This window comes from Burkholderia singularis (assembly GCF_900176645.1).
Taxonomy (GTDB): domain Bacteria; phylum Pseudomonadota; class Gammaproteobacteria; order Burkholderiales; family Burkholderiaceae; genus Burkholderia; species Burkholderia singularis.
In genome coordinates, this window is the sequence record NZ_FXAN01000072.1 from 115,344 (window position 1) to 161,817 (window position 46,474).

At 63.4% G+C, this 46,474-nt stretch carries 36 protein-coding genes, 1 tRNA gene, 1 pseudogene and 1 riboswitch (1 of these 39 running past the window's edge); of the genes and pseudogenes, 16 read left to right on the plus strand and 22 right to left on the minus strand.

Annotation, left to right across the window (positions count from 1 at the left end; translation table 11 throughout):
- The 3 genes from BSIN_RS16255 to glyA form a co-directional block, all read right to left on the minus strand.
- A protein-coding gene (locus BSIN_RS16255; RefSeq protein ID WP_089341264.1) for a type II secretion system protein crosses the window boundary here: on the minus strand, positions 1 to 502 show its 5' portion. It extends 59 nt beyond the left edge of the window; only the first 502 of its 561 coding nucleotides appear in the window; its start codon is at positions 500 to 502; the stop codon falls past the left edge of the window.
- A gap of 199 nt (positions 503 to 701) precedes the next feature.
- Positions 702 to 1,181: a transcriptional regulator NrdR gene (gene nrdR / locus BSIN_RS16260; protein ID WP_059520038.1), complete on the minus strand. Its 480-nt coding sequence runs from the start codon at positions 1,179 to 1,181 to the stop codon at positions 702 to 704.
- 6 nt (positions 1,182 to 1,187) lie between these two features.
- Positions 1,188 to 2,435 carry a serine hydroxymethyltransferase gene (gene glyA, locus BSIN_RS16265; protein WP_089341265.1) on the minus strand — a complete coding sequence of 416 codons (1,248 nt, stop codon included), beginning with the start codon at positions 2,433 to 2,435 and terminating at the stop codon, positions 1,188 to 1,190.
- A 154-nt stretch (positions 2,436 to 2,589) separates the two neighbouring features.
- Positions 2,590 to 2,689: riboswitch (ZMP/ZTP riboswitch) on the minus strand.
- 222 nt (positions 2,690 to 2,911) lie between these two features.
- On the opposite strand from glyA, the gene BSIN_RS16275 reads away from it, so the two are divergent.
- The 9 genes from BSIN_RS16275 (at position 2,912) to BSIN_RS16315 (ending at position 9,339) form a co-directional block, all read left to right on the plus strand.
- Positions 2,912 to 3,658, plus strand: coding sequence for an SDR family oxidoreductase (locus tag BSIN_RS16275; protein WP_059520040.1), 747 nt, complete (start codon positions 2,912 to 2,914; stop codon positions 3,656 to 3,658).
- An 82-nt stretch (positions 3,659 to 3,740) separates the two neighbouring features.
- Entirely contained in the window at positions 3,741 to 4,238 is a 498-nt protein-coding gene (gene ybgC, locus BSIN_RS16280; RefSeq protein WP_059520041.1) for a tol-pal system-associated acyl-CoA thioesterase, read from the plus strand.
- Between the two features lie 160 nt (positions 4,239 to 4,398).
- Positions 4,399 to 5,076, plus strand: coding sequence for a protein TolQ (tolQ, locus tag BSIN_RS16285; RefSeq protein WP_059520042.1), 678 nt, complete (start codon positions 4,399 to 4,401; stop codon positions 5,074 to 5,076).
- Between the two features lie 10 nt (positions 5,077 to 5,086).
- Entirely contained in the window at positions 5,087 to 5,536 is a 450-nt protein-coding gene (gene tolR, locus BSIN_RS16290; RefSeq protein ID WP_059520043.1) for a protein TolR, read from the plus strand.
- Positions 5,533 to 6,507 carry a cell envelope integrity protein TolA gene (gene tolA, locus BSIN_RS16295; RefSeq protein WP_089341266.1) on the plus strand — a complete coding sequence of 325 codons (975 nt, stop codon included), beginning with the start codon at positions 5,533 to 5,535 and terminating at the stop codon, positions 6,505 to 6,507. The genes tolR and tolA overlap by 4 nt, the downstream gene beginning before the upstream one ends.
- 94 nt (positions 6,508 to 6,601) lie before the next feature.
- A complete protein-coding gene (gene tolB, locus BSIN_RS16300) occupies positions 6,602 to 7,900 on the plus strand; it encodes a Tol-Pal system beta propeller repeat protein TolB (RefSeq protein WP_059520045.1) in 1,299 nt (432 codons plus the stop codon).
- Between the two features lie 17 nt (positions 7,901 to 7,917).
- Positions 7,918 to 8,421, plus strand: coding sequence for a peptidoglycan-associated lipoprotein Pal (pal, locus tag BSIN_RS16305; RefSeq protein ID WP_059520046.1), 504 nt, complete (start codon positions 7,918 to 7,920; stop codon positions 8,419 to 8,421).
- 19 nt (positions 8,422 to 8,440) lie between these two features.
- Positions 8,441 to 9,190, plus strand: a complete 750-nt coding sequence (gene ybgF, locus BSIN_RS16310; RefSeq protein WP_089341267.1) for a tol-pal system protein YbgF — start codon at positions 8,441 to 8,443, stop codon at positions 9,188 to 9,190.
- A 73-nt stretch (positions 9,191 to 9,263) separates the two neighbouring features.
- A tRNA-Lys gene (locus BSIN_RS16315) sits at positions 9,264 to 9,339 on the plus strand.
- Between the two features lie 61 nt (positions 9,340 to 9,400).
- Here BSIN_RS16315 and BSIN_RS16320 read toward each other — a convergent pair.
- From BSIN_RS16320 to BSIN_RS16360, 8 genes are all read right to left on the minus strand, one after another.
- Positions 9,401 to 9,802 (minus strand): hypothetical protein, encoded by a 402-nt coding sequence (locus BSIN_RS16320; RefSeq protein WP_089341268.1) that lies wholly within the window; start codon positions 9,800 to 9,802, stop codon positions 9,401 to 9,403.
- Between the two features lie 352 nt (positions 9,803 to 10,154).
- Positions 10,155 to 10,853 (minus strand): GNAT family N-acetyltransferase, encoded by a 699-nt coding sequence (locus BSIN_RS16330; RefSeq protein WP_089341270.1) that lies wholly within the window; start codon positions 10,851 to 10,853, stop codon positions 10,155 to 10,157.
- 11 nt (positions 10,854 to 10,864) lie between these two features.
- The gene (locus BSIN_RS16335) at positions 10,865 to 12,190 is read right to left on the minus strand and encodes an aminotransferase class I/II-fold pyridoxal phosphate-dependent enzyme (protein ID WP_089341271.1); all 1,326 of its coding nucleotides are present in this window, start codon (positions 12,188 to 12,190) and stop codon (positions 10,865 to 10,867) included.
- 38 nt (positions 12,191 to 12,228) lie between these two features.
- On the minus strand, positions 12,229 to 13,137 hold the full coding sequence (locus BSIN_RS16340) for a UDP-3-O-acyl N-acetylglycosamine deacetylase (protein ID WP_089341272.1): 909 nt from the start codon (positions 13,135 to 13,137) through the stop codon (positions 12,229 to 12,231).
- Positions 13,134 to 20,849 carry a type I polyketide synthase gene (locus tag BSIN_RS16345; protein WP_089341273.1) on the minus strand — a complete coding sequence of 2,572 codons (7,716 nt, stop codon included), beginning with the start codon at positions 20,847 to 20,849 and terminating at the stop codon, positions 13,134 to 13,136. Before BSIN_RS16345 ends, BSIN_RS16340 begins: the two co-directional genes overlap by 4 nt.
- Positions 20,846 to 22,381, minus strand: a complete 1,536-nt coding sequence (locus BSIN_RS16350) for an LTA synthase family protein (protein ID WP_089341274.1) — start codon at positions 22,379 to 22,381, stop codon at positions 20,846 to 20,848. The genes BSIN_RS16345 and BSIN_RS16350 overlap by 4 nt, the downstream gene beginning before the upstream one ends.
- 1 nt (position 22,382) lies before the next feature.
- Positions 22,383 to 23,168, minus strand: coding sequence for an SDR family NAD(P)-dependent oxidoreductase (locus tag BSIN_RS16355; protein ID WP_069233854.1), 786 nt, complete (start codon positions 23,166 to 23,168; stop codon positions 22,383 to 22,385).
- Positions 23,161 to 24,366: a capsule polysaccharide biogenesis protein gene (locus BSIN_RS16360; protein WP_082712106.1), complete on the minus strand. Its 1,206-nt coding sequence runs from the start codon at positions 24,364 to 24,366 to the stop codon at positions 23,161 to 23,163. The genes BSIN_RS16355 and BSIN_RS16360 overlap by 8 nt, the downstream gene beginning before the upstream one ends.
- 455 nt (positions 24,367 to 24,821) lie before the next feature.
- On the opposite strand from BSIN_RS16360, the gene BSIN_RS16365 reads away from it, so the two are divergent.
- From BSIN_RS16365 to BSIN_RS16380, 4 genes are read left to right on the plus strand one after another with little or no spacing between them, the layout of a single operon-like run.
- The gene (locus tag BSIN_RS16365) at positions 24,822 to 25,991 is read left to right on the plus strand and encodes a KpsE/RkpR family capsule polysaccharide export protein (protein ID WP_369828191.1); all 1,170 of its coding nucleotides are present in this window, start codon (positions 24,822 to 24,824) and stop codon (positions 25,989 to 25,991) included.
- 12 nt (positions 25,992 to 26,003) lie between these two features.
- Positions 26,004 to 26,798, plus strand: a complete 795-nt coding sequence (locus tag BSIN_RS16370; RefSeq protein WP_059520055.1) for an ABC transporter permease — start codon at positions 26,004 to 26,006, stop codon at positions 26,796 to 26,798.
- Positions 26,795 to 27,448 carry an ABC transporter ATP-binding protein gene (locus BSIN_RS16375; RefSeq protein ID WP_059520056.1) on the plus strand — a complete coding sequence of 218 codons (654 nt, stop codon included), beginning with the start codon at positions 26,795 to 26,797 and terminating at the stop codon, positions 27,446 to 27,448. Before BSIN_RS16370 ends, BSIN_RS16375 begins: the two co-directional genes overlap by 4 nt.
- A gap of 49 nt (positions 27,449 to 27,497) precedes the next feature.
- Entirely contained in the window at positions 27,498 to 28,802 is a 1,305-nt protein-coding gene (locus BSIN_RS16380; RefSeq protein WP_231935904.1) for a glycosyltransferase family 4 protein, read from the plus strand.
- Positions 28,803 to 28,806: 4 nt separating this feature from the next.
- On the opposite strand, the gene BSIN_RS16385 is transcribed toward BSIN_RS16380, so the two are convergent.
- From BSIN_RS16385 to BSIN_RS16415, 7 genes are all read right to left on the minus strand, one after another.
- On the minus strand, positions 28,807 to 29,916 hold the full coding sequence (locus BSIN_RS16385; RefSeq protein WP_089341299.1) for a glycosyltransferase family 4 protein: 1,110 nt from the start codon (positions 29,914 to 29,916) through the stop codon (positions 28,807 to 28,809).
- Positions 29,913 to 30,806, minus strand: coding sequence for an NAD-dependent epimerase/dehydratase family protein (locus BSIN_RS16390; RefSeq protein ID WP_059520057.1), 894 nt, complete (start codon positions 30,804 to 30,806; stop codon positions 29,913 to 29,915). Before BSIN_RS16390 ends, BSIN_RS16385 begins: the two co-directional genes overlap by 4 nt.
- 3 nt (positions 30,807 to 30,809) lie before the next feature.
- The gene (gene gmd, locus BSIN_RS16395; protein WP_059520058.1) at positions 30,810 to 31,847 is read right to left on the minus strand and encodes a GDP-mannose 4,6-dehydratase; all 1,038 of its coding nucleotides are present in this window, start codon (positions 31,845 to 31,847) and stop codon (positions 30,810 to 30,812) included.
- An 85-nt stretch (positions 31,848 to 31,932) separates the two neighbouring features.
- Positions 31,933 to 33,174: a glycosyltransferase gene (locus BSIN_RS16400; RefSeq protein ID WP_089341275.1), complete on the minus strand. Its 1,242-nt coding sequence runs from the start codon at positions 33,172 to 33,174 to the stop codon at positions 31,933 to 31,935.
- Positions 33,175 to 33,182: 8 nt separating this feature from the next.
- Positions 33,183 to 34,394 (minus strand): glycosyltransferase family 4 protein, encoded by a 1,212-nt coding sequence (locus BSIN_RS16405; protein ID WP_089341276.1) that lies wholly within the window; start codon positions 34,392 to 34,394, stop codon positions 33,183 to 33,185.
- Positions 34,395 to 34,420: 26 nt separating this feature from the next.
- Positions 34,421 to 36,784, minus strand: coding sequence for a glycosyltransferase (locus BSIN_RS16410; RefSeq protein ID WP_089341277.1), 2,364 nt, complete (start codon positions 36,782 to 36,784; stop codon positions 34,421 to 34,423).
- A gap of 612 nt (positions 36,785 to 37,396) precedes the next feature.
- Positions 37,397 to 38,824 (minus strand): Hint domain-containing protein, encoded by a 1,428-nt coding sequence (locus BSIN_RS16415; RefSeq protein WP_089341278.1) that lies wholly within the window; start codon positions 38,822 to 38,824, stop codon positions 37,397 to 37,399.
- A gap of 599 nt (positions 38,825 to 39,423) precedes the next feature.
- On the opposite strand from BSIN_RS16415, the gene BSIN_RS26535 reads away from it, so the two are divergent.
- On the plus strand, positions 39,424 to 39,555 hold the full coding sequence (locus tag BSIN_RS26535) for a hypothetical protein (protein WP_256583830.1): 132 nt from the start codon (positions 39,424 to 39,426) through the stop codon (positions 39,553 to 39,555).
- 268 nt (positions 39,556 to 39,823) lie between these two features.
- Here BSIN_RS26535 and BSIN_RS16420 read toward each other — a convergent pair whose 3' ends face one another.
- Together BSIN_RS16420 and BSIN_RS16425 are read right to left on the minus strand one after the other, a co-directional pair.
- Entirely contained in the window at positions 39,824 to 40,132 is a 309-nt protein-coding gene (locus BSIN_RS16420; RefSeq protein ID WP_089341300.1) for a hypothetical protein, read from the minus strand.
- 35 nt (positions 40,133 to 40,167) lie between these two features.
- Complete coding sequence (locus tag BSIN_RS16425; RefSeq protein WP_089341279.1) at positions 40,168 to 42,807, minus strand: glycoside hydrolase family 15 protein; 2,640 nt, start codon at positions 42,805 to 42,807, stop codon at positions 40,168 to 40,170.
- A 504-nt stretch (positions 42,808 to 43,311) separates the two neighbouring features.
- Between BSIN_RS16425 and BSIN_RS25445 the strand changes: the two genes are divergently transcribed.
- Positions 43,312 to 43,674: a hypothetical protein gene (locus BSIN_RS25445; protein ID WP_256583835.1), complete on the plus strand. Its 363-nt coding sequence runs from the start codon at positions 43,312 to 43,314 to the stop codon at positions 43,672 to 43,674.
- Here the strand turns inward: BSIN_RS25445 and BSIN_RS26820 are convergent.
- A pseudogene (locus tag BSIN_RS26820) lies at positions 43,597 to 44,478 on the minus strand (LysR substrate-binding domain-containing protein). The gene BSIN_RS25445 and the pseudogene BSIN_RS26820 sit on opposite strands and share 78 nt — an antisense overlap.
- 199 nt (positions 44,479 to 44,677) lie before the next feature.
- Here BSIN_RS26820 and BSIN_RS16440 point away from each other — a divergent pair.
- The gene (locus BSIN_RS16440) at positions 44,678 to 45,985 is read left to right on the plus strand and encodes a lipase family protein (RefSeq protein WP_159935992.1); all 1,308 of its coding nucleotides are present in this window, start codon (positions 44,678 to 44,680) and stop codon (positions 45,983 to 45,985) included.
- Between the two features lie 224 nt (positions 45,986 to 46,209).
- On the opposite strand, the gene BSIN_RS16445 is transcribed toward BSIN_RS16440, so the two are convergent.
- The coding region (locus BSIN_RS16445) for a hypothetical protein (protein ID WP_143757476.1) at positions 46,210 to 46,474 on the minus strand (265 nt) is incomplete at its 5' end.

Genomic DNA, 46,474 nt, shown 5'->3' on the forward strand with positions numbered 1-46,474 from the left:
GCAAACAACGCCGCCAGCGCTCGCCGCGCCATACGCCCGATGCATCGTGTGGCGTAAATTCGAAACTCCGAAAACCGCCGATCACTTGTCCTGCCGGCGGCGTGAACACAATGTCGCCGCCCGCACCCATCACGGCCACCTGCGAATCGCGCGCGAAACGCCGCAGCACGCGCGTACCGCGAGCGCCATCCGCAACGACCACCAACCAGCCGCACGACCAATCGGTCGCACTATCGTTACAGGGCCGGCCCGCCGCGATACATCCGGCTGCCGTGCCGGCCCGGCATAGCACGACGCGAGTGCCGAGTCTGAACGCTTCTGCACGCGCATAAGCCAACGCCGCGCCGAATATGCGAGCGCGCGCCTCGACCCGATCGCGCATTCGCGCTCCGGAGAGCGTCGATGCCGTCAACGTCGTGGCGAGCGCGATCAGCACAAGCACAACCATCAGCTCGATGAACGTAAATCCCGCCGCTACCCGCCAGTTGCTGCCCGCCTGCATCGTGCGCCTCCGTCAATCCGATGCGTCGACTCTACCGGTACGTGCGCATGCATACCATCTGCCGATTGGCCGAGTCGCGCGTCATGGCGACGCGAACGACAATCGTCCAGGCGAGCATGGTTGCCGCGCGATAAGCCCGGGCAATGCACACAAGAAACGGACGGATTACGGAATGAAAAAGGAAAGGATATATGCAAGCTCAACGCTTGCGCGGCGGCTTCGCGGGCGCCGTGCGCCGGAACTCTTCGATCACGTCCGCGAACTCGGACACGTCCTCGAACCGCCGATAGACAGACGCGAAACGCACATAGGCAATCGTATCGAGAGCGCGCAGCTCGTTCATTACGAGTTCGCCGAGCCTTTCACTGCGGACCTCGCGCTCGCCGGATGCGAGCAATTGATATTCGATGCGTGCGACCGCCGCGTCGATCGCGTCAGCCGCAACGGGACGCTTGCGCAGCGCCAGTTGCATGCTTGCGACGATCTTGCGGCGATCGAATTCGGTGCGGCTGCCATCTTTCTTCACAACGGCAGGCAACGCCAGCTCGACCCGCTCATACGTCGTGAAACGCTTATCGCAGGCCGAGCAGCGGCGGCGCCGGCGTATCGCGGCGCCGTCCTCCGACACGCGAGAATCCACTACTTGCGTGTCGTCGTGCCGGCAAAACGGGCAGCGCATGGCCGATCAGCGGTAAACCGGGAACCGCTTCGTCAGCTCGGCGACCTGTGCACGCACACGCGCGATCGTCGCTTCGTCCTCCGGATTCTCCAGCACGTCGGCGAGCAGATTACCCACGAGTTCGACCTCCTGCGGGCCAAAGCCGCGCGTCGTCATCGCCGGCGAGCCAAGACGGATACCGCTCGTCACGAACGGTTTTTCCGGATCATTCGGAATCGCATTCTTGTTGACCGTGATGTGCGCCGCGCCGAGCGCCGCTTCCGCCGCCTTGCCGGTAATGTTCTTCGCGCGCAGATCGACGAGCATCACGTGGCTTTCGGTACGGCCGGACACAATGCGCAGGCCGCGCTTCACGAGCGTGTCGGCCAGCACGCGTGCGTTCTCGACCACCTTCTGCTGATACGTCTTGAACTCAGGCGACAGCGCTTCCTTGAACGCCACGGCCTTCGCCGCGATCACATGCATCAGCGGGCCGCCCTGGATGCCCGGGAAGATCGCCGAATTGATCTGCTTCTCGTATTCGGCCTTCATCAGGATCACGCCGCCACGCGGGCCGCGCAGGCTTTTGTGCGTGGTCGTCGTGACGAAATCGGCGTGCGGCACCGGGTTCGGATAGACGCCCGCGGCAATCAGCCCCGCGTAGTGCGCCATGTCGACCATCAAGTAAGCGCCGACCGACTGCGCGATCTTCGCGAGACGCTCGAAATCGATCTTCAACGCGAACGCCGACGCGCCCGCGACGATCATCTTCGGCTTGTGCTCTTCAGCGAGCTTCTGTGCGGCGGCGTAGTCGATGTCCTCGCTTTCGTTCAGGCCATAGCTGACGACGTTGAACCACTTGCCCGACATGTTGACCGGCGAGCCATGCGTCAAATGGCCGCCGTGCGCAAGGCTCATCCCCATGATCGTGTCGCCCGGCTTGAGCATGGCGAAAAACACGCCCTGGTTCGCCTGCGAGCCGGAGTTCGGCTGCACGTTCGCGGCTTCGGCGCCGAAAAGCTGCTTCACACGGTCGATCGCAAGCTGCTCGACGATGTCCACGTACTCGCAGCCGCCGTAATAGCGCTTGCCCGGATAGCCTTCCGCATATTTGTTGGTGAGCTGCGAGCCCTGCGCCGCCATCACGGCCGGGCTCGTGTAATTTTCCGAAGCGATCAGCTCGATATGCTCTTCCTGGCGAGTGTTCTCTTGCTGAATCGCTTGCCAAATTTCGGGGTCCACATTCGCAATGGTGCTCTGGGCTCTGTCAAACATACGGTTTCCGTTAAGTGTGTACAGGTTGACCGAAAATGGCCGAATATGTCGCCCGGCCAGCTCGACACGGTGGAGAGCCAGCTCGACGTAGCGGAGGATTCCGTGGAACGCGAGGCAGGACAGCCACCGGCGATGCGCACGCGACACGGCGCACAACGGCTGCCCAGGCGAACGGCAAAAGCGAACCCCGCGCTTCACGGTGGGACGCTCCACCTTGGCCCCGAAAGGCCTTATCGCCAGTCACGCAGGGAGATATTGAGCGCATTAGTTTATTGGATGCACGGTGAATAGGCAACCAAACGGAGCTTGCCGGACCATGCCGGCCGAAAAAAGGGGCAAATTGATTGGCACCGCCGGCCCGGTCTGCGCGGGGTGCGCGTCTGGCGCATCCCGGCCTTGTCGCACCGCCGCAATGCCAGTAGGCTAGCGTGTTCCACCAAGCAAGCGTCCCAAGCGTCCATTAAGGAGCAGCAGCAATGATCGTGTTCGTCACCGGCGCGTCGGCGGGTTTCGGCGCCGCCATCGCCCGGATCTTCGCCAAAGGCGGCCATCGTGTCGTCGCCACCGCGCGCCGCAAGGATCGTCTCGACGCGCTTGCCGCCGAGCTAGGCAACGCGCTTTTGCCGCTCGAACTCGACGTCCGCGACCGGGCGGCCGTCGAAGCCGTGCCGGCGTCGCTGCCTGCGGAGTTTGGCGCGATCGACGTGCTCGTCAATAACGCAGGCCTCGCGCTCGGCGTCGAGCCTGCGCACAAGGCAAGCCTCGACGAATGGCAAACGATGATCGACACGAACTGCTCGGGCCTCGTCGCGGTCACGCGCACACTGTTGCCGGGCATGATCGAGCGCGGCCGCGGCCATATCTTCAATCTCGGCTCGGTCGCGGGCAGCTATCCGTACCCCGGCGGCAACGTCTACGGCGCAACCAAGGCGTTTGTACGCCAGTTCAGTCTGAATCTGCGCGCGGATCTGGTCGGCACGCCGCTGCGTGTGACCGATATCGAGCCGGGCCTCTGCGGCGGCACCGAATTCTCGAACGTGCGCTATCGTGGTGACGACGCAAAGGCGGCAAATGTCTATGCGAACGTCGCCCCACTCACCGCGCAGGACATCGCCGACACGATCTACTGGATCGCCACCCGCCCCGCGCACGTAAACATCAATACGATCGAGATGATGCCGGTCGCGCAAGCCCCTGCCGGGCTGACCGTTCATCGGAGCTGAGCCGGGTCGAGCGCGCGGGGGCCAGCAAAGCCGCCCCGCGCGACGACATACCGTTACGAATCGAAATCGCCGTTCCGGTAGAATGCGCGCCATGATTGAGCCCACCCAACAGCCAGACGCAGCGCCAGACTTTGTGTGGCCCGTTCGCGTGTACTACGAGGATACCGATACCGGCGGCGTCGTCTATTACGCGAACTACCTGAAATTCTTCGAGCGCGCGCGCACCGAATGGCTGCGTGCGTGCGGCGTCGACCAACGGCGCGTCGCCGACGAGACGGGAGCGATCTTCGTCGTCTGCGATGCCGCGCTCAACTACCGCGCCCCGGCGCGGCTCGACGACGCGCTCACGATCACCTGCAAGATCGACCGGCTTGGCCATGCATCGGTGACGTTCACCCAACAGGCGTGGCGGGACGATATGCTCCTCGTCACCGCCAAGGTGAGAATTGCCTGCGTCGATCGCACCGTGTTCCGATCGAGCCTGATCCCGCCGCCCGTCTTCGAGGCGCTCAAGCGGGGGCCGGCCGCGCGCGGCCTGCGCGACGGCGGTGTCAACGCCGAGCGCCCGGGTGCCGTTTAGACACTGCCGATGAACTTCACCCCCGTGACCCGCTACTAAGCTAGGTTCGGCGGGGTGCCTGCGGCGCGCCAAACCGAATGGCCCTGCAGCGCGCCGCCGGAATATTCCGGCCGGGCACCCTGGTCAGGCCCTCCCCGAAGGGGACGTTAATCAAACCTCTATGAACACTGCTCAAGACCTGTCGATCATCTCCCTCGTCCTCAATGCGAGCGTGCTCGCTCAGGCGGTGATGGGGCTCCTGCTCATCCTGTCGCTGATGTCGTGGACCTTCATTTTCCGCAAATGGTTTGCGATCCGCCGCGCCCGCGCACAAACCGAGCGCTTCGAGCGCGACTTCTGGTCGGGCGGCGATCTGCAGGCGCTGTACCAGAGCGCGGCAAACAATCGTCACACGATCGGCGCGCTCGAGCGGATCTTCGAATCGGGGATGCGGGAATTCCTCAAAGCGAAGGAAAAGCGCCTGAGCGATCCGACACTCCTTCTCGATGGCGCCCGCCGAGCGATGCGCGCATCATTCCAGCGTGAAATGGACGTTCTCGAATCCAACCTGTCGTTCCTCGCGTCGGTCGGCTCGGTCAGCCCGTATATCGGTCTGTTCGGCACCGTCTGGGGGATCATGAACTCGTTCCGGGGGCTCGCGAACGTGCAACAAGCCACGCTCGCGAACGTCGCGCCCGGCATCGCCGAGGCGCTCGTCGCAACCGCGATCGGCCTGTTCGCCGCGATTCCGGCAGTCGTCGCGTATAACCGCTACGCGCACGATATCGACCGCCTCGCGATCCGCTTCGAGACGTTCATCGAAGAATTCTCGAACATCCTGCAGCGCCAAGCGCAATAAGGAGCACGCGATGGCCGGCACCCCCATTCGTTCCAGCATGCGCGGCGGCCGCTCGCGCCGCTCGATGGCCGACATCAACGTCGTGCCGTACATCGACGTGATGCTCGTGCTGCTCGTCATTTTCATGGTCACGGCGCCGCTCGTCGCGCCGTCGATCGTCAATCTGCCGACCGTCGGCAATGCGGCGCCGCAGGATCAGACGCCGCCCGTCGTCGTCAACATCCGCGCCGACGGCAAAATAAGCGTTCGCTACAAGAGCGAATCGGGCGCGTCGCAGGAAGATGCGATGACGAAAGCCGAGCTTGACAGTTTCATCGTGTCGCGCCAAGCCGATCACCCGGATCAGCCGGTTGTGATCGCGGCGGACAAGACGGTTCAGTATGACGCGGTCATGTCGGTGATGTCCGATCTGAAGGCGCGCGGCGTGAAGCGCGTCGGCCTGCTCGTCAAATCGCAATGATGTCGAGCCAACCACGCGCCGCCTATCCGCACAAGCCGCCGCGCGAACGCGGCACCGGCCGCGCGTTCCTGCTCGCGGCGCTGATGCATGTTTTGCTCGCGCTCTTTCTTTATCACGGCATCCAGTGGCCAAACAGCACGCCCGCAGGCGCGCAGGCTGAGCTTTGGACCGAGATTCCGGACACATCCGTGCCGCGCCCCCCCGTGAAGGCGGCCCCTGCTCCTGAACCGGTCAAGAACGACGAAGCGGATATTGCGTTGCAGCAAAAGCGGCGCGCACAGCAGGCCGCGGCCCGCGAAGCCCAACTCGAAGAGCAGCGCCGGCAGCGGCTGAAGGCGCAACAGCTTGCCGCACAACAAGCCGCGCAGCTTGCCGCCCAGCAGGCGGCGGAGCGCGAGAAGCAGAAGCAGGCCGACAAGCTCAAGCAACAACAGCTCGCCTCGGAACAGCAGCGCAGGCTCGAGCAACAAAAGCTCGAGCAGCTGAAGAAGCAAGAGAAGCAGGAGCAGCTTGCCGCCCAGAAGAAGGCCGAGGCCGAAAAAGCGGCGAAGGCCGCGGCGGCGGCCAAGGCGAATGCGGCGGCGCGCGTGAAGCTCGACAAGGAACGGCAGGCCCGCCTCGCGCAACTGCAAGGGATGGCCGGCTCGGGCGGCGGCGAAGGGCTCGCGAAGAGCGGCACCGGCACCGGCTCGGGCGGCACTGCGGCGTCCCCCGGTTACGCGGACAAGGTACGGCGGCGCGTGAAGCCGCACATCGTTTGGGGCGGCGAGCGCGAAGGCCTCGTCACCGTCGTCTCGATTCGTTGTACGCCGTCGGGTGACGTGCTCAGCGCGTCGATTCGCCGTTCCAGCGGAAATTCGGGGTGGGATCAGGCCGTGATCAACGCGATCCAGGCATCGGTGCCGCTGCCGCCCGACACCAACGGCCAAACCCCCAGCCAGATTACGATTACCTTCAGGGCGGCGGAATAGACGTATTTACGCGTACACTCGCGCCGTCGCGACGGGAACGAATCGGGTATCTTTGAGTCTTTCGCGCAAGCAAGCACATACGGGAACAGGAAGCATGAGTTTGATGACGAAGCTAGGTTTTAGGGCACTCGTGGCCTCGTGTTTGATCGCGGCGGGCACCGGCGCCCACGCGCAAGTGAACGTATTGATCACGGGCGTCGGCTCCACCCAGTTTCCGATCGCCACCGCCAATTTCGTCAACGAAGCGAGCCTGCCTCAGCAGGTCACGTCGATCGTGCGCGCCGATCTGGCCAGAAGCGGCAAATTCACGAACGTCGACGCAGGCAGTACGCCCGTGCCCGAAACGGCGTCACCGGACTTTGGCGGATGGAAGGCGAAAGGCGCGAACGCGTTCGTCGCGGGCAGCGTGACCCGCGAATCGGGCGGCCAGTACAAGGTCAACTTCATCCTGTACGACACGGTCAAACAACAGAGCCTGGGCGGCCTGTCGCTGACGGCGTCGAACGACGGCGAAGCAATGCGCAAGGCTGGTCACAAGATCGCCGATTACATCTATCAAAAGCTCCTCGGCGTGCGCGGCGTGTTCAACACCCGCCTGTCGTATGTGCAGCGCACCGGCAATTCGTACCGGCTGCTGATCTCCGACTCCGACGGACAGAACCCGATTCCCGCGCTCACGAGCAAGGAGCCGATCATCTCGCCGGCGTGGTCGCCGAGCGGCACCAAGGTCGCGTATGTGTCGTTCGAGCTGAAAAAGCCGGTCGTCTACATTCACGATCTGCCGACCGGCCGCCGCTACGTGATCTCGAATCAGAAAGGCAATAACAGCGCGCCCGCGTGGTCTCCGGACAGTCAGACGCTCGCGGTTGCGCTGTCGCTCACGGGCAACACGCAGATTTATTCGGTCAATGCGTCGGGCGGCGGGCTCAAGCGCCTCACGCGCAGCGGCTCGATCGACACCGAACCGTTCTATTCTCCTGATGGCAAGTGGATCTACTTCACGAGCGACCGCGGTGGCGCACCGCAGATTTACAGAATGCCGGCCGAAGGCGAAAGCGCTGGCGCGGCGCAGCGCGTGACGTTCACCGGCAGCTACAATACAAGCCCGCGGGTCAGCCCGGACGGCAAGCTGCTCGCGTACATCTCGCGTACCGGCGGGGGCTTCAAGCTGTATGTCCAAGATCTGCAAACAGGGGCGGCGAACGCCGTCACCAACACGACGCGCGACGAGTCGCCGAGCTTTGCGGCGAACGGCCAGTACATTCTGTACGCCACTCAGTCGGGCGGCCGCAGCGTACTTGCTGCCGTCCCCTCCGACGGCAGCGCGCCGCCGCAGATCCTGTCCATTCAGGGCGGCGTGCGTGAGCCGTCCTGGGGGCCCTTCATGCAATAACCACAAGGAGAATCAATATGATGTCGAAAAAACTTCGTCTTGCGCTCGCGATGCTAACGATCGGCGTGCTCGCCGCGTGTAAGTCGGGCGTGAAGGTCGACGAAAACGCCAATCAAAACGCATCGCAAACGAATCCGGAAAACGTCGCGCAAGTCACCGTCGACCCGCTCAACGATCCGAACAGCCCGCTCGCAAAGCGCAGCATCTATTTCGATTTCGACAGCTATTCGGTGCAGGATCAGTACCAGCCGCTGCTGCAACAACACGCGCAATACTTGAAGAGCCACCCGCAGCGCCACGTCCTGATCCAGGGCAACACCGACGAGCGCGGCACCAGCGAGTACAACCTCGCGCTGGGCCAGAAGCGGGCCGAAGCCGTGCGCCGCGCGCTGTCGCTGCTCGGCGTTGCGGATACGCAGATGGAAGCCGTGAGCCTCGGCAAGGAAAAGCCGGTGGCACTCGGCCACGACGAAGCGTCGTGGGCGCAGAACCGCCGCGCGGACCTCGTCTATCAACAGTAAGTCACGGAAGAATCGCTGTATGACGCACCGTTTTTCCTGGATGCACACCGCCGCTTCGTTGTGCATGGCCGGCGCGGCTCTTGCGGCTGCGCCGGCCCAGGCCGGCCTTTTCGACGATGACGAGGCCCGCCGCGCGGTGCTCGACCTGCGCAGCAAGACCGAGAACCTGACGAGTCAGCTGTCGGCCGCACAACGCACGATCCTCGACCAGTCAGGCCGTCTCGACCAACTGAATCAGCAGGTCGCGACGCTGCGTGGCGAAAACGAGGATCTGACGAACCGCCTGACGACGCTCGAGCGTCAACAGAAGGAGTACTACACCGATCTGGACGCCCGCCTCAAGAAGTTCGAGCCGCAGCAAAAGACGGTGGACGGCGTCGAAGGCACGGTGCAGCCGGGGGAAACGGACGCGTTCAACGCCGCGTCTCAGCAATTTCGCAACGGCAACTTCAAGGGCGCGGCGGCTTCGTTTCGCTCATTCATCGCGAAATATCCGCAAAGCCCCTATCAGCCCACCGCGCAATATTGGCTCGGCAACGCGCAGTATGCGCTTCGCGACTACCGTGGCTCGAGCGCGACGTGGCAAAACCTCGTAAAGAACTACCCGCAGCATCCGAAAGCGGCCGACGCGCTCGTCGCGATCGCGACGAACCAGATCGAACAAGGCCAGAAAGCCGCTGCGAAGAAGACGCTCGAGCAGGTCGTCTCGCAATACCCGGGCACGGATGCCGCACAGGCTGCACAAAGCAAGCTGGATGCGGTCAAGTAGCGGAAAAATGCGGTTCGCGACGATCGAATTTATTGACAACCCTGTAAAGCGGCCGCTATAATTTTGCCTCTTTGGGTCGTTAGCTCAGCTGGTAGAGCAGCGGACTTTTAATCCGTTGGTCACTGGTTCGAATCCAGTACGGCCTACCAAGATGTACAAGGGTCTCCTATGGAGACCCTTTTTCATTTCCGTTCCGCGCCGTAAAACCATTCAATTCACTTCGACGCGGCACGACACGATATCAAGCGCGTCGCTCCAATTCGCGACCGCCCGATGGGGAATGCCGGACGCCCGCGTTACGCCCCTGCCGCTCACGCGCGCGACCTCGCGCAACGCATCGTCCGCCTCGACCGTGACGAGCACCTTGCAGATACGGGCCAGCGCGTCCGCATGCTGTTTGAGCCAGATGCCTCGCCGCTTGCGATCCTCATGCGCCTCATCGCTTTGCGCGCCGACATAAATCACGGCGAACGGCTCGCCTCGCGCGATCAGCGCATTCATTTCCGCCACCCACTGAACCGCGTAACCCGGACGAATCGCCTCCGATTGAACCCGAACGACAGGAAACCATTCGACGTCATGCACGACGAACGTTGAAGCATCGAAAGTCATATCGTCCCTTAGAAAAAATCAAACGACCGGATGCGCATCGAGCGCGGGGGCGTGTCATGCAGCGCTGCAATGCACGGTGCCGCCTGTCCGGTTTCGAGCAGCGCACGTATCGCCGAATTGCTCGGCACCGGTGCAAGCGATCCTCGCGTTCGGCGCCACCGATTTTCGGCGACGGTTCGCCGGGCGGTTAAGCTGTCGCTCCAGCCGCGCGCAAGCGCTGCGACAGCGGACGCGCGCCGACGCTGCGCCGGCTTCAAGCGTCATCGATATTTTTCTCATGCGCAAACGCCCGCTGTCGGCAGCCGCAGCCATCCGGGCTGCAACGGCATAGCGGACAATCGCCGCGCGGCCATCATCGAGCATCGCCGCCGACATCGAAGCGCATTCGAACCGATGCCAGTTCCTTCGGCAATCGCGCGGACCGCGTCCGCGTCCGGGGTATCGCGACGAAGCCAAGACGCTCGTAAAGCCCGCGAGCGCGAACATTATCGACCAGCACATCGAGCACTACGTCCCTGCCCGCTTCGGCGCCAAACAGACCCGCCGAGCGCGCATCGTCGAACAACGCGCTGAACGTGCCGCAGCCACGCCAGCGCTCGTCGGTCGCGCAATGCGCAATCAGGGTCTGCGTGCGCTTCGGTGCGGGCAACTCGCTTTCCAGCACGAGCCCGCGCAGCAGCATGCCAACCGTGCGCAGCGGGCCGAACCAACGCAGCAACATCCAAGCGACATGCAGATCGTCGAAACGGGTTTTGCGGCCGTCATGCGCGGCCAGCACCGCGCAGACGTCGCCGCTCTCCGTGACGGCGACGTAATGGCGCCGCCACGAGAACCGTCCGTATTCCGACGCAAACGCAAATTTCAAAAACCCGATGCATCGCTCGGGCGATTCATCGAGAAAAAAGCTGAACTCCCGCACGCCTGACGCGAACACGAGCGGCGCGCATGCGCCCGCGTCGCCCGCAACGGCGGTGCGAAAAAGCCGCGCCGGCGATCGCCGGCCGGCTTGTCCGCTCACCGCGGCATGCCCGCGCTCCAACGGTTTGGTCATCGCGCCGGCATTCAGCGCGCGAGCCGCACGAGCGCCGCGATCGTTCGATCGATCTGCTCGGGCTCGTGGGTCGAGCAAATGAAAAAGCGCAAGCGCGCGGTCCGCTCTTCGACGGCCGGATAGAAGATCGGCTGCACGTTGATTCCATCGTCGAACAGCGCATTCGCCCACTGCGCGGCCTTAATCGAGCTGCCGGTAATGACGGGCACGACCGCGTAACCGACGCTCGTGCCGGTATTGAGCTTTGCCGCACGTGCCTGCGTGAGGAATTGCAGCCCGCGCTCGCGCAGCGTCGCAATGCGTTGCGGCTCGGCCTGCAGCTTGCCGAGCGCGGCGAGCGACGCTGCCGCGAGCGCGGGCGACAGGCCGACGCTGTAAAGAAAGCCCGGCGCGAGATGGCGCAGGATATCGACGAGCGGCTGGCAACCGGCGATAAAGCCGCCGCATCCGGCCAACACCTTGCTCAGCGTGCCCATCCACAGATCGACCTCGTCGGACGGCACGCCGCAATGTTCGCGTATGCCCCGGCCAGTCGCGCCGAGCACGCCGAGCGAATGCGCTTCGTCGACCATCAGGAAGGCGCCGTAACGCTTCTTGATCTCGACGAACCGCTCGAGGTCGGGCAAGTCGCCGTCCATGCTGTAGAGGCCTTCGATCGCGATGAGCACGTGCCGGTAATCTCGCCGCACGCGCGCGAGCAGCGCGTCGAGCGCGCGCCAATCGTTGTGGGCGAAGCTCAAGCGCTTCGCGCCGCTCAACTGCGCGCCCTGCACGATGCTGTTGTGCGCGAGCGCATCGTGGATAACCAGATCGCCCGGCCCGAACAGCGAGCCGATCACGGTCACGTTCGTCGCGTGCCCGCTCACGAACACGACGCAGTCGTCGGTTTCGTAAAACGACGCAAGCGCCTGCTCCAGTTCGCGCTGCACCGGCCGCTCGCCCGCGACCATCCGGCTCGCCGATGCGGACGTGCCGTAGCGGTCGATCGCCTCCTTCGCGCGCGCCGACACCGCCGGATCGCCCGCGAGACCGAGATAATTGTAGTTCGCGAAATTCACGTATTCGCGACCGCCGATCTGCGTCGTCGCGCCAGCCACGCCGTCGTGCACGCGAAAGAACGGCGATGCCACGCGCAGCTTCTCGCCCATCTCGCGAATCAGCTTCACCTGCTGATATTGCGGCATTGCCTCGAACCAGCTTCGCGGATCGCCCGTCGCATGCGCGGCGGACGTGGGCAAAGCGCGCCGCGCGCCGCCGCCATCGTCGGACACGCGATCCAATTGCCGCTTCAGTGCTTTCGCCGCGAGCTGCTGGCGCAGGTGATCTCCCAATCCCATCTGAACCGTTCGCCTGTCTCGTGAGTGAAGTTCATATATTACGCGACGAACTCCGCCCATTCCCATGCTCCCGGCGTCGACAGCAACTTTTCGACGAGCCGGAAGTTCATCTCATGGCTCGGCCGCCATGCCGATACGCGGGCGAGCAACGGCGCGCCGGCAAGCGCGAGATCGCCGATCAAGTCGAGCACGCGGTGCCGGACGAATTCGTCCGGTTGCCGCAAGCCGCCGACGACGCGCTTGCCGATGATCGACGCGGTGCATGACGGCCGCGCGCCGCGCAGAATCGGCACGCCGCGCAGATAACCGGCAACGATCGCCGGAATCGCCCATTTGATGCGCCCGTAAGATCGCGACGGAGCGATCTGCGTGGCAAACACGTCGGGCGTCAGCACGCCGTGCCAGTGCATGTCGCCGAAGCCTTTCAGATCGTTGCGCACGCTAAGCTCGTAGCGCTCGGCGGGCTCGATGCGCATCTCGCGCCGTGCCGCGCCGGCGCCGTGCGCCTCGACGACAGGCTTGAGCACCCGAATGAAGCGCTTCGGCGCGGGCAGCGCCGCGCGGCCGCAGGCGCGCAGCGCATCGACCCACGGCTGCGCGCTGCCGTCGAGAATCGGCAGTTCTTCCGCATCGAGCTCGACGGTCGCATGGTCGATCTCACACGCGAGCAGCGACGCGAGCAGATGCTCGATGGTGCGCACGCCGACGCCGTCGGCATTGCGCAGCATCGTGCATAGCGGCTGCGCGCGTCTCAATGACGGATCGGCAGCGAGCGTCGCCAGCTCCCGGCCGCCTTCGAGGCGGCGGAACACGACGCCGTGCGCGCGCGCGTCGGCGGGCAGAATCCGGACGTTGACGCGGCGCCCGGTGTGCAGGCCGCGTCCCGCGATAGCAAGCTCGCGCGCGAGCGTGCCCTCACGCATCTGCCAGCCGGCCGGCGCGCTCATGCGGTCAACGCAAGCGGATTCGGCGCACTTGCTGCCGCCGCGCCCGCAGGCTCGGCGCCTCCGGCTGGGCTCAGCATCGCGTCGCGCGCGGCGCCTTCGAGCCCGTGCTGCTCGACCAGCGACGCGCGGCGTGCCGCTTCGCCGTCGAACGCGGCCGACGCGTTAGCCGCGCCGGCAATCAGATCGACGATACGCTCGGCCAGCGAATGCACGGTCGCGCCATCGGCGATCGCCATCACCGACAGCTTGACTTCGAACGTCTCCTCGATCGCCATTCCAAGCTCCATGCCCATCAGAGAATCCATGCCGAGATCGAGCACCGACCGATCGAGCGCGATCCGGTCGGGCGACAGATGCAGGATGCGCGCGATCTGCGCGCGCAGATTGTCTTCGACGGTGCCGATCGCGTCGTTGCGTGCCAGTGCCTGCACTTGCGCGCGCAAGCGCGTGCCGCCTTCGCGCGCGGGCTCGCTCGCGCCGAACGCCCGCAGCAGCGCATACCGGCGCGCGCCGGCAGCCGGCATGCCGCGCGACACCGCCTGCCAGTCGAGCCGCACCACGGCCTCGCCGGCTTCGCCTGCGCACAGCACCCGCTCGAGCGCGGCCAGCGCCTCGCCAGACGTGATCGACACGCCGCCGATCCGCGCCTGCAACGCGTCGCGCGTGTCGGTGTTGCGCGCGAGGAAGCCGACGTCGTCGACGGGCCCCCACGCCATGACCGTGCCCGCCAGTCCGGCCGCGCGGCGCGCGGCCACGAGCGCTTCGACGAAGCTGTTCGCGGCAACATAGCTTGCCTGCCCCGGATTGCCGAGATAGGTCGTCACCGACGAATAGACGATGAAGAAATCCAGCGCGAGATCGCGCGTCGCGCGATGCAGGTTCCACGCACCCGCGACCTTCGGCGCGAGCACCGCGTTGAAACGCGCGTCATCAAGATTGCGCAGCAGCCCGTCGTCGATCTGCATTGCCGAGTGCAGCACGCCCTTGAGCGGCGTGCCGCGTGCGCCGATTTCGCCGACCACGCGCGCGAGCGCCGCCGCATCGGTCGCATCGCACGAGACGACGTGCACCTGCACGCCAAGCGCATCGCGCCACTGCGCCGCCTCGTCGTGCAGCACCGGCTCGAGCGTGCCGCCGCGGCTCGCAAGCGTCAGGTGCCGCGCGCCGCGCGACACCATCCAACGCGCGCTCGCAAAGCCCAGGCCGCCGGTGCCGCCGACGATCAGATAGCCCGCGGCCGGATCGAGCCGCAGCTCGCCGGGCGCCAGCGCGCTGCTGCGCGCCGGCGCCGGCGTGCCGGCGGAGTAAGTGACCAGCACCTTGCCGATCTGCCGCGCCTGCTGCATATAGCGGAACGCATCCTCGACGCGCGAGGCCGGAAAGGCGCGATACGGCAACGGATGCAGCGCGCGTTGCTCGAACAGCGCGATGACCTCGCCGAACAGGTGCGCGGTGAGATCCGGCCGCGCGTTCATCAGTTGATCGGCGTCGATGCCGAAATAGCTGATGTTGTTGCGCAACGGCCGCAGGCCGATCTGGCTGTTCTCGTAGAAATCGCGCTTGCCGAGTTCGAGGAAGCGGCCGAACGGGCGCAACGTGTCGATGCTGCGCACCATCGCCTCGCCCGCGAGCGAATTGAGCACGATGTCGACGCCTTCGCCGTGCGTCAGCGCGAGAATTTCGTCGGCGAACGACAGGCTGCGCGAATCGAGGACATGATGCGCGCCGGCAAGACGCACGAACTCGCGCTTCTCGTCGTTGCCCGCCGTGGCGAACACCTCCGCGCCCAGGTGACGCGCGATCTGAATCGCCGCGATGCCGACACCGCCCGCCGCGCCGTGCACGAGCACCCGCTCGCCGGCGCGCAGCCGCGCGAGTTCGGCGAGCGCGTAATACGCGGTGAAGAATGTCGTCGGAATCGTCGCCGCTTCCTCGAACGACAACTGCGACGGCTTGTGCGCGAGCGCCGAGGCGCGCGTCCTGACGCGTGTGGCGAAGGCCGCGCTCGCAAAGCCGAGCACGGCGTCGCCCACCGAGAATCCGTCGACGTCGCGCCCGACGCGCACGACGCGTCCCGCCAGCTCCATGCCGATCGTCGCGCCGGCGAAGCCCGATTCGACCGCCTCGTCCGACAACAGGCCCATCGCGTACATCACGTCGCGAAAATTCAAGCCGGTCGCAACCGGTTCGATCTCGACTTCGTCGGGCTCGAGTTCGCGCGGCGGCAGCGCGAACCATTCGAGATTGCGCAGCGATCCAGGCGCATCGAACGCGAGCACGGCGGCCGGACGCACGCCGAGCGTATCGGTGCGCGCGTCGGCTTGCGCGGCACTCAGCATGCGCGGCACGAAACGGCCCTGCGGCGTGAGCAGCACCTCCTCTTCGTCGTCGTTCGCGAGCAATTCGCGCACCAGCGCATCCAGCGGCAACTCGAGCGCGGGATGCACGTCGATCAGTTGACACGACAGCTCCGGATGCTCGTTCGCGAGCACCCGGCCGAGCCCCCAGAGCCCGGCCTGCGCCGGGTTCAGCGGCGCGCCTTCGGCCTCGAACGGCGCGCCGCCGCGCGTGACAATCGACAGCCTCGCGCTCGCGGTGGCATCGACGACGCATAGCTCGCGCACGAGCCGCGCGAGCGAAACGACGCCCGTTTGTTGCGCGCGCATCAATTCGTCGCCATCGGCATCGTCGGCCACTGCCGCGTCGGGCGCGACGAACACCAGGTGATGCGGCTGCGCGGGCGATGCGAGCGCGACGATTTCCGCCACGCGCTCGAGCGGCACAGCTTCCGCGTAGCAGCCGGTGCCGGCGAGCGCGCTGGCAAGCGCCGCGCATGCATCGTTGTCGTCGCCCGTCACGACGAGCCAGCGCTCCGCATAGGCAGCGGTATCGAGGCTGTCCCACACGGCGCCATCGAGCGCCTCGCGATCGTCATGCGCCCGCGCCGCTGGCTTGCGCGCGACGATGAAAGTCGGCACGCCTTCGAGATCGAGCGATTGTTCGAGATAGCGCGTGACGTCGATGAAACCCGCGTGCGCGAGCAACGATTCGATCTCGCCCGGCGCGGCGCACGGCAGCGGCGACGCGGACGTGGCGCCGGCCGCGTGCGCGCCGCCCGAGACGACGGCAAACACGATATCGGCGAAACGGCTGCCGCTTTGTTCCGTTACGACGACGATGCCGCCGGGCGCCAGACGCTCGAGCACGACCGTCACCACGGCAAGCGGATCGGACCGCGCGCTGAGCGCACGGTCGATGACCACGATGTCGAACGGCGTGCGGTCATCGGTCGAGAATGCGAAGGCGTCGCCGGTCTGAAGCGCGATCGTTTGTACCGACGGGTACGCATGCGCATCGAAGCTTGCGAGCTGACGAGGCGTGCCGGCAATCGTGTAATCGCAGCGCACCGCGCTGGGCACGACGCCGAGCGGGCGCAGCACGTCGCGGCCCGGATCGCCGATCTCGAGCACGCGCAGCCGGCGCGGCAGCCGCCACGTCGCGAGCGCCTCGTCGACGCATGCCGCCAGCAGCGCGTGCGCGTGGCTCCAGGTCGGCGACGCGTCGAAGAAGTGATCGACGAGGCTGTCGCCCGTCGACGACAGCGGGCGCGACGCCGCTTCGCCGCGCAAAACGGCCGGCAGCGTCGCGCCGCAGTGCGCGAGCAAGGTCAGCTCCGCGACATGGCCGGGCGACTCGGCGATCAAGCCGCGCCAAAGTTCGTCGAGCGCGGGCAGCAGCGCGCACGATTCGTCATTGCGCACGAGCCGTGGGCCGTCCCAGTGTGCGAGCCCGTCCTCGACCAGCATCGCCGCAAGACGGGCGACGAGCGCCGCGCGCTCGCCCGCCAACGGCGCAGGCTGCCCGAACGCGCCGGTTGCATCGAGCGCCGCCAGCGCGTAGCCGCTCGCGAGCACGTCCAGAAGCGGCAGCATCTCGGTCAGGTGACGCGTGCGACGCGTGAAATCCTCGCGCGACGCAAGCGACGCGAGCGCGCGCTCGACGAGCAGCGCCGGCGCGGGCAGCACGCTTGCATCGAATGTGGAAGGCAGCGGCTTCGCGTCGAGCGCATAGACAAAGCGCGCGGGCGGATTGAGCCGCCGCGCGACCAGATCGATACGCTTGAAGCGGCATCCGGCAAGCCGGGCGACGATCGCGTCGGCCGCGTCGAGAAACTCGAACGACGCGACGATCGAATGCGGATTGCGCCGCTCGATGCGCGCCAGCACGCGCACGATCGCGTCGCCGCGCAGGTAATCGATACGGCCGAGATGGACCGGCACGTATGCTGCGGGCAGCGCGCCTGCGTCGGCCCGGGTTCGGGCTCCAGCTTCGGCTTCGGCTTCGGCGGCACGCTGCACGAGCAGCGCGAACAGCGGATGGAACCCGCTGTCCATCAAGGCCGGATGCAGCAGATAGTCAGCCCGTTCGAGCGCATCACCGCATGCTGGCGGCGCCGCGACATCGGCGAGCGCCGTGTTGCCCGCGAGCCGCACCGCGCGCACCCAGCGGAACGCCGGGCCATACGCAAGCCCGAGCGCCGCCGCCGCGTCGTACAGTGCCGCGGCGCCCGCATCGGGCCGCGCGAGCAGCCGCTCCATTTCGCCACGCGGCACCGCACTCGACGCATCGAGCGTATTGCCGCTTTCGAGCAGGCGGCCGACGACATTCTCGACCCACGGCGCATCGCTCATCCTGTCGCGCGTCTCGATCCGGAATCTCGCCGTGCGCGGCTCGATCGTGAAGCGGAAGCATTTCGTCTGCTGCCCCTGGAACACTACCGGCGCGCGGATCTCGAGGTGCTCGAGCGCGCAATCCGGCGTGCCGAAAAACGCGCGGGCGGCAGCCAGCGCCATTTCGACATAGCCCGCGCCGGGAAAGGTCGCGCCGCCATCGACGACGTGATCGGCAAGCATCGGCATGCGCAGCGGATCGAGCTCGTTTTCCCACGCCAGCGCGGGCCCGCTCAGCCGGTATCCGAGCAGCGGATGCTCGCGGCGGCGATTGACGAGGTTGCAGCCCTCCGGGCTCGATTCGAGCCAATAGCGCTCGCGCTGCCAGGGATAGGTCGGCAATGCGACGCGCGGCGCGTCGGGCACGAAACGATCCAGATCGACCGGCGCGCCATGGGCGACAGCCGACGCAACCGCCTGGCGCAACATCTGCGCGCCGTCCTGGTTGCGCTTGAGCGTGGGCAGCGTCGTACCGGGCAGCTTCAGCGCGGCGAGCGTCTGCTTCACATAGGTGCGCAGGATCGAATGCGGCGACACTTCGATGAACAGACGCACGCCGCTCGCCGCGATACAGGCGATCGCGTCACTAAAGCGGACCGGCTCGCGAATATTGCGCCACCAGTATTGCGCACCGAGCGCGTCGCCCGTCAGGCGCTCGCCGGTCACGGCCGACACGAAGCCGCCCGAGCCCGCGCGCGGTGCAAGGTCCGCGAGCTGCTTGAGCACCACCGGCTTGATCGGCTCCATCTGCCGGCTGTGGAATGCGTAATCGAGATCGAGAAGCTGAAAGAACTGGCCGCTCGCACGCAGTGCCGCGTCGATGGCCAGCAGCGCATCGAGCGGACCTGCGAGCGTCACGGCCTGCGGGCTGTTCACGCCGGCGATCTCGACGCTCGGCTCAAGCCCCAGCCGCCCGATCAGCGCGCGCGCGTCCGCCTCGTCGAGGCCCGCAGCGGCCATGCGCCCGCTGCCGCGGGTCAGCGCCTGCGCGCGGCTGCGGATTTTGATGACCCGCACTGCATCGGCAAGCGTCAGCGCGCCCGCCGCCCAAGCGGCGGCAATCTCGCCCACGCTGTGGCCGGTGACGGCTTCGAAACGCACGCCGTGCGCGTCGATGACGCGCGTGATGCCCACCTGGATCGCAAACAACAGCGGCTGCGCGTGCTCGGTGGCGGCAAGCCATTCGGCGCTCGCGCCCGCGCGCAGCACGTCGACGAGCGACGCGCTGCCGTCCGCGCTCCAAAGCGCGTCCACTTCGGCAACCGCATCGCGAAATACCGCGTCCTCGTCGTAAAGCTGGCGCCCCATTCCCGCCCACTGCGAGCCGTTGCCGGAATACACGAGCGCGACGCGCGCGTCGTGGCCGTGCTCGAGCGTGTGGGCCGTCGCCACGCATGCCGGCGTCGACGCGCCGGCCGCGAGCGCGGCGAGCGCTTCGCGGCCCGCCGCGACGCTCGACGGCGCAACCACCGCGCGCGCGTCGAACCATTGCCGGCGACGCGCGGCCCCTGCGGCGAGCGCCTGCCATGCGCAACCGCCTTCGAGGCGGCGCAGATAATCCGCGGCCAGCGCGGCGAGCGCCTGCGGCACGCGCGCGGTCAGCACGAGCGGCGCGGGCGCATTCGCCGCACGCGGGCTTGCGTCGCCCGGCTCGATCACTGTCATCGATGCGGCGGGTTCCTTCGCGCGCGCCGGCGCCTCGGTCAACACCACGTGCGCATTGGTGCCGCCGAAGCCGAACGAATTGATGCCGATCGTCAGCGGCGCATCGCGCTCGCCGAGCGGCGTGTAGCGATCGACCACGCGCAGCCGCCCGCCGGCGAAATCGATGTTCGGATTCGGCGTCTCGAAATGCAGCGAGCGCGGAATCGCACGATGCTTGAGGCAATACACGGCCTTCAGCAGCCCCGCCATGCCGGATGCCGTTTCCAAGTGGCCGATGTTGGTCTTCACCGAGCCGATCAGCAGCGGATCGTCGTCCGGGCGCTGCGCGCTGACGACGTCGATCAGCGCGCGCGCCTCGATCGGATCGCCGACCGCCGTGCCGGTGCCGTGCGCCTCGAGATAGACGAGCGAGCGCGGATCGATGCCCGCGCGCCGGTACACGTCGCGCAGCAGCGCCCCCTGCGTCGCCGCGCTGGGCACGCTGATGCCGCCAGGCGAATAGCCGTCCGAGTTCACGCCTGAGCCTGCGATCACGGCATGAATCGTGTCGCCGTCGGCGAGCGCGCGATCGAGCGGCTTGAGCAGAACGAACGCGCCGCCTTCGGCACGCACGTAGCCGTCGCCCGTCGCATCGAATGCGCGGCAGCGGCCGCGCGGCGACAGCATCGACGCTTTCGAGAAACTGACGAAGCCGAACGGATGCGCGAGCAGATTCACCCCGCCCGCCAGCGCGAGTTCGGCGTCACCCGTCTGCAGCGCATTGACGGCCTGATGCAACGCGACGAGCGACGACGAGCACGCAGTGTCGATCGACATGCTGGGCCCGCGCAAATCGAACAGATACGAAACGCGATTCGATGCGATGCTAAGCGCATTGCCGGTTGCCGAATACGGATCGACCGCGCTCAGATCGTCCATGCTGCGATTGCCGTAGTCCGGGCTCGCGACGCCGACGTACACGCCGCAATTGCGCCCGCGCATGTCGGCAGGCCGCACGCCGGCATCCTCGAACGCCTCCCACGCCAATTCGAGCAGCAGCCGCTGCTGCGGGTCCATCTGCGTCGCCTCGCGCGGCGAGATTCCGAAGAAAGCCGCATCGAAATCGGCAACATTTTCCAGAACGCCGGCCGCAAACGTGTAGCTTTTGCCGGGCTCGCGCTTCGACGGATGCCAATAGAAATCCGTGCCCAAGCGCTGTGCACTCACCTCGGTAACGGCGTCGCGCTCGTCGCGCAGCAGCCTCCAGAACTCGTCCGGATTTTGCACGCCACCGGGAAAGCGGCACGCCATCCCGACAATTGCAATCTTTACGTTCATCGTTGCGTCGTATTTTCCGATGCACTTGCAGTGGGGTTGCTCGCTTGCGAGGCTTCGATCATTTGAAGCAGCATCGAACCGAGTTCTTCGACACGCGCATTTCGTCGGCAGGCGGCCGGCGTTCCGAAATTCCGCCAGATAAAGTAGTCGCTGCGTTCAGGTGCAATCGTTAGCTTATCGAAAATATGTGGCAATGCCGGAACGTGATCGCCGTAAAAACAAACGACCGTATCCCGCCGTCGGGCTCGCACATGATCGAGCAGCCGCCCGATCATTGCATCCGCATTTGCGGCGTGACGCAAGTAAACCGTCAAATCGCGCCATGCGGGACCATCGCCGAGCGTGTGATACCGGCCCGATTCGCCCGGCTCGACCGGCTCCAGATGCAGCGGCCCGTGGTTCTCCATGGTCATCGCGAACGCGAAGAGCGGCTTGTCCCGCGGCGCGTCGAGTTCCGCGATCAGCGCGTCGGCGAGCGCGCGATCGGCAATATACGGGCCGGCTCGCGGCGCGTCCTCGAAGTGGCGGATATCGACGAACCGCTCGAAATGCATGAGCGGAAACACGCGATCCCGGCCGAAGAAATCCGCGTAGTAAGGATGCATCGCGAGGGTCCGATAGCCGGAACGCTGAAACCAGCCTGCAAGCGACGCGCACGCGCGGCGCACGAATGCATAGGGATAGAAGCGCGCGTAGCCGAGACGCTCGGACGCCACCCCCGTCAACATCGCGAACTCGGAACGCATCGTATTTGCGCCCCACGCCGGAACCGTAAGCTCTCCGTAATAGTGTGACTCGCGCTGCGCGGCGTCGAAATGCGTGAAGATCGATGGCTCGATGCCTGCGATCACGCGGCGCGCATCGAAGAACGACTCGCTCTGAATCACGATCACGTCCGGGTAGCCGGCGGCCTGCCCGTCGGCGAACGGGCTTAGCGCCGCCGCGCGCTCGAACGCGCGCAATGTCGCCGGCCGCAGCCCGTTCAGCAGATAGGCGATGAACGTGGCGAGAAAACCGTGACGCCGTTGATCGACATTCGCATCCAGCGTGAGCGTCAGACGCTTCGCGAGCACGACGCCGCACGCCAGGCACGCGGCGAGCGCCGCCAGCACGCCGGCAAACGACCGCGCCACCACCGGCGGCTCGGCTATGCATCCCGCCGCAAGCAGCGCGACGCCGACTGCGATCGCGGCGATCTTGCCGGCGCCGAGGAAAGGCAAATACAGGCGCGGATGCGCGAAAAGCTGACTGAAAAGGCTCAAATCGGTGAATACGAACGGCTCGCGCAACGATTCGTACTTCGCATTGCTAACGGCTGCCAGTAGGCCGACGAGCGCAAGCGCGACGAAAGTAGAAAACCACGCGCGCGCGGTGACGGCGAACACGCATACGCCGAAGAACGCGACGGCGAGCACGTGTAATGCGATGGCAGGCAACGGCCGGCGCCACGGCGCGCGCGGTATCGCGAGCGCATCGAGCACGAACGACAGTGCGATTGCAAAGGTCAACGCCAACGCAAGCCCGCTGCTCATCTCAGCGCTCCTCGCGCGGTAGATACGACAGCCGGCCGAGAATGGGGTCCGCGAGCGCGGCGGGCAGCACCGACAGCAAGCGCATGCCGAGCGACAACAGCCCCGGAAACGCAATCTCCGCGCGCCGCGCGGCGAGCCGGCGCCGGATGTGATCGGCGGCCTTGTCCGCCGGCCATAAGAACGGCTTATCGCCCGGAAAGACATCGCTCATCGCGGTCTTCACGAAGCCGGGCAGGATCACCGACAGCGTGACGCCATCGCGCGCGAGCAACGGCCGGACCGAGTCCGCATAAGCCTTGATCGCCGCCTTGCTCGCGCAATAAGCAGGAGAAATCGCCATCCCGCGCAATGCGGCCAGCGAGCTGACCATCGCGATCTGGCCGCGCCGGCGCAACCGCATCCGCGCGACAACCGGCAACACGGTACGCAGTGCGCCGTAAAAATTGGTATCGACAACGGTGGCGATGCGCTCGAAGGTCTCCCAGTCGGCCGCCGAAGCGAGCGTGCTCGCGACGCCCGCGTTCGCAACCAGCAAATCGATCGGGTAGCGCTCGTCGAACTGGATGAGCCACGTGTCGACCTCCCCGTCGTTACGCACATCGAACTGTCCGGCGACGACGAGCGCGCCGCGCGCGCGGCACGCTGCCACGCATTCGTCGAGCCTCGCGCCATCGCGCCCGACGAGCCCGAGCACGACGCCGGGCGCCGCATATGCCTGCGCGAGCGCGCGGCCGAGCCCCGAGCTTGCACCCGTGATGACGACGTGGCGCGGCGCGCCGCTAGTCACGCGCCGCCTCCAGCCGCTCGAGCGCGCCCGCCGTCGCCATTTCGATGCCGGTACGCGTGTAGAAATCGCCGTTGATCTGGGTGTGATGCATGACGTAGTCGAGAAACGCGTGATAGAGAGTCATATCGGGCGGCTCGGCCTGCGTCCAGAAATCCTCGAGACCGCCTTGCCACGTGAGCCCCGGCAGCGCATACACGGCCGCGCCGAGCGCGATCAGCGGGCGGCGGTGATGCAATGCCGACAATCCCACCGTACTGTTGACGACCACGACGCCCGCCGCATGCTCGAGCAGGGTTGGCAGATGGCCCGAGTCGATGAAGCGCACGCGCCTGTCGATGCCGAGTTCCGCCGCGAGCTTGTACGTAAAGCGCCGATAATCGATCAATCCCGTGTCGAGCGGATGGTTCTTGATGACAAGCAACGCATCGGAACGCGCATCCCGTGCAAACGAGCGCATCACCCGCCCGATCGCGTCGCGAATGCCGTCGAACGGCGAATGGACGACGATCTGCGCGTCCGAGCCCAGTTGCAGCGGAAACAAATAATAGGAGCATTGCGTACCCAGCAACTCCTGCGTCACTTTCTCCGCTTTACTGCGATGGCGGCGATACTGCAGTGCGCGCATCGCAAGACCTGCATATTCGACCAAGCCGTTCCTCGGACGATGGCTGCAATAGTGAGGAAAGCGGCTTGCATAAAACGCGTTTGCACTACGATACCGGATATCGTGGAATGTGCGCTCGTAAAGGTTGTAACCGGTTGGCCGCCCCGGCTGGCTCGGCGGCGTGACGGCCCGTTGCTCGACATACCAGGCAGGGTCGCGCGGCAGCAGCGAGCGGCCGTTGACGCCGTGCCGCTCGAGCGTCAGCCAGTGCGGGCGAATGTAACCTTCCTCGAACACGTGCATGCGCAGGCCGCATGCCTGCGCGATCGGATGCATCGGCCGGTGAACCTCGCGACAGTCGCCGAACATAATGACATCGGTCACCCCCTCCGTTCGGACTGCTTGCGAGTACCAGTCGGGCAGTTCGTCGAGCGCGCCTTGATAATCCCAAGCCGCACCCGCTCCGCTGTACAAAAGATCGCCGCCACAAAAATTGACTCGGCGCACCGCGTGCCCCCGCCGGGACAAAGCTTCGGACAACCGGCTAAAAAACGGCGAAGCCGTTCCCTGCAGCACAAGAAATGAGCGAGCCATCGAAAAAAGTCAACCGACGAAATGGACCCGCTCGAGGGAAAAATCGCCGCCGCCCCTCGAAACGAACCTTTTATGAATATTAACGCTGGCACTTGGCTGCTCCTCTTTTCGGGAGCAAAATGAATATAGCATCCTGCCAAAAAAAGCAAAACAGATGTCCTGAATGATCTATCGCGTATTGCACAAATCTGACGAAGCGCCCCATGCGATGGCACGATTCATTCTCGCTGGCTATAATCAGCCGCCCAGTGACCTGCCGGCCTCGCCGGTAGAAAAAACGTACTTGCCGGAAGTCATCCGTTCGCGGTTCAATGCGACAAAGCGATCAAGCAGGCGAAGACAATACGTCTATTTGCGCTATACCCGTTGCATGACCGTGCCATTTGATCGAATCCGCTCTTAAGTCGAAAGGTAATTGTGTCTTTTGACAGAATGCAAAGAGCCAATCAGCCTGGATGGAAGGGAAGTTGGAAAACGTATCTGGCAACGCATCCTCAGTCCCGACGACCGAAAAGCGCGCGAACGCAAGCGTTCTCGGGCGGATCAGGCGACTCGACAAACTGTTCGTCTTGACGGTGGCGGTCCCCACCGTCATCGCGACCCTCTACTACGGCCTCATCGCGTCAGACGTTTACGTGTCCGAATCGCGCTTCGTGGTCCGAAGCGCCCAGCGGGCCGCCCAGCCGAGCGTGATGGGCGCGCTGCTGCAAGGCACGGGGCTCGTGCGCGAGCAGGACGACACGTATTCCGTCATCGATTACATCCAGTCGCGCGACGCGCTGCGCGAGCTGGGCCAGAACTATGTGCTCGACGCCTATTCGAAGCAAGGCGACTTGATCAGCCGCTTCAACGCGTCGCTCGACAACAGCTTCGAATCGCTATGGAAGTACTACGACAAGCGAATCGTGTCGGTGACGCTCGATTCGTCGTCGGGCATCGCCACGCTGAAGGTGCGCGGCTATACGCCCAACGACGCATATGCGATCAACTCGAAGCTGCTCGGCTTGAGCGAGCAGCTCGTCAACAGATTGAACCAGCGGGCCGCCCACGACATGGTGAGTTTCGCGCAAAACCAGGTCAATCTGGCTGCCGCGAAAGCGAAAGATGCAGCCGTCGCACTCGCCGCGTACCGCAATTCGAATGCGGTCTTCGATCCGGACAAGCAATCGGCACTGCAATTGCAGCAGGTCACCAGCTTACAGACGGAGCTGTTCAACGCGCAGACCCAGTTGCGCCAGCTTCAGGTCATTGCGCCGCAGAACCCGCAGATCTCGGTGCTCAAAAACAACATCGTGGAAATCGAGCGGCAGATCCGGGAATCGGCAAGCGGCGTCGCAGGCGGCAAGAATTCGCTGTCGAACAAGAGCGCGAGCTATACGCGGCTGCAACTCGACTCGCAAGTCGCAGACAAGCAGCTTGCGTCCGCGATAACGGCCATGGAAACCGCACGCGGCGAAGCGCAGCGCCAGCAGCTCTACCTCGAGCGCCTCGTGAATCCCAACACGCCGGATATCGCAATCGAGCCGAAGCGCCTCAAATCGATCTTCGAAGTGTTCGCGCTCGGCATGATCGCGTGGGGTATTCTGAGCCTGCTGCTCGCCGGCGTGCGCGAGCACCACGACTGAGCGCGCCCGGCAATGGCGACTCACGACACTCCGCTGTCACGTTCGATCGCAATCCAGACGCGCGTGGTCGGCGCGCTGCTGATGCGGGAGATCTTGACGAGATTCGGCCGGCACAACATCGGCTTTCTGTGGATGTTCTTCGAGCCGATGATGTTCACGGTCGGCGTGCTCACGCTCTGGACGGTCACCAAAATGACGCACGGCTCGTCGCTGCCCGTCACCGCATTCGCGGTAACGGGCTACTCGCCCGTGCTGCTGTGGCGCAATTGCGCGAACCGCTGCGCGCTCGCGATCCTGCCAAACCAAGCGCTCCTCTATCACCGGAACGTGCGCGTGCTCGATTTTTTCTTCGCCCGCCTGCTGCTGGAAATCGGGGGCGCGACGATGTCGTTTACATTTCTCACGATTCTTTTCATCACCGTCGGCATGATGAAGCCGCCCGAAGACGTGCTGCTCGTGCTCGGCGGATGGCTGCATTTCATCGTGTTCGGCAGCAGCCTCGCGCTCATCATCGGAGCGCTGTCCGAGCGCAGCGAAGCGATCGAGCGGGTCTGGCACACCGTTTCGTACCTGCTCTTTCCACTGTCCGGGTCGGTCTTCATGGTGTCGTGGATTCCTCAGAAATTCCAGCCTTACGTATTGCTGCTGCCGATGGTGCATGGCTCCGAGATGCTGCGCGCCGGATACTTCGGCTCGCTCGTGACGCCGTACTATAGTGTCCAATACATGGTGTTCAGCGACGCAATTCTATTGCTGGTCGGCCTGTATCTCGTTCGCGACACGGGCAGGAGGGTGGAACCGGAATGATCGAGCTTGAACGCGTCTGCAAGGACTATCACACGCGGCAAGGCAGGCGCCGCGTACTGAATCAGATCGACCTTCGCGTCAAGCCGGGGGAGAAAGTCGGCATTCTCGGCCGCAACGGCGCGGGCAAATCGACGCTGATCCGGTTGATCAGCGGCGCCGAGCTGCCGACGTCGGGCCGCATCCATCGCAGCATGCGCGTGTCCTGGCCGCTCGCGTTCGGCGGCGCGTTCCAAGGCAGCCTGACCGGCATGGACAACCTGCGTTTCATCTGCCGCGTCTATGGCGCCGATCCCAAAGCAGCCGAACCGTTCGTCCTCGAATTCTCGGAGCTGGGCTACTACCTGCGCGAACCGGTCAAGAGCTACTCGGCCGGTATGCGCGCGCGTCTGGCGTTCGCGATCTCGATGGCGATCGAATTCGACTGCTTCCTGATCGACGAGATCGTCGCCGTCGGTGACAGCCGCTTTCACGACAAATGTCACCATGAGCTGTTCATTCGTCGCAAGGAGCGCGCGCTCATCATCGTCAGCCACGATGCAAGCTACATCCGGCAGCATTGCGATCGCGCTTCGGTGTTGGCCGACGGCAGGCTGCATTCGTTCGATTCAGTCGAGCATGCCTACGAGTTCTATCAGAAAAGCGCCGCGTGACGGTACGGCACATCCCGCCCCTTCCCGCGAGCACGTGAACCGAGTGCCGGTGCGCCAGCCATCCTCGCGCGTGCGGCCGCTGCGCATTGGCGTGGCTGCAGCCGCGCAATATGCCGCTGCCTGGGGCGGACAGGCGTTTGCCGGCGCCGCACGGCGCGCCGTCTCGGCTATCACGCCGATGCTCGCGGCTGCCGATGGACAACGCCGCACGCTGTTCGTCGACGTGTCGATCATCGCTTCGCACGATGCGGGCACGGGCATTCAACGCGTCACGCGCAACCTGCTGCTCCAGTTGCTCGAATCGCCGCCGCCGGGCTTCGACGTGCGCGCCGTGCGCGCGACGCGGCGCCATCGCTATCGATATGCCGACCGTTACCTCGCCAAATTGACGGGCACGCCCGGCCCACGCAACGACGAGCCGGTGCAGCCGGCCGCGGGAGATGTCTTTCTGGGCTTGGACCTGACAAGCCGGATTCTTCCGAGCCGTCAACTCGACCTGCTCCAATGGCGCGCACGCGGAGTACGCTTCGCATTCGTCGTCTATGACCTGCTGCCGGTATTCCGCCCTGACTGGTTCACACGCCGCGCGAGCCGCTCGTTCCGACGCTGGCTGTCCACATTGGCCGTGCATTCGGACGCGCTCTTCTGCATTTCCAGCGCTGTGGCGAATGAAACGGAAAATTACATGCGCGATCACTTCGGATTGCGCACGAATGCGCCGCTCGTGCGCTGGTTTCACCTGGGCGCCAATCTTCCCGTCGCCGCCGATCTCGCCGAAGCGCCGGCGATCGCCGCGCAATGGCCCGCCGATGCGAAAGTCGTCCTGATGGTAGGCACCGTCGAGCCGAGAAAAGGGCACGCACTCGTGCTCGACGCATTCCAGTCACTATGGGAAGCGGGCGAAGACACCGCGCTCGTCATCGTCGGACAACGCGGTTGGCATGTCGAAGCCATTGCGGCGCGTCTGCACGGCCATCGCGAACTCGGGCGGCGGCTGTTCTGGCTGACCGAGACTACCGATACCGAGCTTGCGTGGCTCTATCGGCATGCGCACGGCCTGCTCGCCGCCTCCGAAGCCGAAGGTTTCGGCCTGCCGCTGATCGAGGCCGCCACCTGCGGCATCCCGCTGTTCCTGCGCGATATTCCTGTATTCCGCGAAATCGCCGGCCCAAACGCCGTCTACTTCCGCGCCGACGACAGCACCACGCTGAGCGGGCAATTGCGCGACTGGCTCACGAACTTGCGAAACGGTTCGGCAAAGAACAGCAACGCGCTGGCTCCATTGACGTGGAAAGCCAGTGCCGCACAACTGGAAGCACTCATCGTCGAAACGGTGGCCTGCGAGCGTCGTTGACCCATCACGCGAAACGACGGCAGACTGCGAGCGTGCCGCGTGCGCAGCGCTCCCACGTCATCCCCGCCGCCACTGCGATACCGCGCTCCACAGCCGCCGCGCGCCAGGTTTCGTCACACAGCACATGCTCGACGCCTTGTAACAAGGCCGAATGATCGTCCGGCGCGACGAGCCACGCGGCGCCGCCCGCCACCTCCGGCAGCGACGAGCGATCCGATGTGAGCGTCGGCACACCGGAGGCGAGCGCCTCCAGCACCGGCAGCCCGAATCCTTCATAGAACGACGGCATGAAAAACGCGCGCGCGCCTGCGTAAAGCATCGGCAGCGATGCCTCCGGGACGAAACCCACGTAGCGCAACCATCCCTGCCGGGCAGCGCACTCGATGTCGGTCATCAGCTCGTCGTTGAGCCACCCTTTGCTTCCCGCCAGCACAAGCGGATAGCGCGCGCGCAATGCGTGAGGCAATGCGCGATAGGCGGCGATCAGCCGGTCGATCCCCTTGCGCGGCTCGAGCGTCGATACGCACAGGCCATAAGCGCCCGGCTGCAATCCAAGCTCGGATAACGGTTGCGCCAGTTCGCCGGCTGCACGCGGGCGAAAACCGTCGGGCACCCCTAACGGGACTGCCGTGATCCGATCGGATGGCCATCCGAAATATGCCGCCACTTCGGCGCGAATCGCTTCGGAATCCGTAATCAAATGCACAGCACGCTTCAGTGTCGATGCGAAGCCGCTCTCGAACTGCCTGATCCGCTCCGACGGATGCGTTTCCGGATATTTGAACACCGAGAGATCATGAATGGTGACGATCCCCCGCTCGACCGATTGAGGAAGGAAATAATTCGGCGAATGAAACAAGCTGCCCGCCATTCGCCGCTGCTCATTCCAGCGGCGCAGCATCGCCGGCGCACGAAACAGCTTGCGCCTCCTTCGACGCGGCGAAGCTTCGTCCAACAAATGCGCCGGATCGTCGAACCAGCGGCCGCCCGCATAAAAGCACACGGAACCGATCGCCTCCCGGTGCGCGGCGTAGTAACGCGCAAGTTCCCACGCGTAGCGCCCGATGCCTGTCAGCGGCACGGCCACCGCATCGACACCGAGCACCAATTTCACCAACGATGCTCCAGCATCCACTCGAGCGTATCGCGCAGCGCAATCGGCTGAATCGGGCCGATCGCCTGCTGCAGGCGAACGTTGCTGCCGATCAGCTTGTGCACTTCGTTTCCGCGGACGAATGCGGGATTGACCCGAACCTCCGGATGATGGCCCGTGATGTCGCTCGCCATCGCGAGCACATCCTGCAGCGACGTGCCCACGCCCGAGCACACGTTGAATGTCTGCCCGGCATGATTGCCTTCGAGCACGGCCGCATATGCGCGGACCACGTCCCGAACGTCCGAAAAATCGCGGACCACGTGCAGGTTGCCCAATTCGATCACGGGCGCGCGATCCTGAAAATGCGAAACGATCTTCGGAATCAGAAAATTGTGCGCTTGCCCGACGCCCGTATAGTTGAACGGCCGCACGACCGTGATCGGCAGCCGCCCTTCCCATAGCTTCGCGACATATTCCATCGCCAGCTTGCTGACCGCGTAGTCATTCGCAGGCGCCGGCATGACCTGCTCGTCGATCACACCCTCGGTCGCATTGCCGTAAACGTTCGCACTGCTTGCGACGATCACCGATTTCGGCTGCGCATCGGACACGTCGATCGCATGCAATACGTTTCGGGTACCGACGATATTCGTCTGGTACACCGAGCCGGCGTCGCCGTGCGCGACGAACGCGATCGCGGCAAGATGCACGAGCACTTCCGGCCGCTCGGCGCTCAGGATGTCGGTCAAACGATCGCTGTCGAGCAAATCGCACGCGTGGACGCGAAATGCCGATTCGGGCATCGGACGATGCGCGATGCCGCAGACCTCGTGCCCGCGCGCCACCAGTTCACTGGCGAGATAGCGGCCGGTAAAGCCGCCGATCCCAGTAATGAGAATTTTTGCCATGCATTAGAACGAAAAGCCGGCTTCGTTGCGACGGATGTCTGCGTCGACCATCATCTGGCAAAGCTGCTCGAGCGTGGTCTTCGGCTCCCAGCCGAGTTCGCGGCGCGCCTTGACCGGATCGCCGATCAAAAGATCGACTTCCGCAGGCCGATGAAACTTGGGATTGATACGGACAATCGGCTTGTTGGTACGCATATCCACGCCTACCTCGGCGATATCCTTTCCTTCCCAAGCCAATTCGAAACCCGCCGCGCGCGCGGCCATCGACACGAAATCCCGCACCGTCTCGGTCCGGTTCGTCGCGAGAACGTAGGTGTCGGGCTTGTCCGCCTGCAGCATACGCCACATCCCCTCGACGTACTCTTTGGCGAATCCCCAATCGCGCTTTGCATCCAGATTGCCGAGTTCCAGCACGTCGAGCTTGCCGACGCGAATCTTCGCAATGCTGTCGGTGATCTTGCGCGTCACGAACTCACGGCCACGTAATGGCGATTCGTGATTGAACAGAATCCCGCTGCTGCCGAAGATGTTGTAACTCTCACGGTAGTTCACCGTGATCCAATGCGCATAGAGCTTGGCGACGCCGTAAGGGCTGCGCGGGTAGAAAGGCGTGGTTTCCGTCTGCGGAATCGCCTGCACCTTGCCGAACATTTCCGACGTGCTCGCCTGGTAGAAGCGGATTTTCGGATTCACGATCCGGATCGCTTCGAGCAGATTCAACGGGCCGATGCCGGTGATTTCCGCCGTGGTGACCGGCTGGTCGAACGACACGCCGACAAAACTCTGCGCGGCGAGATTGTACACCTCGGTCGCGTTCGTCGATTGAAGCAGCCGGATGCTCGCGCTCAGATCGGTCAGATCGTATTCGACGAGATGCAGGTTCGGATGCCCTTCGACCCCCACCTCCGCGATGCGCCAAAAATTGACCGAACTGGTACGGCGATAAGTGCCGTACACCACGTACCCCTTGTCCAGCAGCAACTGAGCCAAGTAAGCGCCATCTTGCCCAGTGATTCCGGTAATAACAGCAACAGGATTCATATCAACCCTTCGTGTCGTGGTTCATCCATTATCAATCCAAGCTCCCTGCCGCACGATGCGGCAAGAAGCGTGAGCCCGTGCTGCGTCAACGCACTGCGGCCGCTGCGCTGGCCTTGGCTGCCGTCGCCCTGGCTTCGGACAGCGGGCGCATCGCCTCGACGAAACCTTTCAGTTGATGCTGCCAGTAATACTTCGAGCGCACCTCCAGCGGCGTCGCATCCGTCTTCCTCGGCCGGTCCAGCGCGCGCCGCACCGCCACACGGAAATCCCGCGCGTTGTCCGCGATCTGCACGTGCGGCAGCGACATCGCCGCCTCGAATCCGCGAAACGCCTTGCTCGTCGCCACGATCGGACAGCCCGATTCCAGCGCCTCCGCCGTCTTCAGGTTCGAGCCCTCCCCATCCGTGATCGGCAGCAGCACCACGTGGCTCGCCCGCACCAGCGCCTGCAGCTCCGTCTTCTCCCGCGGCCCCGCTATGTTCAGCCGGCTCAGGTTCACGTCCGCATACCGCTGGTAGCCCGGCGCCTGCATGATGATCGAGCTCACCCCGCCCACCACCAGAATGTCCTCGTCCGGGCGCAGGAACGTCAGCCCCGGCGCCATCATGTCCCAGAATCCCTGCGCGTTCGGCAAGTGAGCACTGCTCACGAATACCGGAATCGGCCGACTGAAGAACGCCAGCCACTCCGCCACCCGCTGCGGCGTGCATGAGAACGGCTCCACCCCGTTGCCTGCCACCACGCCGTTGAAGGCCGGCTTGCCCGACACGTCACGGTAATACGCCAGGTCCGACTCCGTGCATGCCACCACCAGATGCGCGTCGCGCGCCGCCGCGTGCTCCATCTCCCGGATCGCCTCGATCAGCGTCTCCCGCTGCGGATGGCCCGTTCTCGCGAACAGCTTGTCCTTGAGCCGCCACTCGATGTTCTGCGACGAATAGATCAGCTTCGTGCCCGGCGGCGCCACCCGCTGCACCGCCTTGAACAGCCACGGCTGCTCGACCACCACCGCCTGCGGCCGATACCCATTGATCACCGCCTGCAGCCGCGCCGACGCTTTCACGTCGCGCGCGCCGAACACCCCGCTGTAGTAATCCGACAGCCACGGCAGATCGTCATGCCAGTATTCGGACTTCGAATCGAACGCGATGTCGTCCTCGCCCGCCTGCGGATAATCGTCCGCGACATACACCGCGACGCTCTTGACCTCGTAGCCGGCCGCGCGCAACTCGGCGGCAATCTGCGCCGAGCGGATCTGGCCGCCGTGACGGGGATCGATCGTCGGATAAGGGGTAACCTGCAGAATTCGTGCGGCGTGTTCTCGCATGGCGTCGGTCAAAGCAGTTTCGTCGAAAATTCGCGGCCGAAATCGTCCCACGTGCGTTGGACGAAGCCGTTCACGATCCGGGTTTCCAGCCCCTGGCGATACTCGGGCTCGTCGATCAGGCGCCGGATCTCGCGCTCCCACGCGGGCAGATCCAGCGGATGGTGGCTCGGCGACAAGCCGCCCGTCGCCTCGCTCAGCGCGCTGTTGTTCGACGTCACGCACACCTTGCCGAAGCTGGCCGCCTCCGTCGCCGCCAGCCCCCAGCCTTCGTAATGGCTCGGCAGCACCGCGAACAGCGCGTTCGCGTACAAATGCATCAGCAGAGCGTCGCCCACCCCTTGCAGCCACTCGATCTTGCCGTCCCGCGTCGCGTTCATCTGCCCCATCTGCTGGATCATGTTCTCCGCACCCCAGCCGCGCATGCCCACGAAGATCAGCCGCGGGCAGTGCGCGCCGCGCTCCAGGTGCAACTGGCGCCAGATGTCGAGCATCAGCTGGTGGTTTTTTCTCGGCTCCAGCGTGCTCACCAACATCACGTATTCGCCCGCGTGACAAAGGCTGTGCAACTGCGCGCGCTCGGCCGCGCTCAACTGCGGCAGCGCCGCTTTGCGCGGCAGCCCCGCCAGCGGCACCACCTCCACGCGTGGCAGCGGCCCGCTCAGCCCGGCGCGCTGCCAGAATTCGAGCAGGTCCTGCTTCGAATGCTCGGAGATCGAGAACACCGATTGCGCGTATTTCGCGACGTCGCGGTAATGGCGGTGGAACTGATCGAAGAATTCCGGGCCGGGCGTGAACTCCGGAAACAGCAGCGGAATCAGGTCGTACAGCGCGGCGACGAGCGCCTTGTGCTGGCCGTACAGGCGCATCACCCGATCCGGGATGTCGAACGACCAGTCGCTGCCGACGGTCACGAACTTGTCGGTGGGGCTCGGCTTGAACGGCGCGAGCGGCTTCTTCAAGGCTTGTGGCACGTCATCCGGGTTGTCGGCCAGCACCCATTCGTCCGAGCAGATCTCGTCGAAGAGCGGCGCGCCCGTGAGCTTCCATTCGCCGCTTTGGCGATCGAGCAGCACCGGTTCGATGCGCGTGGGATGCAGGCGCCGCAGTTGCTTGACCAGCTCGCGCTCGACCCGGATGATGCCGACCGGGCGTCGGCGCCAGTCGGCGCTGGCCGTCACGTTGACGACGATGCGTTGTTTCGAGGTGGCTTGTTTGACCATGTCGTGTGTGGGCGCAACGGCAGCGGTTAAACGTTGACGAGCAGCTTCTCGCAGAACTCGCGCGAGAAGTCGGCCCAGGTTCGGGTCACGTATTGGCTCGCGATCTTGCGCTCCAGCTCGAGACGGTATGCATGGTCGTCGATCAGGCGCGTGATCTCGTTTTTCCAGCCGAAGAAATCGCCCGGGTGGTACTGCGGCATCAGCCCTTGCGCGGCTTGCGGCAGCGCGCTGTTGTTCGCGATCACGCATGCCTTGCCGAACGACATCGATTCCGTCGCCGCCAGCCCCCACCCTTCGTACATGCTCGGGAACACCGTGAACAGGCAGTTCGCGTACAGGTGCGCCAGCAGGGCGTCGCTGACGTTCTGAAGCCAGAGCACCTTGCCCTCCTTGAACATCGGCATGCTCTCAAGCTGCTCCATCAGATCGTCGACACCCCAGCCCTTCATGCCGACAAAGACGAGTTGCGGACAGTCGGCGCCACGGTCGCGATACAACTCGTCCCAGATATTGACAAGCAGCCGGTGATTCTTGCGCGCTTCGAGCGAGCTGACATACAGCACGAAGTTGCCGCAGAACAGGATATGGCGCAGCATGCTGGCTTCCCGTTCTTCCAAGCCCGGCAACCCCGCGCTGCGCTCGGGTACGGCGAGCGGAATCACGCTGATTTTCGGAAAACGCGTCTCGACGCCGGCTGCTTCCCAAAACGACGCCAGATCGCGGCATGACGAGTCGGAGTTCGCGAAAATGCTCGTCGCCGTATAGGCCATATCGACGAAATGCCGTTGGAACGTTTGAGCCATTTCCTGACGTGCGCTGAATTCCGGGAACAGAATCGGCACGACGTCGTGGCATGCACCGACCATCTTCGCGCCATACTTGCGCAAATATTTTGCGACGTCGTGAATCGGCGAAAGGTCCCAGTCGAGGCCGACCGAAATGTAGGTATCGGCGCCCGAAGGATCGAGTTCGGGCAGCGTCGCGTGATGATACTGAACGACCGATGCATCCGTGCTGTCGCACCAGCGTTCGGACAGGATGCTGCCCACGTGACGGCGGTCGAATTCCCTGAGAACCTTCGCTGCCGGGTCCCAGAGCACGAACGTCACGTTCTCGTAAGCGGCCAGATGTTTCGCGAGTTCCCGTTCCACGCGCACGATGCCGACAGGGCGTGCGCGCCAATGATGACTGGTGGACAGGTTGAACACGAATCGCTGATTCGGCCGTCCCAGCACGGGGCCGCCACCGTTCAACACGCGCTGAAGCCGATGCTCCTGCAAGCGGGTCGTTTCCTGCAATTGCTCGAGCAAAGTGTGCGTGCGCGCGAGGCGCGTATCGATCTGATTCAAGTGCGAGGCAGTCTCGCCCGACAGCGCGGCTAGTGCCTGATCGAGGCGCTGTGTCTGAAGATTGGCGAACTCAAGCAACTGTCCGAGCATTTCCTCCGTTCGCATGAGACGCGCAGTCACCTGATTCAAATGCGTGACAGTGTCGTCGGATAGCTTGACCAGGCAATGCTCGAAATGCTGCGTTTGAATGCTTTCGGCATCCTGAATGTGTTCCAGCTTTGTTTGCGTCTCGACGAGACGCGCGTTCGTCTCGCTCCAATGCGTGGCGGTTTGGTTCGATAATGCGTCCAATGCGCGATCGACGCGTTGAGCGCGTTGTTCTTCGGCATTCTGTATTTGTCCGAGCATTTCGTGCGCGCGGGCGACGCGCGCATCGACCTGCTTCAAATGCGCGACGGTGCCGTCGGACAGTGCGGCTAATGTCCGGTCGATATGCTGAGCGTGCAGATCCGACGCATCCCGCCATTGCCCGAGCCAATCGTGGGTGCGGGTGATGCGCGTTTCGACTTGTTTCAACTGCGCGGTCGTATCGTCTGAAAGAGCGCTCAGCGATTCGCCGAAGCGTTTTGCTTGGCCATCGCCGCTTTCTTGCACGCGTTCGAGCAATGCTTGCGCATGCGTGAGACGCTCGCTGAGCTGATTCAGATGTTCGGCAGATGCGGTGGACAGCGTCGTGAGCGAATTTTCGACGCGGTGCAGTTTTTGTTCGACGCCGCTGAAACGGCCCGCGTCGGGTGGCCCGAATATTTTTCCGACAATCGGCCAATGAAAACGGTGCCAATTTCGCAATGCGTGCTCAAGCCCCGGCAATACGCGCCGTCCGTTCTTGAGTTCCGGAGATGAGCATAACTGATCGATGATCTGGAGCTTATCGGCTCCGTTTTCCAGCTTGGAGAGATAGAACGACGCGCCCTCCTGGTCTGGATCGCGTCCCAACAGCGTGCGATACGCGCAGTACAGGAATTCGTCGCCGTCATATGCCAACAGCTCTTCGAGAGAAGCCGCGGACGAGACATGATCGTATCGAGTATTGGTCAACATCTGCGTTCACAAAAAAACGGCAATGTCGGATTGCGGCGCGGCGGACAACCGGGTTCGACGGCCTAAGCTTCGCGGCGGATGATCGCAGTGCTTCAATGGCCGCGATAAGTTGCCTGAAGCGAGCTTAATCGGAAATCGGCCGGGGAGGTAGATAAGATCGTTTGCGACCGCAAGATCGATCATCGTTGGGAGTTCGAATGAAAAGATGTGCTGAGATCATTCGATTTGTCGGCGATTGGATTGGATCGGGCTTGTGTCCGGCGCGCGTCGGGTCGCAACGATGGAAGGCGCATTCGGACTCTCGCTGGGGATCGAGCTGGTTCAATCGTTTCAATTGCCGGCGGCGCTCCATGCTGCTGTCTCTCACTTCGGTATGGCATGCCATTGCAGTGTCCAGCCGATAGCTAAAGCGTTCTTGTGCTGTTTGTAGATCGAAAAACGGGGGGCATCGATGCGGCCACATGGTCGCACGATCGCGCGTGAGCTGGAGCCGAAACATCGAGCGGACGCGAACCAAGCGCGATATCGACGCAAACTCGAACTCGGGCGGCCCAACAAAATGCGGGCGGCCCCAACGCCGCCCGCAAGCCTTTCTACTTCGTCAACTGCAATTTATGCTGCGCGCAAAGTCAAAACTTTTTCGTCGGCAGCTTGGCTGGCCGGCTCGACCCAGCTAAAGCCCGCGTCCGTCCGGAAGCTCAGACGCAGGAAAACGTGGGACTTGCAGCCGCTCCAGAACGTCGAAGGAATCGACAGGTTGCCGTTCGTCCAGCGATGGTTGTTTTGCGGCTCCAGGCCGTAGAAGCCTTTCGACAGTTCCGCGTCGTCGAGCGCGATCTCTTTCGAGAAAGACAGACCATCCGTCACGTGCAAACCGCTGACGCATACGCCGAGCTTACGCGGATCGTCGCCCAAACCGAATTCGGCCGGCGTGAACGTCTTGGAGATGAGCTGCACTTCTTTGGCCGTTGCCGGGAACAGGAAGCGCGCCTGGCCGTTTTCGATATCGCCGTCAACCCGTTGGCCGTCGACGACGAGATGCACGTCCATGTCGTTGGTGATCGTCCAGCCGAGTTCGCGCGCGCGCACGGCGATTCGCGAACGCAATGCGTCAATGACCGGGCCATTGATCACGAACGGGCGTGCATATTCCGCGAGTGCGGCGTTGACGACATCCGGATCTGCATTGCCGCCGTGGCCCATGAACCAGCCGCGGTTGCCGCAGTCCTTATAGCTTTCGCTGTAGACGCCGTTGGCGATCAGGACATCGTGCTCGTCGAGCTCGACGTGCCAGTACGTCACTTCGTCGACGTCGATGTAGGCGATCGTCGAGCCGTTCGCAAGAAAGCGCACCGGGACGAACAGTTCGTCGAGTACGGACAGGCACAGCGAATGACCCGGCGACAGCACCAGATCTTCCGTCGGAAGATTCTCACCCAGGGCGCCGGCCATCACGCGTACCGGACGGGACTCGTCGAAGTTCGACGTATGCGTGCGGGTCACCGTGCGCTTGCCGATCCAGACGATCGGGCGCTCGCGACCCGAACTGGTGATCGCAATGTCGCCCACCTTCAAATCTTCCACCGCGATATCGCCGCGCGTCGTGCGGATCTTCGTACCGGAGCCGAAGCAGACGGGCGTCGTGCTCGTGCTCGGCGGTGCGCTGGTGGCCGATGTGTTGATCGGTTGCGCGATCGAGAGGAACCCCGTGCCACTCGGGCTGAATGTCACCGCGAACGTGATCGGAGTCGATATGCCGGCGAGGTTGGCCGAGAAGTAGTAAGTCGGATTCGTAGGATCGGCATTATTGATGCTGTAGCCGAGGTACGTCGCGTTGCTGGCGAGCGCCGCCGTGCCGTTCGCAAGTTGCCACGTCACGGTCGGTGCGCTCCCCCCCGGCACGTCGATCGTACCGTTGACGACCACACCCGTAATGCCGAGCGTATTGAACAGGTTGGTCCCGGTAAACAGGCCCAAAGTGTTCACGCCGGCAGTCGCGCTCGGGCCGGAAAAAGTCACATTGTTGAATGTCTGGCTCATACACGGTTCCTCTATTGATAAAGGAGGTTTTCAAGCGGGCAAGACAAGTTGAAAGAAACGACCAACCGCCAAATGGCTAGTCCAGGAAATTAAAAAAAGAATTCCGGGATGCATTCTAAAACTATCACACGCATTTAGTTTACGCAAAGGGTTCGGATAAATAAATAAATTGGGGATCGATTCGCTTCGGATATTGAGCCATCGAAGGCAAGGGTTCTGTGGATTGTTTAAGGAGTGGTAACGGTCAATGATGCGCAAATGCCGGGCCGGCAGCTCGATTTTAGATGTAAGTATTTGATTTTTATGGGAAACGAACTGTATGAAAGTTAAAAATAGATAAATATGGTTAACCCCAATGAAAGAGCGATTGCAGGCTCAAAGTGGGATCTCATGCAGCGATGGCGGTCAGGTAAATTTTTATTATCTATAGGAGTTATCCTAGATTTTTGGGTAATTTTTCCTCGGTTTAATCTAACGATTGATGGTTGGGGAATTGATGGCTTGTTAAACAGTTGGGAAAAAGTAAGGCTAGGTGCCGGTAGAAGAATGTCGCTGAATGTTGGCGCTGATTTCCGTAATCGTGTGGTAAGAATAATTTCATGCTGCCGACATGGATGAAATGGCTTGGCGACTTTGCACAATGTCTTGCCCTGCATGGGACTTCAGATAATTCCGATGAAGAAAGACATTGCGTTCTCGCTGAATTAATTGCCGAATCAAAAGAGGTGTAGACGGTTCGGGTTTAATGATTGCGCCAGGCGTTGCCGCGCTTGGAGCAGACCAATGCTGTCGCCTGTGCTGTATACATTAGCGATCCGTAGCATTGGCATTGCCCATGCTGGCTGCTCGGAGAAATCCTGGGGGAGTTCATACGCCAATCGCGGACCGATCCGAAGTACCGTTGCCTGATCAAGCGTCAATTGATCGGACCGACGGTGGAGGGCGATAAGGCGATGGATGTGTCGAACGGCTGGGCGAATCGCCCAGCCTTGACCGTTTTCAAGGGGTGGATGCGGGTGGCGGCCGCAGCGGCTGAGCGCCCGGAACATCCGGTGCGCCGCGCTGAGCCTCGACAGGCGCTGGTGCAATGGCCGGGTCCGGGCTCCAACTGCTACCGCCCGGTTTGACCTTGACGTGCGGCAGCGCTTTGACGAGGGGGGGATTCGAGCGCGGGGCTGGTGCGGGCGGCGGAGCGGCCGGCACAGGCTCGGCAAGCGAGGCAGGCAGTTGCGCCGCCGGCGTCGATGCCGGCGGCTGTTGCATCTGCAATCCGTAATGCCAGCCGGCCGCGGCTAGCCCTATGAGCATCGCCGCGATCAGCACGCGCCAACGTGCACGCAATTTCACCAGTTCACCTGATCATTCAACGTCAGCGTGCCGCTGGCAGGCGTTTGGAGCTGCCGATTGCCGGACCAGTTTTCCCAGCTTACGCTGCCGTCCGCATTCTTGCGATAGTACTTGTATTGAATCGCCTGGCCTGCCGGCAGGTTGACGGTATTGCTCCATACCGGGTAATTGGCTGGGTCCACTGGAATGCCGAGATCGGTATTCCAGTTGCCGAGCGCGCTGACATTGCCGGCGACGTAGACTTGCTGGCCCAACTGCGTGCTTGCATTGACGTTAACCTTTACCGAGACCTGCCCGCTTTGCAGCGGCGCGACGCAATTGTTGTAGCGTGCGCAGACGACCGACGGAATGTCGACGATTCGGCCCGCCTGGATCGAAGCCAGCAAACTGATGTATTCGCCCATTGCCCAATTGAGCGGCGCCATCGATTTGGTCGGCTGACCCGGCGTATACCCGGTAGGCGTGGTCACGGCCCAACCGTCGGGCAGCGTGGTCGAATTCGACCAGACTTGTTCAGGCAGGAAGCCTTCAGGCGTCGTCAAATGCTTGAGCGTCGACAGATATGCGTTGCCTGCACTGCCACTGCCTTGGCGAGCGATCTCGTACATTCCGCGTTCGGCCGTGAAGATAGGCCACAGTCTGCCGACGCCGGTGCCGTCGAAGTTGCTGCCGTCGTTATGCTCACCGTAGCCGTCGAAGTTATAGCGGAACCAGGCGTTGGGCGACAGTGCCGGCGCATTCGTCAGGCTCAGCGATTGGCCGAGCACGCTGTCGTATACCGAGATCGTGTTCGTGATGGTCGAATCGGTTGCGCGCTTGACGCCCATTCGGACCAATTCGAAAAAGCCGCCGTCGACGACGCGCCGCGCATCATGGTTGCCGCCGCCGTTCTTGATCGCGAGCGTTTGCGCGGTGTCGGGCCCGGAGGTCGGCGCGAAGCTAGCGCGATCGGTGCCGCTTCCCGCACGGCCGGCCGGATTGATACGGATATAGTAACTGCCGTTGCCGAACGAGCCGCTCGACGTGTACGTCCAGGCTGCCACGTTCTCCTGCCAGTAATCGGCGGCTGCCAGATAGCGTGCGGCACTGGCTGTATCGTTGTTCTGGACTGCGATATCGGCAGCCGTGACGAGACCGGCGATTTCGGCGGCGATGGTGGACGGCGAATAGCCCGAGTTCTCTTCCCAGCGCTCCTGATACGTCCACGGTCCGGTGCTGACGATGTAGTCGGCGGTTTGTTTGATTTTCGGCCAGAGCGGGTTATAGACGCTCGGCCCCAGACGCCACGCGAGAATGATCGGCATCGCCTGTTCGTCCATCTGCGTGCCTTGCCAGTATGGCCAACCGCTCACCCAGGCATTCTGCGGGAAACGTCCGACGCGGCTGTAGCCTTGCGAACAGCCCGACGCATTGTATTCGGCGGTACCGCAATTGCTGGTTTGCTGCAACGTGTTGAACAGATAGTTGACGACGTTCGATGCGGTGGATGTGTCGCCGGCCGTCGTGAGCGCGTTCGCGAACTTGAACAAATCGCGCGGCCAGACCAGGTGATAGCCGCCCGCGTTGCTGTCGCCCTGCGTTTCGCCCCAGGGCGTGCCGATGCCGGCGATCATTGCGCCGTTGCTCTTGTCCTGCATGGTTTTGAGCGTCATCGCCGCCAGGTAGTAGGCGTCGTCGGCTGTGCCGTTCTGCGTCGAAAGGCCTGCCGCGTAGTTGTGCCAAGCCGTGTCGTACTGCTGCTGTTCGCCGGTGAGATTGCTGCCCAGTACGGTGTTTGCATCGCTGATCGCTTGGTTCTGCGTGCCGCCGAAACCAAGCACCACGTTGAACGATACGCTGGTGGCAGTCGGATCGCCCGTATCGATCCAGCCCATCTGCGCGACGTTACCGTTGGTCGCGGACGAGAAGGTCCAGTCCATGGATTTGTCAGCGCTGCCGCCCAGCAAGTCGGTCCAACCATCGCTTTGTGAGACGAAACCGTTCGATGTCATGCTGACGCCATTGACGATCTTCCACGGATGATTGATCAGCAATGCAGAATAACGGCTGTTGTGATTGCCGACGAGCGCCGTGCCGCCGCTATAGGAAATCGTCTGTGCCGTATTGTTGCTGCCCGCGTTGTCGAGATACGGCTTGAACAGCATGTAAAGATTGAAATCTCCGACCTTGTGACCGTTGAGTGCGGTAAAGGTCACACGCTGCACGATTGCGTTGTAGGTTGGGTCGGCGAAGATGGTTTTCTGGATCTGCCAGTTGTGTGCGCTGTTACTAGTGGTGACCCGCCAGCTCATCGTGCGTGCATCAGTCTGGACGGAAGAATATGCCTGGAGTTTTTCCTCGTCGACGAAAGTTTTGCTGGTATCGCCGACCAGGAACTGCAAATCGACGGTTTCGGGCGTATCCAGAACCGGGTAATAGACCTCGGACAGAACGCCTCGATAGCCGGTGAAATATACGCGCGATGCGCCATTGACTGCAGTGCCGAGGAACGACTTGGCAGCCGGGCCTCTTACCGGCGTGGCGCCGGGCGAGCCAAATGCTTCGGATGCCGAAGCATTGTGCGCGGTGACACTTGAAAGCAGGGCGAAAGCACTGGCCAGTGCCGCCCGTTCCCACCTGAAACGACGTGTCGACATCGTTGTCTCCGTAATCTGTTTGTATGACTTGGAATTTGTAGCAAAACAACGTTCGCTATATCTCATGAGATCACTAAAACGTCAACACAGATGACGTTTTATGACAAAAAAAGTAGTGATACTACATCCGCTGTGAACGGTGTGCGACGGGCTGATGGCGAGTGCGGAACCGCGTCGGCGAGCGCGGCAATGCGCTGCATGGACCGGCCGTATAACGCCGGTACGTGCGAGTGAGGGGTTTGTTTATTCTGAATTCCGTGATGACGAGGGCTCGTAGTGGTAAGCGCTCTTTGAAGCGCCATTGCACGGCGGGGCTGATTCACAAAGGCTACGTGCCCTTATTCAATGAACGGAGACAGGTGTCACGAACGAGCAGGTAGAGAGTTTGCAAAGCCGGCGCGTGGTTAATCGCAAGCGAGACGGGCGGCACTCATACGACGCATTGCAAAGCACGAACTAATGGAGGCGTGTCTGAAGCCGGGCGTATCGATCGCACAGATGGCGATGGAATACGGCATCAATCCGAATCTCTTCTGGACCTGGATTTCCCAGTACCAGCGCGAGCAAGGCGGGCCGAGATCGCCGGTTTGCCACGAGAGCCGCCTTACGAGACTTACATTGAGCTATCGATGGTATCGGTGTGAGAGGAGCCGGCTATTATGCCGGTTGTTTCGTGCACAGCGACGCATGGACGGGCAGTGGTCCAAGCTGGTCCGCTACGTTGAGCATGGCACCCTGGCAGATCTCGAACAACCTGTGCGAAAACGCGATCAATCTCCGGCGGCAGGTTCAAGCGAAGCTACGAAACGCCTGCTTTCTGAGCATCTCCATCATCAACTGCGCATTCGGCGACAAGAACAAGTCTGAGCGCGTCACGAGTCCCTCTGTCAAATCGGGTAGTGGCTCGTCGAGATCAAGCGCCGCCAAATCGACGTCCTCGACTTCCGATGCGATATCGCGGCTCACCACCGCGAGCGCGTCGGTGCATTTCAGTGCGGCACGAGTCGCGACCACGTTTTGACTCTCGATGTTTTGAGGCCCTTCGATAACTCTTGCCGCCCCGATATAAGACGGTTGCGTCGTAATGCGGATTCCGCCACTGACCCACGGAAATCGAGTCAGGTCATCCAGCGTGCATCGGCGGTTGACGAGCGGATGCGTGCGACGGGCAATCACGATCGCCGGTCTACGGAACTACGGTTCGAATTGGAACGGCATGGGAATCGATTCCGCGAGCGCAGTGCAGACACCGAAATCGAGCGTCCCGTCGCGCAGACCTGGAAGGACCGACGCAAGGGCGCCGTCCACGATACGCAGCGGCGAGCGCGGGCGTTGCGCGATGAAGTCGGGTAGGACGAGCGGCAGCAGGCGGCTCGAAGCCATGATCGACAAGCCGATCGCGACGCGGCCGCAATCGTCGGCCGACACGTCGTCTTCGAGCAGATTCATTTGTTCGACGATCAACGTCGCGCGTGGCAGCAACGCTTGGCCCGCGGCAGTCAGGACGGCACCGCCGACTCCGCGCGCAAGCAGGGTTACGCCCAATTGTTCTTCGAGCAAGCGCATCGTTTTCGTGACGGCTGCCTGGGAGACGCCCATCGACCGTGCGGCGGCACGGATGCTGCCGAGTCGCGCGACGCTGACGAACGCGAGGACTTGCGGATACTTCATTGGGTGACAACCTACGGTTGATTGTCGGAACGAAACGACGTCTTGTTCGGCGTATTTCAACGTGCCAAGCTCGCCCTGTCTTGCTTGAAAAGCTCGATCGCAGCGCGTTCTTTCAAGTCGGACCACACGAAAGTCTCGGAGTGGCGGGGCGATTCATACGGCCAAGAGACGACAACCTATGATCTTTCGAGAGTGTTGCATGAAATCAAAAAAACGATCTATTGCGCTCACGCGTGGAGGTTTGGTAGCCGGCATCGTCACGTTGGCACTCGCCGGCTGTGGGGGTGGAGATATCGACAATGCAGGCATGCAGACGGGCTCGGTGCCGGTGGCGAATGCCGCATATGGCGATGGCGGGATGCCGCCGTTCTACACGTGGACGAGCGGTGTGCCGGCGCGTCCCGGATTACTGCTGCGGCAGCAGGCATTGCCGCCGGAGCTTGCACTCGATCATTCGGACTCCGCACGGAATCTGCGAATGCTTTACACGTCGACGGAGGGCGTCGACGGCAAAACGCCGGTTACCGTGTCCGGCGCGGTCTACCTGCCGCAGGGTACGCCCCCGCTGGGAGGCTGGCCCATCATCGCGTGGACGCACGGCACGGTCGGGATCGCGGATGTCTGCGCGCAGTCATTCCGCCCGCGTTCCGCTCGAGACAAGGCTTATCTGGGCGCTATGCTGGCTCAGGGCTACGCGGTCGTCGCGACGGACTATGAAGGGCTCGGCACGCCGGGCCCGCATCCATACCTCGTCCATCGTGCGGAAGCATATGGTGCGCTTGACGCGGTGCGGGCGGCGCTGTCTGCGCTTCCCGGCGTGCTGGCTAACAAGGTAGTCGCGGTCGGGCAGTCCCAAGGTTCCGGCGCGACGATAGCAACGCTGCAGTACGCGCCCAGTTATGCACCTGATGTGCACGTCGTCGGCGGCGTTGCTACCGGCGTATATTTTCCGCTCGTCGGACCCGGCGCGGCAGCGTCGCCACCGGTTGGAAGCGGCGACGCGGGCAATTCCGTGTATCTGCTGTTGGCTATTCGGGGAACCGGAATGTTGGTCGATCCGGGATTCGATTTCAGGCCCTACATCTCCGATCGTGCGCTGCCGGTATACGACGCCGCGACGACTTCGTGCCTCGGCGCACTCGACGCGCTGCAGCAGGCGAACGGCGTCGATCAAACTAACTACCTGAAGGCGCCGCCTCCCATCGACAAGATTGGGGCACTTGTGACGGCAACGTCGACGCAACTCGCAAGTTTCTCGTTGAAGGTGCCGCTTTTCACGGGTTCGGGCCTTGCGGACACGACAACGCCGCCATCGAATGCATATGCGTTCATATCGACCGCATGCGCGCTTGGCGCACCGATTGAATGGCACTACTATCCGGGGCAAACGCACGATAGTACCGTCAACGCGTCGCTGGTCGATTCTCTGCCCTTTATTCGCAAGGTGATGACTGGCCAGCCTGTCACGGGCAATTGCGCATCGCTGCAGCCGCCCACTGCGTCGTAGCCCCCGGCCGGCGCGTTCGTGTGTTCAAGTTGGATGCGAACGTGCCGCGAGGATTCAACGAATGGCTCCGCGGGCATGCACTTGAACCGCTGCGATCGACAAAACTCTCGCGCTGTTGTCGGTTGCGCTCCTGGAGCCCGGCTCGCCTCGTACACTCGAGCGTAGCCGGAATTCAACGATGACGCAGGCTCGTCTAGCCGAGTCTTCGAGCGCGGCTGACGGCCTCAGCGGTGGAAAAAGACCGGCGATAACAGGGGCGGCGGACCGGGATCGGTATGCGCGAGATCGGTTGTTTTCGGTTGATGCGCTGGATTCGGTTGTCGAATTTTCGGTTGCGGTTTGACAGTGCGCGCCTCGTCGATCGGCGATTCGGCTGTATCGTCAGTGGCCGGTTCGAGCTTGCCCAGGCTTTGCGCCAAGCGAAGGCGGGAGGTCTGCCATTTCGCGACGGCCTGCACGCGCTGCTTTTGCGCATCGGCCAGCGCGGTT

Excerpts from the sequence above, each read along its gene's own strand:
- nrdR (WP_059520038.1), bottom strand. The coding sequence starts at position 1,181 with ATGCGCTGCCCGTTTTGCCGGCACGACGACACGCAAGTAGTGGATTCT.
- glyA (WP_089341265.1), bottom strand. The coding sequence starts at position 2,435 with ATGTTTGACAGAGCCCAGAGCACCATTGCGAATGTGGACCCCGAAATT.
- BSIN_RS16275 (WP_059520040.1), top strand. The coding sequence starts at position 2,912 with ATGATCGTGTTCGTCACCGGCGCGTCGGCGGGTTTCGGCGCCGCCATC.
- ybgC (WP_059520041.1), top strand. The coding sequence starts at position 3,741 with ATGCGCGCCATGATTGAGCCCACCCAACAGCCAGACGCAGCGCCAGAC.
- tolQ (WP_059520042.1), top strand. The coding sequence starts at position 4,399 with ATGAACACTGCTCAAGACCTGTCGATCATCTCCCTCGTCCTCAATGCG.
- tolR (WP_059520043.1), top strand. The coding sequence starts at position 5,087 with ATGGCCGGCACCCCCATTCGTTCCAGCATGCGCGGCGGCCGCTCGCGC.
- tolA (WP_089341266.1), top strand. The coding sequence starts at position 5,533 with ATGATGTCGAGCCAACCACGCGCCGCCTATCCGCACAAGCCGCCGCGC.
- tolB (WP_059520045.1), top strand. The coding sequence starts at position 6,602 with ATGAGTTTGATGACGAAGCTAGGTTTTAGGGCACTCGTGGCCTCGTGT.
- pal (WP_059520046.1), top strand. The coding sequence starts at position 7,918 with ATGATGTCGAAAAAACTTCGTCTTGCGCTCGCGATGCTAACGATCGGC.
- ybgF (WP_089341267.1), top strand. The coding sequence starts at position 8,441 with ATGACGCACCGTTTTTCCTGGATGCACACCGCCGCTTCGTTGTGCATG.
- BSIN_RS16320 (WP_089341268.1), bottom strand. The coding sequence starts at position 9,802 with ATGACTTTCGATGCTTCAACGTTCGTCGTGCATGACGTCGAATGGTTT.
- BSIN_RS16330 (WP_089341270.1), bottom strand. The coding sequence starts at position 10,853 with ATGACCAAACCGTTGGAGCGCGGGCATGCCGCGGTGAGCGGACAAGCC.
- BSIN_RS16335 (WP_089341271.1), bottom strand. The coding sequence starts at position 12,190 with ATGGGATTGGGAGATCACCTGCGCCAGCAGCTCGCGGCGAAAGCACTG.
- BSIN_RS16340 (WP_089341272.1), bottom strand. The coding sequence starts at position 13,137 with ATGAGCGCGCCGGCCGGCTGGCAGATGCGTGAGGGCACGCTCGCGCGC.
- BSIN_RS16345 (WP_089341273.1), bottom strand. The coding sequence starts at position 20,849 with ATGAACGTAAAGATTGCAATTGTCGGGATGGCGTGCCGCTTTCCCGGT.
- BSIN_RS16350 (WP_089341274.1), bottom strand. The coding sequence starts at position 22,381 with ATGAGCAGCGGGCTTGCGTTGGCGTTGACCTTTGCAATCGCACTGTCG.
- BSIN_RS16360 (WP_082712106.1), bottom strand. The coding sequence starts at position 24,366 with ATGGCTCGCTCATTTCTTGTGCTGCAGGGAACGGCTTCGCCGTTTTTT.
- BSIN_RS16365 (WP_369828191.1), top strand. The coding sequence starts at position 24,822 with ATGGAAGGGAAGTTGGAAAACGTATCTGGCAACGCATCCTCAGTCCCG.
- BSIN_RS16370 (WP_059520055.1), top strand. The coding sequence starts at position 26,004 with ATGGCGACTCACGACACTCCGCTGTCACGTTCGATCGCAATCCAGACG.
- BSIN_RS16375 (WP_059520056.1), top strand. The coding sequence starts at position 26,795 with ATGATCGAGCTTGAACGCGTCTGCAAGGACTATCACACGCGGCAAGGC.
- BSIN_RS16390 (WP_059520057.1), bottom strand. The coding sequence starts at position 30,806 with ATGGCAAAAATTCTCATTACTGGGATCGGCGGCTTTACCGGCCGCTAT.
- gmd (WP_059520058.1), bottom strand. The coding sequence starts at position 31,847 with ATGAATCCTGTTGCTGTTATTACCGGAATCACTGGGCAAGATGGCGCT.
- BSIN_RS16400 (WP_089341275.1), bottom strand. The coding sequence starts at position 33,174 with ATGCGAGAACACGCCGCACGAATTCTGCAGGTTACCCCTTATCCGACG.
- BSIN_RS16405 (WP_089341276.1), bottom strand. The coding sequence starts at position 34,394 with ATGGTCAAACAAGCCACCTCGAAACAACGCATCGTCGTCAACGTGACG.
- BSIN_RS16410 (WP_089341277.1), bottom strand. The coding sequence starts at position 36,784 with ATGTTGACCAATACTCGATACGATCATGTCTCGTCCGCGGCTTCTCTC.
- BSIN_RS16415 (WP_089341278.1), bottom strand. The coding sequence starts at position 38,824 with ATGAGCCAGACATTCAACAATGTGACTTTTTCCGGCCCGAGCGCGACT.
- BSIN_RS26535 (WP_256583830.1), top strand. The coding sequence starts at position 39,424 with ATGCTGCCGACATGGATGAAATGGCTTGGCGACTTTGCACAATGTCTT.
- BSIN_RS16420 (WP_089341300.1), bottom strand. The coding sequence starts at position 40,132 with ATGCTCATAGGGCTAGCCGCGGCCGGCTGGCATTACGGATTGCAGATG.
- BSIN_RS16425 (WP_089341279.1), bottom strand. The coding sequence starts at position 42,807 with ATGTCGACACGTCGTTTCAGGTGGGAACGGGCGGCACTGGCCAGTGCT.
- BSIN_RS25445 (WP_256583835.1), top strand. The coding sequence starts at position 43,312 with ATGGAATACGGCATCAATCCGAATCTCTTCTGGACCTGGATTTCCCAG.
- BSIN_RS16440 (WP_159935992.1), top strand. The coding sequence starts at position 44,678 with ATGAAATCAAAAAAACGATCTATTGCGCTCACGCGTGGAGGTTTGGTA.